This is a genomic window from Aquimarina celericrescens, assembly GCF_042682765.1.
Lineage (GTDB): Bacteria > Bacteroidota > Bacteroidia > Flavobacteriales > Flavobacteriaceae > Aquimarina > Aquimarina celericrescens.
Genome location: NZ_JBHUHY010000004.1, coordinates 230,686 through 288,356, shown reverse-complemented (window position 1 = coordinate 288,356; position 57,671 = coordinate 230,686). Strand labels below are relative to the sequence as shown.

General features: G+C 34.8%; 53 protein-coding genes, 1 tRNA gene and 2 pseudogenes (2 of these 56 only partly in view). 28 read left to right on the top strand and 28 right to left on the bottom strand.

Going from position 1 to position 57,671, the window contains the following annotated elements; all coding sequences use genetic code 11:
- On the top strand, positions 1–232 hold the final stretch of the coding sequence (locus ACFSJT_RS08340) for a DUF456 domain-containing protein (protein WP_378319794.1). Its footprint begins 269 nt before the window's first position; 232 of the gene's 501 nt are visible here — the last part of the coding sequence; the start codon falls outside the window, past its left edge; its stop codon occupies positions 230–232.
- A gap of 161 nt (positions 233–393) precedes the next feature.
- Here the strand turns inward: ACFSJT_RS08340 and ACFSJT_RS08335 are convergent.
- The 3 genes from ACFSJT_RS08335 to trxA form a co-directional block, all read right to left on the bottom strand.
- Positions 394–467 (bottom strand) — tRNA-Asp (locus ACFSJT_RS08335).
- Between the two features lie 86 nt (positions 468–553).
- Positions 554–1,483: a DUF58 domain-containing protein gene (locus ACFSJT_RS08330; RefSeq protein WP_378319793.1), complete on the bottom strand. Its 930-nt coding sequence runs from the start codon at positions 1,481–1,483 to the stop codon at positions 554–556.
- Between the two features lie 77 nt (positions 1,484–1,560).
- Positions 1,561–1,878 (bottom strand): thioredoxin, encoded by a 318-nt coding sequence (gene trxA / locus ACFSJT_RS08325; RefSeq protein WP_034247085.1) that lies wholly within the window; start codon positions 1,876–1,878, stop codon positions 1,561–1,563.
- A gap of 266 nt (positions 1,879–2,144) precedes the next feature.
- Here trxA and ACFSJT_RS08320 point away from each other — a divergent pair, with 266 nt between their 5' ends.
- Positions 2,145–2,507, top strand: a complete 363-nt coding sequence (locus ACFSJT_RS08320) for a hypothetical protein (protein ID WP_378319792.1) — start codon at positions 2,145–2,147, stop codon at positions 2,505–2,507.
- On the opposite strand, the gene ACFSJT_RS08315 is transcribed toward ACFSJT_RS08320, so the two are convergent.
- The 4 genes and pseudogenes from ACFSJT_RS08315 to ACFSJT_RS08300 form a co-directional block, all read right to left on the bottom strand.
- Positions 2,504–3,643 (bottom strand): multiheme c-type cytochrome, encoded by a 1,140-nt coding sequence (locus tag ACFSJT_RS08315; protein WP_378319791.1) that lies wholly within the window; start codon positions 3,641–3,643, stop codon positions 2,504–2,506. The genes ACFSJT_RS08320 and ACFSJT_RS08315 overlap by 4 nt on opposite strands.
- Positions 3,644–3,823: 180 nt before the next feature.
- Complete coding sequence (gene dnaE, locus ACFSJT_RS08310; RefSeq protein WP_378319789.1) at positions 3,824–8,209, bottom strand: DNA polymerase III subunit alpha; 4,386 nt, start codon at positions 8,207–8,209, stop codon at positions 3,824–3,826.
- A 339-nt stretch (positions 8,210–8,548) separates the two neighbouring features.
- A pseudogene (locus ACFSJT_RS08305) lies at positions 8,549–8,893 on the bottom strand (PA2169 family four-helix-bundle protein); the annotation flags it as partial.
- A 391-nt stretch (positions 8,894–9,284) separates the two neighbouring features.
- Positions 9,285–10,124, bottom strand: coding sequence for a DUF6252 domain-containing protein (locus ACFSJT_RS08300; RefSeq protein WP_378319788.1), 840 nt, complete (start codon positions 10,122–10,124; stop codon positions 9,285–9,287).
- A 341-nt stretch (positions 10,125–10,465) separates the two neighbouring features.
- On the opposite strand from ACFSJT_RS08300, the gene ACFSJT_RS08295 reads away from it, so the two are divergent.
- The 3 genes from ACFSJT_RS08295 (at position 10,466) to ACFSJT_RS08285 (ending at position 12,355) form a co-directional block, all read left to right on the top strand.
- Entirely contained in the window at positions 10,466–11,044 is a 579-nt protein-coding gene (locus ACFSJT_RS08295; RefSeq protein WP_378319787.1) for a 30S ribosomal protein S16, read from the top strand.
- A gap of 13 nt (positions 11,045–11,057) precedes the next feature.
- Positions 11,058–11,582, top strand: coding sequence for a ribosome maturation factor RimM (gene rimM / locus ACFSJT_RS08290; protein WP_378319786.1), 525 nt, complete (start codon positions 11,058–11,060; stop codon positions 11,580–11,582).
- A gap of 62 nt (positions 11,583–11,644) precedes the next feature.
- On the top strand, positions 11,645–12,355 hold the full coding sequence (locus ACFSJT_RS08285) for a tRNA1(Val) (adenine(37)-N6)-methyltransferase (protein WP_378319785.1): 711 nt from the start codon (positions 11,645–11,647) through the stop codon (positions 12,353–12,355).
- A 105-nt stretch (positions 12,356–12,460) separates the two neighbouring features.
- Here the strand turns inward: ACFSJT_RS08285 and ACFSJT_RS08280 are convergent, their stop codons facing one another.
- Positions 12,461–12,775: a hypothetical protein gene (locus ACFSJT_RS08280; protein WP_378319784.1), complete on the bottom strand. Its 315-nt coding sequence runs from the start codon at positions 12,773–12,775 to the stop codon at positions 12,461–12,463.
- A gap of 433 nt (positions 12,776–13,208) precedes the next feature.
- Here ACFSJT_RS08280 and ACFSJT_RS08275 point away from each other — a divergent pair, with 433 nt between their 5' ends.
- On the top strand, positions 13,209–14,387 hold the full coding sequence (locus tag ACFSJT_RS08275; protein WP_378319783.1) for an acyl-CoA dehydrogenase family protein: 1,179 nt from the start codon (positions 13,209–13,211) through the stop codon (positions 14,385–14,387).
- A gap of 425 nt (positions 14,388–14,812) precedes the next feature.
- Here ACFSJT_RS08275 and ACFSJT_RS08270 read toward each other — a convergent pair whose 3' ends face one another.
- The 3 genes from ACFSJT_RS08270 to ACFSJT_RS08260 form a co-directional block, all read right to left on the bottom strand.
- Complete coding sequence (locus tag ACFSJT_RS08270; protein ID WP_378319782.1) at positions 14,813–15,085, bottom strand: hypothetical protein; 273 nt, start codon at positions 15,083–15,085, stop codon at positions 14,813–14,815.
- Between the two features lie 886 nt (positions 15,086–15,971).
- Entirely contained in the window at positions 15,972–16,709 is a 738-nt protein-coding gene (locus tag ACFSJT_RS08265) for a hypothetical protein (RefSeq protein WP_378319781.1), read from the bottom strand.
- Between the two features lie 5 nt (positions 16,710–16,714).
- The gene (locus ACFSJT_RS08260; protein WP_378319780.1) at positions 16,715–17,296 is read right to left on the bottom strand and encodes an RNA polymerase sigma factor; all 582 of its coding nucleotides are present in this window, start codon (positions 17,294–17,296) and stop codon (positions 16,715–16,717) included.
- Positions 17,297–17,569: 273 nt separating this feature from the next.
- On the opposite strand from ACFSJT_RS08260, the gene ACFSJT_RS08255 reads away from it, so the two are divergent.
- From ACFSJT_RS08255 to ACFSJT_RS08230, 6 genes are all read left to right on the top strand, one after another.
- Positions 17,570–17,779, top strand: coding sequence for a hypothetical protein (locus ACFSJT_RS08255; RefSeq protein WP_378319779.1), 210 nt, complete (start codon positions 17,570–17,572; stop codon positions 17,777–17,779).
- A gap of 75 nt (positions 17,780–17,854) precedes the next feature.
- On the top strand, positions 17,855–20,779 hold the full coding sequence (locus ACFSJT_RS08250; protein WP_378319778.1) for a tetratricopeptide repeat protein: 2,925 nt from the start codon (positions 17,855–17,857) through the stop codon (positions 20,777–20,779).
- Between the two features lie 174 nt (positions 20,780–20,953).
- Complete coding sequence (locus ACFSJT_RS08245; protein WP_378319777.1) at positions 20,954–21,631, top strand: glycerophosphodiester phosphodiesterase; 678 nt, start codon at positions 20,954–20,956, stop codon at positions 21,629–21,631.
- Entirely contained in the window at positions 21,628–22,842 is a 1,215-nt protein-coding gene (locus ACFSJT_RS08240) for a BaiN/RdsA family NAD(P)/FAD-dependent oxidoreductase (protein WP_378319776.1), read from the top strand. Before ACFSJT_RS08245 ends, ACFSJT_RS08240 begins: the two co-directional genes overlap by 4 nt.
- A 154-nt stretch (positions 22,843–22,996) precedes the next feature.
- Positions 22,997–23,554: a DUF1697 domain-containing protein gene (locus tag ACFSJT_RS08235; protein ID WP_378319775.1), complete on the top strand. Its 558-nt coding sequence runs from the start codon at positions 22,997–22,999 to the stop codon at positions 23,552–23,554.
- A gap of 73 nt (positions 23,555–23,627) precedes the next feature.
- Complete coding sequence (locus tag ACFSJT_RS08230) at positions 23,628–24,416, top strand: hypothetical protein (protein ID WP_378319774.1); 789 nt, start codon at positions 23,628–23,630, stop codon at positions 24,414–24,416.
- 138 nt (positions 24,417–24,554) lie between these two features.
- Here the strand turns inward: ACFSJT_RS08230 and ACFSJT_RS08225 are convergent, their stop codons facing one another.
- Together ACFSJT_RS08225 and ACFSJT_RS08220 are read right to left on the bottom strand one after the other, a co-directional pair.
- Entirely contained in the window at positions 24,555–25,124 is a 570-nt protein-coding gene (locus ACFSJT_RS08225) for a TetR/AcrR family transcriptional regulator (RefSeq protein ID WP_378319773.1), read from the bottom strand.
- Positions 25,125–25,152: 28 nt separating this feature from the next.
- Positions 25,153–25,626 (bottom strand): TspO/MBR family protein, encoded by a 474-nt coding sequence (locus tag ACFSJT_RS08220; protein WP_378319772.1) that lies wholly within the window; start codon positions 25,624–25,626, stop codon positions 25,153–25,155.
- Positions 25,627–25,730: 104 nt separating this feature from the next.
- Between ACFSJT_RS08220 and ACFSJT_RS08215 the strand changes: the two genes are divergently transcribed.
- Genes ACFSJT_RS08215 through ACFSJT_RS08205 form a run of 3 tightly spaced genes read left to right on the top strand, consistent with a single transcriptional unit; the run spans position 25,731 to position 28,719 of the window.
- A complete protein-coding gene (locus ACFSJT_RS08215; protein WP_378319813.1) occupies positions 25,731–26,813 on the top strand; it encodes a diphosphomevalonate decarboxylase in 1,083 nt (360 codons plus the stop codon).
- A gap of 49 nt (positions 26,814–26,862) precedes the next feature.
- Complete coding sequence (locus ACFSJT_RS08210; RefSeq protein WP_378319771.1) at positions 26,863–27,798, top strand: mevalonate kinase family protein; 936 nt, start codon at positions 26,863–26,865, stop codon at positions 27,796–27,798.
- 12 nt (positions 27,799–27,810) lie between these two features.
- Positions 27,811–28,719, top strand: a complete 909-nt coding sequence (locus ACFSJT_RS08205) for a geranylgeranylglycerol-phosphate geranylgeranyltransferase (RefSeq protein ID WP_378319770.1) — start codon at positions 27,811–27,813, stop codon at positions 28,717–28,719.
- A 66-nt stretch (positions 28,720–28,785) separates the two neighbouring features.
- On the opposite strand, the gene ACFSJT_RS08200 is transcribed toward ACFSJT_RS08205, so the two are convergent.
- Complete coding sequence (locus tag ACFSJT_RS08200; RefSeq protein ID WP_378319769.1) at positions 28,786–29,133, bottom strand: hypothetical protein; 348 nt, start codon at positions 29,131–29,133, stop codon at positions 28,786–28,788.
- A gap of 448 nt (positions 29,134–29,581) precedes the next feature.
- Here ACFSJT_RS08200 and ACFSJT_RS08195 point away from each other — a divergent pair, with 448 nt between their 5' ends.
- Both ACFSJT_RS08195 and ACFSJT_RS08190 read left to right on the top strand, forming a co-directional pair.
- On the top strand, positions 29,582–30,538 hold the full coding sequence (locus tag ACFSJT_RS08195) for a carbon-nitrogen hydrolase family protein (protein WP_378319768.1): 957 nt from the start codon (positions 29,582–29,584) through the stop codon (positions 30,536–30,538).
- Between the two features lie 48 nt (positions 30,539–30,586).
- On the top strand, positions 30,587–31,423 hold the full coding sequence (locus ACFSJT_RS08190) for a pseudouridine synthase (RefSeq protein ID WP_378319767.1): 837 nt from the start codon (positions 30,587–30,589) through the stop codon (positions 31,421–31,423).
- Here the strand turns inward: ACFSJT_RS08190 and ACFSJT_RS08185 are convergent.
- The 6 genes from ACFSJT_RS08185 to ACFSJT_RS08160 form a co-directional block, all read right to left on the bottom strand.
- Complete coding sequence (locus ACFSJT_RS08185; protein ID WP_378319766.1) at positions 31,404–32,801, bottom strand: MptA/MptB family glycosyltransferase; 1,398 nt, start codon at positions 32,799–32,801, stop codon at positions 31,404–31,406. The two genes, ACFSJT_RS08190 and ACFSJT_RS08185, sit on opposite strands and share 20 nt — an antisense overlap.
- Positions 32,802–32,803: 2 nt before the next feature.
- Positions 32,804–34,276, bottom strand: a complete 1,473-nt coding sequence (locus tag ACFSJT_RS08180) for a cellulose synthase family protein (RefSeq protein WP_378319765.1) — start codon at positions 34,274–34,276, stop codon at positions 32,804–32,806.
- Positions 34,276–34,968 carry a glycosyltransferase family 2 protein gene (locus ACFSJT_RS08175; protein ID WP_378319764.1) on the bottom strand — a complete coding sequence of 231 codons (693 nt, stop codon included), beginning with the start codon at positions 34,966–34,968 and terminating at the stop codon, positions 34,276–34,278. Before ACFSJT_RS08175 ends, ACFSJT_RS08180 begins: the two co-directional genes overlap by 1 nt.
- A 3-nt stretch (positions 34,969–34,971) precedes the next feature.
- Complete coding sequence (locus ACFSJT_RS08170) at positions 34,972–35,451, bottom strand: toxin-antitoxin system YwqK family antitoxin (RefSeq protein WP_378319763.1); 480 nt, start codon at positions 35,449–35,451, stop codon at positions 34,972–34,974.
- A gap of 124 nt (positions 35,452–35,575) precedes the next feature.
- Positions 35,576–37,174, bottom strand: a complete 1,599-nt coding sequence (locus tag ACFSJT_RS08165) for a 4Fe-4S binding protein (RefSeq protein ID WP_378319762.1) — start codon at positions 37,172–37,174, stop codon at positions 35,576–35,578.
- 54 nt (positions 37,175–37,228) lie between these two features.
- Positions 37,229–38,530 (bottom strand): NAD(P)/FAD-dependent oxidoreductase, encoded by a 1,302-nt coding sequence (locus tag ACFSJT_RS08160; RefSeq protein WP_378319761.1) that lies wholly within the window; start codon positions 38,528–38,530, stop codon positions 37,229–37,231.
- Between the two features lie 306 nt (positions 38,531–38,836).
- On the opposite strand from ACFSJT_RS08160, the gene ACFSJT_RS08155 reads away from it, so the two are divergent.
- The 9 genes and pseudogenes from ACFSJT_RS08155 to ACFSJT_RS08115 all read left to right on the top strand — a co-directional run bounded on the left by ACFSJT_RS08155 (position 38,837) and on the right by ACFSJT_RS08115 (position 49,270).
- Positions 38,837–39,547 (top strand): DUF547 domain-containing protein, encoded by a 711-nt coding sequence (locus tag ACFSJT_RS08155; RefSeq protein ID WP_378319760.1) that lies wholly within the window; start codon positions 38,837–38,839, stop codon positions 39,545–39,547.
- A gap of 96 nt (positions 39,548–39,643) precedes the next feature.
- Entirely contained in the window at positions 39,644–40,534 is an 891-nt protein-coding gene (locus tag ACFSJT_RS08150) for a hypothetical protein (RefSeq protein ID WP_378319759.1), read from the top strand.
- A gap of 32 nt (positions 40,535–40,566) precedes the next feature.
- The gene (locus ACFSJT_RS08145) at positions 40,567–41,565 is read left to right on the top strand and encodes a glycoside hydrolase family 113 (protein WP_378319758.1); all 999 of its coding nucleotides are present in this window, start codon (positions 40,567–40,569) and stop codon (positions 41,563–41,565) included.
- A 141-nt stretch (positions 41,566–41,706) separates the two neighbouring features.
- Positions 41,707–42,963, top strand: coding sequence for a POTRA domain-containing protein (locus ACFSJT_RS08140; RefSeq protein ID WP_378319757.1), 1,257 nt, complete (start codon positions 41,707–41,709; stop codon positions 42,961–42,963).
- Positions 42,964–43,456: 493 nt separating this feature from the next.
- Positions 43,457–44,101, top strand: a complete 645-nt coding sequence (locus ACFSJT_RS08135) for a hypothetical protein (RefSeq protein ID WP_378319756.1) — start codon at positions 43,457–43,459, stop codon at positions 44,099–44,101.
- A 90-nt stretch (positions 44,102–44,191) separates the two neighbouring features.
- A pseudogene (locus ACFSJT_RS08130) lies at positions 44,192–44,446 on the top strand (nuclear transport factor 2 family protein); the annotation flags it as partial.
- Between the two features lie 700 nt (positions 44,447–45,146).
- Positions 45,147–46,595, top strand: coding sequence for a hypothetical protein (locus ACFSJT_RS08125; RefSeq protein WP_378319755.1), 1,449 nt, complete (start codon positions 45,147–45,149; stop codon positions 46,593–46,595).
- A gap of 237 nt (positions 46,596–46,832) precedes the next feature.
- The gene (locus ACFSJT_RS08120) at positions 46,833–47,942 is read left to right on the top strand and encodes a hypothetical protein (protein ID WP_378319754.1); all 1,110 of its coding nucleotides are present in this window, start codon (positions 46,833–46,835) and stop codon (positions 47,940–47,942) included.
- Between the two features lie 578 nt (positions 47,943–48,520).
- The gene (locus tag ACFSJT_RS08115) at positions 48,521–49,270 is read left to right on the top strand and encodes a DUF6261 family protein (RefSeq protein ID WP_378319753.1); all 750 of its coding nucleotides are present in this window, start codon (positions 48,521–48,523) and stop codon (positions 49,268–49,270) included.
- Between the two features lie 115 nt (positions 49,271–49,385).
- Here the strand turns inward: ACFSJT_RS08115 and ACFSJT_RS08110 are convergent, their stop codons facing one another.
- From ACFSJT_RS08110 to ACFSJT_RS08095, 4 genes are all read right to left on the bottom strand, one after another.
- On the bottom strand, positions 49,386–49,757 hold the full coding sequence (locus ACFSJT_RS08110) for a DoxX family protein (RefSeq protein WP_378319752.1): 372 nt from the start codon (positions 49,755–49,757) through the stop codon (positions 49,386–49,388).
- Entirely contained in the window at positions 49,748–50,146 is a 399-nt protein-coding gene (locus ACFSJT_RS08105; protein ID WP_378319751.1) for an alkyl hydroperoxide reductase, read from the bottom strand. Before ACFSJT_RS08105 ends, ACFSJT_RS08110 begins: the two co-directional genes overlap by 10 nt.
- A 54-nt stretch (positions 50,147–50,200) precedes the next feature.
- On the bottom strand, positions 50,201–50,902 hold the full coding sequence (locus ACFSJT_RS08100; protein WP_378319750.1) for a hypothetical protein: 702 nt from the start codon (positions 50,900–50,902) through the stop codon (positions 50,201–50,203).
- A 171-nt stretch (positions 50,903–51,073) separates the two neighbouring features.
- Complete coding sequence (locus ACFSJT_RS08095) at positions 51,074–51,634, bottom strand: hypothetical protein (protein ID WP_378319749.1); 561 nt, start codon at positions 51,632–51,634, stop codon at positions 51,074–51,076.
- Positions 51,635–51,878: 244 nt separating this feature from the next.
- Between ACFSJT_RS08095 and ACFSJT_RS08090 the strand changes: the two genes are divergently transcribed.
- Entirely contained in the window at positions 51,879–52,022 is a 144-nt protein-coding gene (locus ACFSJT_RS08090) for a hypothetical protein (RefSeq protein ID WP_378319748.1), read from the top strand.
- A 626-nt stretch (positions 52,023–52,648) separates the two neighbouring features.
- Positions 52,649–53,104, top strand: coding sequence for a hypothetical protein (locus ACFSJT_RS08085; protein ID WP_378319747.1), 456 nt, complete (start codon positions 52,649–52,651; stop codon positions 53,102–53,104).
- 96 nt (positions 53,105–53,200) lie between these two features.
- Here the strand turns inward: ACFSJT_RS08085 and ACFSJT_RS08080 are convergent, their stop codons facing one another.
- From ACFSJT_RS08080 to ACFSJT_RS08065, 4 genes are all read right to left on the bottom strand, one after another.
- Positions 53,201–53,806, bottom strand: a complete 606-nt coding sequence (locus ACFSJT_RS08080) for an FMN-dependent NADH-azoreductase (protein WP_378319746.1) — start codon at positions 53,804–53,806, stop codon at positions 53,201–53,203.
- Positions 53,807–53,811: 5 nt separating this feature from the next.
- Positions 53,812–54,681: an NAD(P)-dependent oxidoreductase gene (locus ACFSJT_RS08075; protein WP_378319745.1), complete on the bottom strand. Its 870-nt coding sequence runs from the start codon at positions 54,679–54,681 to the stop codon at positions 53,812–53,814.
- Positions 54,682–55,423: 742 nt separating this feature from the next.
- Complete coding sequence (locus tag ACFSJT_RS08070) at positions 55,424–56,290, bottom strand: helix-turn-helix domain-containing protein (RefSeq protein WP_378319744.1); 867 nt, start codon at positions 56,288–56,290, stop codon at positions 55,424–55,426.
- 89 nt (positions 56,291–56,379) lie between these two features.
- Positions 56,380–57,671 carry the 3' portion of an alpha/beta fold hydrolase gene (locus tag ACFSJT_RS08065; RefSeq protein WP_378319743.1) on the bottom strand. 199 nt of this gene lie beyond the right edge of the window, so only the last 1,292 of its 1,491 coding nucleotides appear in the window; its start codon lies beyond the right edge, outside the window; it ends in the stop codon at positions 56,380–56,382.

The following is a 57,671-nucleotide window of genomic DNA, read 5'->3' as shown; positions in this document are numbered from 1 at the left end:
TATAGTCGGGATACTTTTTTTAGGGCCTTTTGGGATTATTATCGGTCCGTTTGCAGGAGCATTTATTGGGGAATTTATTAGAGATAGTAGGGAAACCTCTAAAGCTTTAAAAGCAGCTTTTGGTTCTTTTATTGGCTTTCTGGCTGGTACATTTATTAAATTTATTGTGTCAATAGCCTTTTTGATTTTGTTTATTCAGGAAATCTGGGCTCACTGGGGAGAGTTATTTTAAAGACAGCGTTCTGCTAAAATTAAAAAAAGCCTCTCCAAAATTTATATGGAAAAGCTTCTCATCGGTTTACTACTAAACCACTCACGCAGAGCGTGAGACAACACAACGTTTTTAATTGCCAAAAAAAGCTTCAATGTTGGTTGAAGCTTTTTGCAATTTTGCGGTCTGGACGGGACTCGAACCCGCGACCCCCTGCGTGACAGGCAGGTATTCTAACCAACTGAACTACCAGACCAGTACCTTATTGCGGATGCAAATATACACCTCATTTTATTACCCGCAAATGTTTTTTTTGTTTTTTTTGACTTTCACAAATAGTAATCAAACAAATTTCTGTCTTTCAACGAGATATGTAGTTAAGATTTTATCAAAATCTTTTGTGGTATCGGCTTCTACATATTTTATCCCGTATTGGGCACATTTCATTTTCAGATCATAAAAATAAGAAGAAACAGCCTTGCGATAGTTGTCTTTTATATTATCAGCATATAAATTGATAAACTCTCCTGTTTCTACATCAATAAATCGGGTAGGGCGGTTACTAAAATCAAAATTCAATTCTTTTTCACTATCAAAAGTATGAAAAAGAATAACCTCATGTTTATTGTATTTTAAATGTCGTAGAGCCTCAAATAGTTTTTCAGGACTTGAACTGGCTTGTAACATATCTGTGAATAAAAAAATAAGAGACCTGCGATGTATCTTTTCTGCAATCAGATGCAAAAATTTGAATGTATCAGTATTTTTGTTACTTGATTCTTTACTAATAGTTTGGTTTAATGTATTTAACAACATTTGATGATGTTTTTCACTTCCTTTTTCCGGAGCATAGTAATCATATTCATCACTATAAATACTTAGTCCAATAGCATCTCTTTGTTTCTTTAAAATATTCATCAAGCAAGCTGTTGCGAGGACTGAAAAACTGATTTTATTTAAAGACCCAAGGTGATGTTCTTTTATCTTGGGATAGTGCATAGAAGAGGAGCTATCAATAATAATATGACATCTTAGATTAGTTTCTTCTTCATATCTTTTAGTAAAAAGTTTATCGGTTTTGGCATAAAGCTTCCAGTCGATATGCTTGGTGCTTTCACCATTATTGTACACTTTATGTTCAGCAAATTCTGCAGAAAATCCATGAAACGGACTTTTATGCATGCCAGAAATAAAACCTTCGACCACCTGCTTGGCCAATAGCTCAAGATTGGTAAATCCACCGGTTTTATTAATTTCATTTTGAATATCCATTGCTACAGATTTATGTGAAAATAAAAAAGGTTTGACCAATTGTCAAACCTTTTCCTATTTTTATCTTCAGTTTCTTCCTATAAAAGTGAATCCAAAGCTTCTGCATATACGTTTTTTGGCGATACACCAACTTGTCGACCTACTACCTCTCCATTTTGAAAAACTAAAACAGTAGGGATATTTCTTACGCCATATTTGGCTGCAAATTCCTGATTTGCATCAACATCTACTTTACCAACGACTGCTTTTCCGTCATATTCTTCACTAATTTGCTCAATGATAGGGCCTACCATTCTACAAGGACCACACCATGCTGCCCAAAAATCTACTAATACGGGTTTGTCACTCTTAAGTACTACTTCATCAAAAGTAGCATCTGTTATTTCTAGTGCCATAGTTATTTATTATTTAAAAATTTCTTACTTAATTAGAATATTTACAAAATTAGTCAATAATTCTTCCAAAGCTTACAAACGTGATATTTCTTTTGACTATAGAGTCATTTGATTTTTTGATACTAAAAAGAAAATCCTATTAATTTGTTGAAATATAGTTTAATTTATAAAGTTATAAAAGCAACAAAGGGGTTTAAATCCTTCTATTGTAAGATAAAGTCTTTTGAAATTAAAATTAACATTATATTTGTAGGAATGATTAAGGCATGATTAAGGAAATTCAACTACCCTATTGCGATCTTATTTTTAAAGAGTCTTATGCTATTCTGGTAATGCACAAGGATTCTGCAATCACCCTACAAACAGCAGAAGAGATTACCTCTCTTCTGGATCGTCATTATGCAGGCAGAAGTTTTGTTTTTATTACTCATAGAAAATATCCACATGAAATAGACTTGAATGTTTATAAAGGAAAAATTTTAAAGAATATGATCGGTTTTGCTATTGTTTCAGAGGATCCCGAAGAAATAAAAAGAGCGCTACAAGAACAACCTCTTTGGAATGAGGCTTTTACATTTTTTAAGGAATTGTCTGAAGCAGAAATCTGGGCAAGTAGCTTTTTTAATTAATTTAAATCTTGTTTATTGTATATTCCTATCAAATGAGTTCTTACCTGAACAGCAATTTCTTCATTATCGGGAATTTGTATTTTCATAGTTTTACTATTCACCAAAGGCATATGGCATTGCACACAGTTATTACTCATATCTTTAATTTTTGATTGATCTCCACCACATACGATTGCATTATTTGCGATATCGTGACAATTAACACATTTTTGATTAAACATAGCCAGATTTCCGCGCTCCTTTTTGTGGGGGTTATGACAAGAAGAACAATCCATTATCTCACTTTTTTGAAAGCATTTACTGGCTTTTAACAGCCCATATTGATTTCCATGAACGTCTAAATTATTGAGACTATTTTCGTCATAATCAGGCACAGAAAAGTTTTTTAAGGCATCACCTACAGTAAACTCAAAAGCATTACGAGTTACTTCTTTTCTTAGTCCAGAATGGCATAAAGCACAGGCATCCAGGCGTTGTTGCCTTGTAAAATCGTTGTATTTAATGATATTTTGTCCATTTTTTTCATCAGGATTTAGTCTGTGATGTTTTACATGTGCCACAACGTCGCCATGGCAGCGTTGGCAATCAATGCCATATACAATATTAGTTTTCCTGAAACGATTTCCTTTTTTGATTCCAGATAAATTTTGTGCATAAGTAGTGTGGCATTCTAAACAACGCTCAATAACCGGTCTCGCTGGGGCAATTTTTTTTGGTGCACCAGGACTATTAATCCAACTATCGGTTGGGGTAAAGTATGAAGCTTGCAATTGAAAAAGCTGATCTTGGTGCCACATAAGATAAGATTCTCCTTTGGTTCCCGATCCAATAACAATATCCATTTTTGCACTGTAAAAAAGTTGATGCTGTTCGCCAATTCTCGCCTCCTGATAAAAACCCGAATCTTTTGCTACCATTTTTATAGATTCTTCAGGATTAAGCTCAAGTCTATTTTTACCTTCTTCAAAGCTTCCTTGAATGGTATTTTTATTAGCAATTTGAAATGACTTAAAATGTGCAGTTTGGTAATGATCTTCAACTATTTGCCTATGGCACTCTAAGCAAACTTTGGAGTCAATAAATTCCATTCCGTTATGGTGTACTGCAATAGGAGGAATGGCCACATATTCATTCATTTTATCTTTTTTCTCTTCAAATAAAAGAAAATAAAGAAGGCTGCAAGCAATACATATAAGTATTGCGATTACATAAAACACCTTTTTTTGCATAGATGGTTGGGAGTTAATCTATCACAATATAACAGTAATTTATGAATAGTACTTACTTGGTAATTAAAGATGTATATAACTTTATCTCTAATTTAATTTATAATAAATAGAATCATCTTCAAGAGCTGCAAGTAATTCTGGAGAAATATTTACTTTTTGCTTTCGGCTGGGCATATGCAGTTTTAGCTGCTCTGCCATTTCATAGATAACAAAGTTTAAGGTGTGATTTCCTGTGTGTATGCCTAGCAATTCTTTCAAATCCTCAATTCTGGAATCTGAAAGTTCATTAATATCTAATTGTATGGTGAGTTTTCTTGCATAGTTTTCCATGACATCATGAAGTAACTGAAAACTATTAAATTGTATTCTTGGATCTCCTTTTTTACCGGTATCACGATTTACCCAGCCTTCTTTTACAAAAGCTTTGGCATAGACAAAGGTGCTTTTTACCAGAAAAGGACGATGTTTAAGGTACTCTTCTCCAAAAATCCTGAATTCGTGGACAGTGTTATAATCTTCCATCGTAAATGTGGCCCATCCTTTACCATTTTTTGAGGTTCGATGTTCTACATTAGTAATAACGCCACCAAAAGAAAGTTCTCTGTTAATATTACCTTCGAGGTCTGCAAAATTAAGAAGTGTAGCATTACAGAAATATTTCATTTCGTATTTAAAATCATCCAGGGGATGCCCAGAAAGATAAATTCCTACCACTTCTTTTTCTCTCGCTAGTTTTTCCATAGTTCCCCATTCTTCACATGGGGGTACTACAGGCTCAGGAATTTGTACTTCACTAGCTTCGCCAAACAAACTTACCTGTGATGAATTTTCACTTTCCTGAAATTTAGATCCGTATCGTATTGCTTTTTCCAGGAAGGTGATTCCGTCCCCTTCTTGGTGAAAATATTGCCCTCTATGTGTTTCGGTAAAAGAATCAAATCCACCTGCCAGCGCAAGACTTTCAAACGCCTTTTTATTAGCTGCACGTAAATCAATACGTTTTGCCAGGTCAAAAATAGATCTGTAAGGTCCATCTTCTTTTCTATTCTCTACGATGGTTGCTACTGCTCCACTACCTACACCTTTAATTGCTCCCATTCCAAAGCGTACAGCCCCATCTTTATTTACCGAAAATTTGCGATACGATTCATTCACATCAGGCCCTAGAACCTCAAGTTTCATGCGTTTACATTCTTCCATAAAGAAGGTAACCTGTTTAATATCATTCATGTTGTTTGAAAGTACTGCGGCCATATATTCTGCTGGATAATGAGCCTTGAGATAAGCCGTTTGATAGGCGATCCATGCATAGCAAGTTGAGTGAGATTTGTTAAATGCGTAGGCTGCAAATGCTTCCCAGTCTTTCCATATTTTTTCAAGTTTATCTTCTGGATGACCTTTAGCAGCTGCCTGTTCGATAAATTTGGGTTTCATTTTATCCAGAACGGCCTTTTGCTTTTTACCCATTGCTTTACGCAAAACATCGGCTTCACCTTTGGTGAAATCAGCTAATTTTTGCGAAAGTAACATTACTTGCTCCTGATATACCGTAATCCCATAAGTTTCCTTTAAGTATTCTTCGCAAGCTTCGAGGTCGTAAATAATTTCCTCTTTACCATGTTTTCTATTAATGAAGCTAGGAATGTATTCTAAAGGTCCAGGACGATATAACGCATTCATGGCAATAAGATCTGCAAAAACAGTAGGTTTAAGTTCCTTCATGTATTTTTGCATTCCTGGGGATTCGTACTGGAACACTCCAACAGTTTCACCTCTTTGGAATAGGGCATACGTTTCTTCATCGTCTAGAGGAAAATTTTCTGGATCGAGTTCTACACCGTGTTTTGCTTTTACAATTTTGACCGTATCCTTGATCAGTGTTAACGTTTTAAGACCTAAAAAATCCATCTTTAAAAGTCCTGCACTTTCTACCACCGAGTTATCAAACTGCGTGCAATACATATCTGAATCTTTAGCCAAAGCTACCGGTACAAACTTAGTGATGTCATCTGGTGTGATAATTACCCCGCAAGCATGAATACCAGTGTTTCGAACAGACCCTTCTAAAACTCGTGCCTGATTTAGTGTTTCAGCCTCCAGGTTACTGCCTTCTGCAATAGTAAGCAGTTCATTCACCTTTTCTAATTCGTCGCTTCTAAATTTTTTCTTAAGTGTAGCTTCATCAACCCCAAATATTTTACCCAATTTGGACATATTTGGTATCAATTTGGCAATACGATCGGCATCGCCAAGAGGAAGATCCAATACTCTGGCAGTATCTCGTATTGAAGATTTGGCTGCCATTGTGCCGTAAGTAATGATTTGTGCTACCTGGTTAGCGCCATATTTTTCAATTACATAATCCATTACGCGACTACGTCCTTCATCATCAAAATCGATATCAATATCAGGCATGCTTACACGGTCAGGGTTTAAGAATCTCTCAAAAAGCAGGTCATATTTAATCGGGTCTAAATTCGTGATCCACAAACAATAGGCCACTGCAGATCCAGCGGCAGATCCTCGGCCAGGGCCAACTGACACTCCCATATCACGAGCTGCACGAATAAAGTCTTCAACAATCAGGAAATAACCGGGATATCCGGTTTTTTCAATTACTTTAAGTTCAAAATCTAATCGCTCATCAATTTCTGGGGTGATTTCTCCATATCTTTTTTTTGCACCTTCATAAGTGATATGTCTTAAATACGCATTTTCACCACGCTTTCCTCCATCTATCTCGTCTTCTTCAGATTGAAATTGTTCTGGAATATCAAAAGCAGGTAACAAGACATCCCTTGCAAGTACAAAAGGTTCTATTTTATCAACAATTTCCTGAACATTTATAATGGCTTCTGGTAAATCTTTGAAGAGGTTTTTCATTTCTTCGGAAGATTTAAAATAATATTCCTGATTGGGCAAGCCATATCGATACCCTCTTCCACGACCAATAGGCGTAGCTTGTTTTTCACCATCCTTAACACACAATAAAATGTCATGAGCATTAGCATCTTTCTTTTCGCAATAATAAGTATTGTTTGTTGCAACTATTTTTATGTTGTGTTTTTTGGAGAATTGCAGCAGTACTTGGTTAACTCTATTCTCATCTTCCTGATTATGACGCATCATCTCGATATACAGGTCATCACCAAATTCCTGATGCCACCATAGTAATGCTTCTTCAGCTTGTTTTTCTCCAATATTTAAGACCTTGCTGGGTACTTCACCATACAAATTTCCTGTAAGAACAATAATGTCTTCTTTGTATTGTTTAATAATTTCTTTATCAATTCTTGGGAGGTAATAAAATCCATCAACAAAAGCGATGGATGACATTTTTGCCAAATTATGATATCCATTTTTGTTCTTGGCTAGCATCACAATTTGGTAGCCATTATCCTTTCTTGATTTATCCTTATGATTTTCACAAACAAAAAATTCACAACCTACTATAGGTTTAATTTCAACTCCGTCGGGTTCTTGTCCGTTTTCAATCGCCTCGGCATTGGCTGTTTTTATGCTTTTGTTATGATTGGAAACGGCTTGTACAAAATGAAACGCTCCCATCATATTAGCATGATCGGTCATCGCTACAGCATTCATATTATGGTGCGCAGCCACATTTACCAGGTCGGGAATGCTGGTAGTCGACTGTAATACAGAAAATTGAGTATGATTATGAAGATGCGCAAAGTTTACTTCATCTAAAGCGGCAATGTTCTTGTCAATTTCTTGCTGAGATAGATCAGAAGCATCTTTTTTGGCTAGGGCTTCCTGTATTTTTTGCGAAGCTTTTTTTAGATTAATATGTTTTAATCCAATAAGCTGAATGGGCTCTGGATTTGCCTCTTTAAAATTTTGGAAGTAATCTGGCTGTACATCAAGTTCTTCTATGGTAAAAACTTGTTTTCTGATCAATTCAAGAAAACATCGGGTTGTTGCCTCAACATCGGCGGTTGCATTGTGTGCTTCACTAAATGCAATTCCAAATAAGTGTTCATGTAATTCGGTAAGTGTAGGAAGTTTGAATTTCCCTCCTCTACCACCGGGGATTTGACAAAGTTCTGCCGTAGTTTCGGTACAAGTGTCCAGAACCGGAAGCTTATCAAGGGCGTTTTCTAAGCCCAAGCGGTAGAATTCGGCTCCCATGATATTAACATCGAATCCTACATTTTGACCAACTATAAACTTAGTTTTTGATAAGGCGATCTTGAATTTTTCAAGTACCTCCTGTAATATAATTCCGTCCTTTTCAGCAAGCTCGGTAGAAATTCCGTGTATCTTTTCTGCGTCATAAGGAATATTAAATCCATCGGGTTTTACCAGGTAATCCTGGTGCTCAATGCAGTTCCCCATAGCATCGTGCAATTGCCATGCAATTTGAATACATCTTGGCCAATTATCGGTGTCGCTAATGGGGGCATCCCAGCGTTTTGGTAAACCTGTGGTTTCAGTATCAAAAACTAAATACATAAATTAGTAGATTTCGAGAAATTAGATCCTTACGAACTTTCAAAAATAGGCAAAATAGGACCTTAATTTATAAAAACATATCCATAGTTATTAACTGTTAATTAAGAAAAAAAATCTGTATAGCAAAGATGGGTAGCTTGTTAACTTCTATGGTTTAGGGATTTGCAGGAATAGAAAAAAATTGATAATTACAGCGTATTTGGTTATTCAAACTTTGAGTTACTATGTGTTTATAGAATATAATTAAAATAGGATGCACATGTAATTTCTGTACTTCGTACAACAAAAAAACCGGAAATTTTTCCGGTTTTAATAGGGTATTTTATGACGATCAATCTGTTATGCTTCAATCGTTTCGAAGTTTTTTGCATCTTCTAAGGCGCTGATAATGGTGCTTCGTTGCTTCATTAACAAATCATAGGTGCTCTTAGGCAACGTGCTTTCTTTTAAAATATCATTATATTCTTCTATTGCAGCTTCTTCTCCGCGTATGGTTTCTTTTAGGATAGCTTCTTCGTTATTTGAAGATAATACAGCTCTAAAATTCATCCAGATTCTATGTGCATCAGCTTCAAAACTAGTATCGTTTTTTGGGTGTACTCCAAAGGTTTTTATCTCAGATTGTAATTTTTTTGCAAACTCTCTTCTTTCAAAAGCTCTTTCTTCAAAATATTTTTTCAAATCTGTATTGTCTACGTTTTCAGCTGCTGTAAGATAGCCTTTTTCTGCATCAAAACTTTTTTCAAAACATCATTTAAATGGTCAGTAATTTTTTCTGTGTACTTCATAATCATTTTCATTTTAAAAGTTATTATTATTTGTTGATGTAATTAAACATTCTCTAATAGTATAAGCCTTAAAACCCCTTCTGTCAAGGGGTTTAACAAGGTTTAATAGTTTTTAACTTGAATTAACACTTTAATATTTGATCGGTGTTAAAAAGTGTTAAATGAAGAATTTTTTAGAATTTAAAAGCGTGAGTTTTTCGTCATATTAAAGATCTTTTTAACATAAAAAAAAGCGATCACCCAAAGAGATGATCGCTTGATCTTGATTAAGTTGAGTTATGATTTCATTAATAACCAAAATCGAACAGCCCTTCAGATATCTGAGCTCCACTTCTGGTCTCAAATTCAAAAGTACCGCTGATACATTTTGAATCTGTATTATGTTCATTAATTATTAGTGTTCCGGATAGCACAGAGGATTTGTCTTTTCTTTTGCTGTATGTTGCGCTATAGTCTCCAGAACCTGACAAAGAATATTCGCCTGGTGCGACATTAGACGGAAATACGATTTCAATTTCGTCTTCAATATTACTTGCTTTTATTAGTATAGACGCGTTGTCTACTCCAAATAGTTGAGCAGAATGATCATCAGTAATCATTTCAAAGCCATTTACTTTTGCAGTAAGCGATGCATTAAGCAAACACGGATTAATCTCTTGGGTAACCACTTCTTCTATTATACCTTCTTCAATAGGGACTCTGTAAAACCATCCATTATTAAAATTAGAGCTGTTACCATTACTGTCTTTTAAATTTTTAAAGTAGAAATTACCAGAAATCTCATTATTATTGATTTCAATTATATTTACCTCTCCTGTGCTTTCTCCTTGTTGGGCTACAAATTTTGTTTGATCCTTTTGAAAACTTACTTTACTAAGCGTTTCTTGACTGATTTTATAGGTTCCCATTTTGGTTGAAGAAATTGTAAAACTTATAGCTTTATCTCCTTCGCTTCCTGAAATGACAAGAGTACCATCATCATAGATCATAGCTTTTTTAGATACCGTGCGAAAAAGTTCTCCGTCAACTTTGGCCTGAAGAGCAGGATTGTTGATTTGAACATCGGTAGAGCAAGAAGAAAAAATAAGGCAGGCTACTGCCATGAATAGCGTAGTTATTCTGATCATAGGCTTGGGGCTTTAGTATTCATCACATACGGTTTTACCGTATTAAAATGTTTAGAAGACAAACATAAAACTAAAATTCGGTAAAATCAATTTTTTCATCGAAAAAAAACATATTTAATCGATGAAATACACAATTATGATTTAATTAATGTTTTTTATTCGTATTTTATGAGAATTTATTTCTATTTTTTGTAAGAAAAAAAATACTAAAACTTACGTAAGATCAGTAATTATTGTTTTACAGGATATAAACTTTAAAATAAGTACATTCTTTTAATTAAAAATAGTTACATTTGCGCCCTTAATTATAATCCGGGTCGAGTACCCAAAAATTAATTTGTATGCCTGTTAAAATTAGATTACAGAGACACGGTAAAAAGGGAAAACCTTTTTATTGGATCGTAGCCGCAGATGCTAGATCAAAAAGAGATGGTAGATTTCTTGAAAAGTTAGGTACGTATAATCCTAATGTAAACCCAGCAAGTATTGACCTTAACGTTGATAACGCAGTAAAGTGGTTACAAAATGGTGCACAGCCTACCGATACAGCAAGAGCTATTTTATCTTACAAAGGTGCCTTACTTAAAAATCACCTGGCAGGGGGAGTAAGAAAAGGTGCCCTAACAGAGGAACAAGCCGAAGAGAAGTTTCAAGCTTGGTTATCTGAAAAAGAAGGAACTGTTACTGCTAAGAAAGATGCGTTAGCAAAAGCCGAGGCAGATGCTAAAGCAAGAGCTCTTGCAGCAGAAAAAGAAGTGAATGCTAAGCGTGAAGCTGAAGCTGCTGAAGCTGCTGAAGCTGAAGCCGCCGAAAAAGCCGAAGCTGCTGCTGCCGAAGCACCAGAAGAGGCTGCTGAAGCAACTGAAGCAGAGGCCACAACAGAAGAAGTAACTGAAGAAGCTAGCAACGAACAAGAATAGTTGTAGTATTGCGATGAAGAAAGAAGAATGCTTCTATCTAGGCAAAATCGTAAGTAAATTTAGTTTTAAGGGTGAGGTATTGATTAAACTGGATACCGATGAACCCGAAAGTTATGTAAAAATGGAATCAGTATTTGTTGACTATAACAACAACCTGGTTCCTTTTTTTATTGAAAGAAGTGCATTGCATAAAAGTGATTTGCTTCGGGTGAAATTTGAGGATGTAGATACTGAAGAAGATGCAGATGATTTGATGAAAGCAGAAATTTATCTTCCGCTCACACTACTGCCAAAACTAGAAGGAGATCAATTTTATTATCACGAAGTTATTGGTTTTACCATTATAGACCAAACCTTTGGAGAAGTAGGAATCATCAAATCAATCAATGACTCAACAGCACAGGCTCTTTTTGAAATCGATCATAAAGGTACCGAGGTCCTCATCCCTATGAACGATGAGTTCGTTGAAAAAATAGATCGAGAGGCAAAACAGGTTTTCGTAAATACACCTGAAGGGCTTATTGATTTATATCTTTAAATTATCACCTTCTTCGTCAATCTGGCAAGGCCAGAATTCATTTTCCAGTAAAATTGTTACAAATGAAACCTTTCGAATTTAAACAATTCACAATACAACAGGATCGATGTGCCATGAAAATAGGTACAGATGGAGTTTTATTGGGTGCTTGGGTGCCAATAGGCGGTTCTGAAAGTTCAATTCTGGATATAGGTACAGGCACAGGTATTATTGCATTAATGGCTGCGCAGCGTTCTGATGCCGAAATTATTGATGCCATCGAGATCGACGCAGAAGCCTATGAACAAGCGGTCGATAATTTTGAATCTTCATCCTGGGGAGATAGATTGTTTTGTTATCATGCCTCTTTTCAAGAATTTGTCGAAGAGATGGATGACCAGTATGATCTGTTAATTAGCAATCCGCCTTTTTATGCTGAAGATTATAAAACGTCAAATAAACAACGGGATATAGCCAGATTTCAGGGTTCACTTCCATTTGAACACTTGTTGGTTGGAGCTTCAAAATTAATGTCGGATCATGGAAAATTTGCAATAATCTTACCATACAAAGAAGAAGAAAAGATTATTAAACTTGCAAAAGAAGTATCCCTATATGCCCATAAAATTACCAGAGTAAAAGGTAATCCAACTTCCAAAATAATAAGAAGTATGGTCTTGTTTGGTTTTGATCAGGCCGTTCCTCAAACAGACGAACTGATTATTGAAAATTCTAGGCATCAATATACAGACGCTTACATTAATCTTACTCAAGGTTTTTATTTGAAAATGTAGCAACATTAAAAAAGGAGAACTTTTAAGGTTCTCCTTTTCCAAATTCAATCACTCTGCAAAGCTTAATTCGTCGAATATTCAGAAGTTAAGCCTTTACTATTTTGGCTAGTCCTTAGTTATCCAGTTACCATCTGCGTCACAGTATACTTCCATTTCTTTCTCGCCTTGCTTCAATACTAACATAAATTCTGAAGCATCTTCTTTAGCACCAGCTTTTTCGATAGTAGCTCCTGCAAAGTCTTTTGCTACTGCATCGATAACCTTTTGAGGAAGATTTTCCACCGCTAATTCGATGTATTTATCTTGAGCGGGAGCCGTAACTTCAGTATTATCATTTGAAGCGGTTTCTTGTGCGTTGATCCCTTGAGTCCCTAATAATAATCCAAAAGCTAAAGCTGGTAATACAAATAAATTTTTCATTTTGTGTTTCTTTTTAAGATTTACATTTTGTTACACAGTATACTATAGAATAATTGTGCCAGTAGATGATTTCAGATTACATATTGATTGTAAACAAATGATAATCAATATTTTATAAATTATTTGTTTTAATAATTTATTTCTGCACATATAAAGAGAAGTGTAGAAAAAGGTGTTGACCTGCGGAATTTATACACAATTTTGATTGTATATTTATAAAACAATCATCACTTTTATTTCTTGAAAAAAATATGCATAATGGATTTGAAAGTACAGCGATCAACTGTATTTTTGACTTTTTGATTAATCTTTAAAATAATTAAAAGAATTTAAACGTATGAAAAAAATTGGTTGCTCTTTTTCCATTAATTACATTTGTTGAGCATTTGTATGCGATAATTTTATAAATAATGTAATTAAAATATACTGCCAGATGAAGCCCGATCTTTTTGAAGCTCCAGATTACTATAATATAGACGAATTACTTACAGACGAACACAAATTGGTTCGTGATGCCGCCCGCAGCTGGGTAAAACGCGAAGTTTCTCCAATTATAGAAGAATATGCGCAACGTGCCGAATTTCCTAATCAAATCATCAAAGGATTAGCAGAAATCGGGGCCTTTGGTCCTTACATCCCAGAAGAATATGGAGGGGCGGGATTGGACCAGATAAGTTATGGTTTGATCATGCAAGAAATAGAACGAGGTGATTCTGGAGTGCGGTCTACTTCATCAGTACAATCGTCTTTAGTAATGTACCCTATCTGGAAATATGGTAATGAAGAGCAACGCAAAAAATATTTACCAAAATTAGCTTCAGGAGAATTTATGGGTTGTTTTGGTCTAACCGAACCCGATCATGGGTCAAATCCTGGCGGGATGACCACGAATTTTAAAGATAAAGGAGATCATTATCTGCTTAACGGGGCAAAGCTATGGATATCAAATGCTCCTTTTGCAGACGTTGCCGTAGTTTGGGCTAAAAATGAAGAAGGACGTATCCATGGTTTGATAGTCGAGCGGGGTATGGAAGGTTTTACAACACCAGAGACTCATAATAAATGGTCACTTCGTGCATCGGCCACAGGAGAATTGATCTTTGATAATGTAAAAGTACCCAAAGAGAATTTGCTACCTAACAAAAGCGGGTTGGGAGCTCCTTTGGGTTGTTTGGATTCTGCTCGCTATGGAATTGCATGGGGAGCAATAGGTGCTGCTATGGACTGCTATGATACTGCTTTGCGATATGCTAAAGAACGTGTTCAATTTGACAAACCTATTGGAGCAACACAGTTACAGCAGAAGAAATTAGCAGAAATGATTACCGAAATTACCAAAGCGCAATTATTGGCCTGGCGATTAGGAGTATTGCGTAATCAAGGAAAAGCAACAAGTGCCCAAATCTCTATGGCCAAACGCAATAATGTAGATATGGCCATAAAAATTGCCAGAGAAGCACGACAGATCCTTGGTGGTATGGGTATTACGGGGGAATATAGTATTATGCGCCATATGATGAACTTAGAAAGTGTAATCACTTACGAGGGAACGCATGATATCCATTTGTTAATCACAGGTTTGGATATCACTGGATTTTCTGCGTTTAAATAATCGAAAAGCTTTTAATAGCAGTTTTTCTCTAAAAAAATGTACTTCAAAAAGCTCGGAAGAATTATCGAGAATAGATTTTTATTCCATTTTTTGGGATAAACAGATAAATGATTAAGTAAAAAATTCTCCTGTACCGAAATACAGGAGAATCAAGGGAATTACAAAAAATCAGCAAACCGCCGAAAAATTAAGGGGTATCATTACCGCCTTAGGACCCAATATCGATCTCGCCTACCCCTAGTCTCCATCGAATATTGGATCTTTATTTTACTCTGATCAGCTATCGGGATCGTACTGGCTAACTACGAATTGAAAATGATAACTTCCATTTACAGTGCAAGGATACTGCACGCCAGTTTCATTTTTTGAAACTCAGGTATTTTTTTTCAGTTTTTTTCTATTCGAAGTGAAGAAAAATATCGAAACTACCCAACGAAAGGATTTAAATCACTGGTATTCAACTCTTTTTTAAAAAATCCAAATCTGAAACCCACAGCTTTTTCATAGACAAAACTTTGTAAGGTTACATCATAAATTACCGGTGCATTTAATTCACGCATGGTGTTAATAGTGCGATACAGTTTAGTTTTAGAAATTTGTAATCGATGTGCCAAATCATTTGGACTACCCGTAGCCTGTAAACGTATGAGTTGGTCAATGCGCTTTATTAATTCAATTTGTTTGATGATAACATTCATAAATACTCCCTTTTATTTATTATTCTTATGATCAATTTTATATGTGGGGTTATATATGAATGTCGTGATTAGAAAATTTGTTACCCTTAAATCATCATATTTTTTTCAAAAGGATCGAAATAGTCAAAAAAAAAGAAATGAATTATATAGCAAAACTTTACACCTCAGTAATACATACTACCGATGATACTATTTGAACTAGAATGTTTTAGTAGGTTTTATAAATTTTTGGAGTTCCTTCTCCTTGGGGAGAAGGCTAGAATGATGAGGTTTTCACGTCAAAACCCTCTAGATTAATCTTCTACCAGAGGAAGAGAAAACTATTTTTTTTAAGCCTCTAGTTTAGATTTGTGTCGATGAGTGTTAGATATTTATTTGCTTTACAAGCAGCAATCCATCCTATCCTAAATCCTTTCCAAAGGAAAGGACTTTTGTGCCACCTTCCCTTTGGGAAGGGTTGGGGATGGGATGAAAGATTAATTGATTAAAAATATCAACGCTTTGCTAAACTAGAGGTTATTTTAATAATACCAGTTCTTATATGAAGTTACTGATATACGAATTGAACTATTTTGATTTTAGGCAAGGCAAAAAATTCATGGATAGCCATAGCTATTGATCGATTTTATAACGAAGCATCAAGTCAAAAGAGACAATTTTATACGGTAATTTCATGTGAGAAATGGTATAATAAGGATTAACCAACAATTAGCGACTTAAGTTAAATAGTATAAATGTTGGATTTTATGCGTACAATGTCACCCTAATCACTTTAGCAACAAGCTCAGCACACGTTTTTCTTAAGGCTTTTATACAATAATGAGCTTCGACAAGCCTGTGCTGAGCTAGCCGAAGTACTCAGCATGACAAGTTTTTGTAGGAAAATTTATTCCTGCAATGCATTCTTCAAACGAATAGCATCATTTTTATAAATACCATCATATTGTATGATTTCATCAAGTAAGGGCGTTATTTTTTTAATTTTAGCCAGCTTAAGATAGGTGAGTGAGAGATACCATCTCGAATTTTCATAGTATCTACTGTCTCTAGATATGTTATTAAACTGATGTATAGCTTTTTGTTCCAGATCTATATTGATATAACTATTTCCAAGATACAATTTATATTGATCGTTGATATTTGGTTGGCGCTCCAGAGCTTCAATTACCTTTTTATATTCTTGATTTGTATAACTTTTCAATACTTCTTGTAAATCAATATTAGTTTCTCCTCGAGTGATATCCTCTGCCGGGAAGGGTTGGTAATATGCTGCATAAAGTTCTTGTGTTCGATTTTGTGAGTTAAACGTATACCAAAAGAAAGAACCAATACCCAAAATAATAGCAATAGACGCTGCAATTCGCCAATTTGAAGAAAAAAACGATCGCGAAACAGAATGTTTTTCCTCTTTTTTAATCTTTTTAGAGATCGTTACCAATTTTTCTTTAAATGCCAGAGTATCTTGATCACTTAAGGTTTGATGTAAAGATCTATGTTTTTCAACTTCGTTTTGTAGCTCGATATTATTGGCCATTTCTTTTTCAAATGCCAATACTTCATCTTGGGATAGCATATTATTGAGATATGCTTCTATTTTTTCAAATATTTCTGGAGTTCGTTCCATCTATTCTATTTCTTTTCAAGAGTTTGTTGTAACTCTTTATATATGGGATCCTTTTCGATCATTTGAATCAAAGATTTTTTACACTCAAATTTCTTCTTTCTGGTATACGTTTCAGAGTACCCGGTGATACCTGATATTTCTTTCATACTTTTTCCTTCAAAAACCAAAGAAAGCACTTCTTTGCAGCGGTCACTAAGTCGTATAAAATACTTTCGATACACATGATCACGTTCGTTATTTTCTATCTCTTGGATGATTGTTGGATGTACAGACTCAGTATTCACGCTTAGATCATCAGTACTCACTATTTTTTTATTTTTTCGTAAGCGGTTTCTCCAAATATTCTTACACACCCCATAAAAGTAGGTTTGTAATGATGAATGTAACACTAGCGAATCTGTTTTTGCTTTTTGATATACAAACACCAAAGCATCCTGAAACACATCTTCGACATCTTCTTCACTACCAGAATTCTGAAGGATATACCCCTTAATATAGGGTAGGTTTTTTTTATAAAACGCTGTGATGGTGCCTTCATCTCCGGCAGCAATACCTTCCAAAATTTTGAGATCCCTGGTGTTGCTCATTGTTTTATGTAGTAGGGTACAAGATTGTTACCTTATTTTAATTTTTTAATATATGTTTAACTAAAGCTATTCTCGTAGTACTTCTCCCTTTAATTGAATTATTCGAATTGATAAGTGTTGATTGAAATGTACAATAAATAATTATTTGTCATGTAAAAGTAACAATTTTAGTTTCTTTGCTATTAATATAGGAACATATTTATGACGCCACATCGGGTGCTGCAATTTTTAAGAGTGGTACATCGGGATCTTTTAAGAAAGGAAAAGAAATAAATGAAGCAGATTTTTAAATTACTACTATTTTTATTTGTGTCTATTGGGTTTAGCCAGTCCCAAACCGATACCATCCCCGCATACCATTATTTTATAAAAGCCGATTCTCTATTAACCCATAGAAAATTAGATAGTGCGGTTGTGTATTTTAAAAAAGCATTACCTATTTATGAAAAAGCTGAGGCATGGGAGCGAGTGGCGAGATGTTAAAATAAAGTTTCTGAAAGTCAGTGGCGTAATGAAAAGTTTGAAAAATCATTTAATAATGCTCAAAAAGTAGTAGAGTTGAGTGATTATTATCTGCCAAATGAAAATATAGAAAAAGCTTTTGCTTATGATAATATTGGAACCGTACTTTTTTTTCAAAGAAAATATGATGAGAATATTTCGTTTTATTTAAAATCCTTAAAGATAAGGAAGGAAAAATTTGGTAAGGATCATCCAATTATATTTCAATCATATTTTAATTTAGGTCTCACATATTATAGAAAAGAAAAGTATGATAAAGCACTGTTTTATCTTTTTAAATCCATTTCAGATCAAGCTATAAAATCGAACATCAAAGAAAAAAGCATAGCTAAATCTAATGAAGTTATTGGAGATGTATATAGAGCTAAAGGAGAATTTAGTCAGGCTATAAATTATTATGAAAAAGGATTGGGGGTATTTAAAAAAAACCCCGGAGCATATGATAATGAAGTATTACGTATGTTAGGAAGAATAGGTATTTGTTATAAACGAAAAGGGGAGTACGATATTGCTTTAGATTATTATCAAAAAGCAATTACGATTAGTGAACGGAATAATATATCCAGCGGCAATTTACATAATAATGTCGGAGTCGTTTACAAATATAAGGGAGAATATGATAGAGCATTGCTATACCTAAAAAAAGGATTAAGAATAAACCTTATTATTTATGGAAAGAATCATCCTTATGTAGCTCTTAACTACAATAATATTGGAAATATATATAGATTAAAACGGAATATTGATGAGTCTTTGAGGTATTATGAGAAAGCAATAAAAATAAGATTAGGAGTATTGAATAAAAATCACTCGGATATTGCATATTCCTATAACGATATTGGTATATTATATCAAATTCAAAAGAAATATAATAAATCGCTAACATATCTTATGCAATCCCTTATGATACGGAAAAATCTATTTGGGGGAAATCATCCTGAGATAGCTGATTCTTTTGAAAATTTAGCTATGGTTTATTTTAACAAAGATGATTCTATGTTGGCATTACAGAATCACCAAAAATCGTTAAAAATACGATTGAAAATTTTCGGAAAGCGTCATCCAAAAATAGCGCTCTCCCATAACAAAATAGCCCAAGTCCATTTTAAAAAAAGTGATTTCAAAAAAGCACTAATCAACTACGAAAAAGCAATAAACACCAATCTTATTCCAAATACAGAAAATAAATCTTTTAATTATAATATCTTATTATCTTCCATACAAGGCCAAGCCAAAACCTACGAAGCTTTGTATAAACAAAACAGCAATATAAATAATCTCAACCAAGCTATAAATACCTATCAAAAAGCAGACACCATTATCAATCAAATCCGCCAAAGTTTTACCAACTATCAAGACAAGGTTACTTTTGCCAAAACGGCCAAAGAAATCTATCAGGGAGCCATTGCAGTCCAGTTGTTACAATACAAAATAGAAAAGAATCCAAAATTACTAGAGCAAGCTTTTTATTATGCAGAACGTAGCAAGGCTAATACCTTAAAAGAATTATTAAATGATGCCAATGCCAAAGCCTTTGCAGGACTACCCAATGAGGTGGTAGAGTTAGAAAAAGAACTACGAATAGATCAAGCTTTTTATCGGTCCCAAATCACCAAAGAGTTGTCTTCTAAAAAAACGGATTCTGTAAAAGTTACCAATTATGAGAGTCGATTATTCGATATTAGTAGGCGACAAGACTCGTTAATCGAGGTATTAGAAAAAGATTATCCTAAATACCACCAACTTAAACATAAAAACAAAATTAGTACGGTAGCAGCTATTCAAAACAAGCTTGCCAAAAACAAGACTGTAATCGAATTTTTTACCTCAGATAGTAGTACCTATGCTTTTACACTATCAAAAGAGAGGTTGGCGGTTAGAGAGATGGTAACGCCAAAACTTAAAGAAAAAATAGAAGATTTTCGCAAAACCATCACATCAAAAAATCTTACAAAATATAAAGAAAATGCTCATGACCTGTATCAACAACTCATGGCTCCAATTGCCGATCAATTAGCAGGGGATGAACTCATCATTATACCCGATGGGCCGTTATGGTACCTTAATTTTGATCTGTTGTTGACTCAGAACAATGCCTCAAACAATCCAAAAGAGTTGTCGTACCTGCTTAAGGACTATGCTATTACCTATGCCAACTCGGTTAATTTATTGTTTAATAGTACACCTACAAATCAGGAGATCCAACAACGGGAAGAGTGTTTGGCATTTTCATTTTCAGATAGTACCAATGTAATCGACAGCCAAAGTATGAGTTTGGCCACGTTAAGAGATGCAGGAGACGATTTACCGGGAACCCGTAAAGAGATCAGAGCTATTTCTGAGATTATCGATGGGCAGTATTATTATGGATCTGAGGCAATAGAATCAAATTTTAAGAAAAATGCCAGTCGATATAGTATTTTACACCTGGCACTGCATGGCGAAGTAGATAACGACCGCCCAGAGAATTCACGATTATATTTTACAAAAACTAAAGATACTTTAGAAGATAACTTCTTGTATGGTCATGAGTTGTTTGCTTTAGATATTCCTGCAGAGCTTACCGTATTGAGCGCGTGCAATACGGGTACGGGTAAAATTGCCAAAGGAGAAGGGATCATGAGTTTGGGCAGTGCTTTTCAATATGCCGGGACCAAAAGTTTGTTATTGAGTAGTTGGGAGGTGTCTGATCAAACGACGCCAGAGTTAATGAAGTATTTTTATCGTAATTTGAAAGAGGGCATGAACAAAGCCAAGGCATTGCAACAAGCCAAATTACAATACCTGCAAACCGCCAATATTAATAGAATCCATCCGTTTTATTGGGGAGGATTTTACTTGGTTGGGGATACTGCTCCTATTCAGTTTACAAATGATCTGACTTTATATTGGGTGTTGGGAGCACTGCTGTTGTTGGTTTTATTGGGAGGTGTATTTTGGTATCGAAGAAACCCCCGATAGCCATCTTTGAATACATTTTGGATCCCAGCCTGCGCTGGGACGACAAAATACGCTTTCTAGGAAAGGTTTTCTCAAAACAATAGTATAATACCACGCCATAAACAAACCCTCGAAGCGTTAATCCTGTAGGTTCTGGGGACATATTTGTTTAATTTTGTATATAAATTTTAGCGAATGAAAATATTCGGTCATCGTGGTGCTGCAGGTCTTGTAGCAGAGAATACATTAGCCTCTATCGCAGAAGCTTTAATTCATCCTATAGACGGTATCGAGATAGACGTGCATTGTTGTAAATCGGGAGAATTAGTGGTGATTCATGATGAAACGTTAGACAGAACAACTGATGGCCATGGGAAGGTTACCGATTATACCTTACAAGAGCTAAAACAATTTAAAACCGTAGAAGGGTTTTTCATACCGACCCTGGATGAGGTGTTGCGTCTGGTCGATGCGCGATGCACACTTAATATCGAATTGAAAGGAAAGGATACTGCATTACCAACCTTGAAAATAGTTGAAGAATATATCGAAAAGACCGATTGGGATTATGATCATTTCATCATCTCTAGTTTTGACCATTCGCAGTTGTTTGATGTAAAAAATAGCTCTTCAAAGTTTAAAGTAGGGGTGCTTACCGAAGAGAATATTACCAAGGCATTACCTGTTGCAAAAAAACTAAAAGCATTTTCAATACACCCACCAATACTTACGTTAACTAAAGATGAAGTTATTCTTGCACAAGAATACGGGTATAAAGTGTATGTTTGGACAGTAAATAAAGAAATGATGATTCGCAAATTAAAAAAATGGAATGTTGATGCCATCATCACAGATTTTCCGAATTTTGCATGATGAACTATGATCTTATTATAGTTGGTGGAGGTGCTGCCGGATTTTTTACAGCAATCAATGTTGCTGAAAATAATTCTGATCTAAAAATCGCCATTCTAGAAAGGGGAAAAGAAGTCCTGTCTAAAGTACGTGTGTCTGGTGGCGGGCGCTGCAATGTCACTCATGCCGAATTTATACCTAACGAATTGAGCAAAAATTATCCCCGCGGAGAAAAAGAGCTTAAAGGACCTTTTCATACTTTCATGACTGGTGATACGATGGATTGGTTTGGTCAGCGCGGTATCGAATTAAAGATTGAAGGCGATGGTAGAATATTTCCGGTTTCAGATTCTTCACAAACCATTATTGATTGCTTTTTGTCTGAAACCAATCGATTAGGTATCGAAGTACTTACCAATCATGCCGTAAAAAGTTTTCAGCAAGAAAATGAAGTTTGGGAGGTTAACACCAGTCAAGGGGATTTCACAACAACAAAATTAATGATCGCAACGGGTAGCAATCCAAAAATCTGGAAATTACTTCAGAAATTAGGACACGAAACTGTTAATCCGGTTCCGTCTTTATTTACGTTTAATATCAAGGATCCAAGAATTGCAGCTTTGCCAGGGGTAGTAACCAATGCAAGGGTGAAGGTCGAAAACTCAAAATTAATTAGCCAAGGGCCTTTATTAATTACACATTGGGGAATGAGCGGCCCTGCCATTTTAAAATTATCAGCCTGGGGAGCCATAGCATTGAATGCATTCGACTATCATTTTGAAATTAGAGTAAACTGGCTTCCACAGTATTCGCAACCCGAGGTGCTGGACCAATTGAAAGAATTAAAAAACAGCTATTCGAAGCAACAAGTATATACATATGCCCAGTTTGAATTGCCTAAAAGGCTCTGGCAGAGTTTGATCATAGCTTCTGGTATTAAAAAAGATACGCGTTGGGCAGATATAAATAAAATTCAGCTTCAAAGATTATCAGAAGAACTTACGCAAGGAATTTTTCAGGTAAATGGGAAGAGTACATTTAAGGAAGAGTTTGTAACTGCCGGCGGGATTAACCTTAAAGAAGTTAACTTTAAGACGTTTGAGAGTAAGTTATATAAGAACCTATACTTTGCAGGAGAAGTATTAAATATTGATGCCATTACTGGTGGCTTTAATTTTCAAAATGCCTGGACTAGCGGTTTTATTGCTGCACGGGCAATTGCTAATAAATAGCTATTTAGAGCTCCTTGGGGAGAAGGTTAGCGCTTGTGCTGAAATTGTTTCAGTAATGAGGGGAAAGAAGTTCATGTAACATCATCACCTTAATCCTCTTTCTAAACAGAGACGAAACCTAAAATTGTTTCAATAATATCGTACAACATAAAAAATGAAAACATATATCGCATTACTTCGGGGAATTAACGTTAGCGGACAGAAAAAAATCAAAATGGTCGATCTGAAGACTATGTTTGAAAATCTTGGTTTCACATCGGTAACCACCTATATTCAGAGTGGTAATATTGTTTTCAAAAGCGATAAAGAAGATATTGATTTCCTTGGCCATCGTATTAAAGAAAGAATTTTGGAAACCTTTGGATATGATGTCCCAGTGCTAGTGCTTACTCCAAAGACATTGAAATCAATCCATCAAAAAAATCCGTTTTCTAAAAGAATTATGAGTGGGGAAATCGAAGAGAAAAAGATGTATTTTACGTTGTTAGGCAGTGCACCAGAGACTATAAATCCAGAAACGTGTATTGCCACATCTTCAGACGGAGAAGAGTTTGTGATAACCAAAAATGTAGTGTATTTTTTTGCCGCCAATGGTTACGGAAAAACGAAGCTGAACAATAATTTCTTTGAAAAAAAACTGAAATGCAGCGCTACTACCAGAAATTTAAAAACCCTCATTAAATTACTAGAAATAAGTAAATCAAATTCATAAATAGCACTAGTTTAATTCGTTATTTTCATTAAAATTTTATATATTTAGAAGTTAAACTAGCACCTCACTAATTATGAAAAAAATCACCTACTTCCTTCTCTTTGTTTTTCTATTAAGTAACTTACATCATGGATATGCTTCTGGGGATAAAGATCCGGTAAAACAGTTATTTATGGATTATATTAATAAGATGAATGCGCTAAATCAGGGTACTCAAAAAGAAGATGTGTTAAATTTATTTGATGAAAAATATAACGGAAATACGGTCTATGTCAATTTATCTGGAGCATTGATCAGGAAGAATTACAGTAAAAAAGACATTGCTTCTCAATTAGATGATATCATCAATGATGATAATTATAAATTTAAGCTTATTCTGGATAAAATAGTTTTTCAGACGCAAAAGGAACGAGCAGGAACTATTTCTGCAGTGATTAATTTTGAATCGTATATAGATAAGAAAATAGCAGAAAAAGGAACTATTCTTATGGATGTTGTCGCGATTCGAGTAAATGCTGGGTGGAAGATCGTACAAAACAATATGGTACGGGTTTCTGAAGCAAAAGATATTGGAGAATGTGTATGTTATGTATATGGAAAAGGAACTACAAAATTTGTTACTGAAGTGTACTTCCCATCAGGACTGGAATACAGCCAGGAATTTGATTCATTTCAGGTGACTTCAAGGGATGATAAGCGAATCATCAAGTCTGATAATAACGAGTTTTATTGGAGTAGAGATACCGGAAAACTTACGTTTAAAGGAAGTGAGATCGGAAAGGCTGATGAAGCTAGAAAAGCAATAGAATATGTATTAAAAGATTTGTATAAAGAATCTTGTGTAAATATTGTATTTAATTAAGAATCATCTATAATTGTCAAACTAAGTCTGTCGAAGTTTTAAATCTATAGCATACGAAATTGTCTTCGACAGACTTTAACTGATAATATTTAGTTATTACACTGTAGGACTAGGATCGTGTAACAATTAATTTAAAATCTAAATAATCGTTGTATCCTTCAAAAAACCCCGCCAAGAGATTTCGATAGCTTGATTAATATGCTTTTCCTGAAGTTTTATCTGTTCGTTTTCATGAATTTTTACAAGGGAGACCACATTTCCAAAAAATAGCTCTTCCATAACTAACGTATTGTAGGATTTAAACACTTTTTGCTTAACTCCCTTCTTGAAATATTCTTCAATTTCATGATAATATTCCCTGGCTTTATCTTTTAAGGATTGTGGGATTTCTGGAGATCGTGCAATTTGTTCAGAAAATATAAAAGCGAGCGGATTATTCACAAAATAGTAAAACAGGTTTAACCACATTACAGTAAACTGTTTTTTGATATCGTCTTCGGGTATATTACGCATCACTACCGTTCCAAAGTCTTGAGTGAGCATCAAATATAACTCGGTGATAATTTCTTCTTTATTCTTAAAATGATGATATACGGTACCATTTGCTACCCCAGATTCTTTAATGATTTGTGAAAGAGAAGTAGCACCGATTCCTTGTTTGGTTATTAATTCTAGAGTAGTCTGTAAAACTATTGCTTTTTTACTCATAAAAAGTGAAATTCCTTATTCTAATAATTTAATTTAGTTGCCATATTCCAAAATTCAATGCAGTCGCAAAAGCAACCCAAACAACATAAGGGATAAGTAGGTAAGCGGCAATACTATTTACAATAGTAAACCATTTAATTGTAAATAGCAACAGGATAAACAGGGCGATTATATCCAGTAATGCAATTAGCGGATTTTGCAATCCAAAGAAAAAAATGGACCATGCAGCATTGAGTAGCAATTGAAACCCAAAATGATATAACGCAGTTTTGACCCATTTATGATAAAAGCCTTTACTCCATACAATTCCGGCAGCAATACCCATCATAATATATAAGATAGTCCATACGGGCGCAAAAATCCAACTAGGTGGGGTAAAGGAAGGCTTTTTTAAATTAACATACCAGGTATCAATAGAGGTCTGAGTAGCGATACTACTTAAAAAACCTACTAATAGACATACCATAACGGCAATACTGATACGAATTAACCTCTTTTTCATTAAAATAGATTAGTGCAGTACTAAAATAGCAATTTATTTTTACTACCCATATGTCTAAATAGCTTATACGACCTATATTTGCTTTAAAATATTGTATTACTATGATGGACTATCCTGAGTTTATTTCGCCTATGATTTCAGAACTACCTGTTGAAGGAGTAATAACATGCACCTCGCCCAGCAACATAGCATTGGTGAAATACTGGGGTAAACGACCTGTGCAGCTTCCTGAAAATACTTCAATTAGTTTTACGCTTGATGGATGTAAAACCACGACAAGTCTGACATATAAAAGGCGAGATACGATTGCCGAAGATTTTGATTTTGAACTTTTTTTTGAGGGGAAATTAAAACCAGATTTTAGGCCAAAAATCAAAAACTTCTTTAGAAGGATAGAAGAATATCTTCCTTTTTTGAAGCAATATACCTTTACGATAGAAACTAGTAATACATTTCCGCATAGTAGCGGGATTGCGTCATCTGCCAGCGGAATGAGTGCTTTGGCATTTTGTTTGATGCAATTAGAGAAAAAGATACACCCTAAAATTACTAATGAAGTGTTTATTAAGAAGACTTCATTTCTGGCCCGGTTAGGTTCTGGAAGCGCATGTAGAAGCCTAGAGGGACCCATTACCGTTTGGGGCGAACATAATGATATAGAGGGAAGCAATGACGCATTTGCAATCAAATTTCCTTATGAGATTCATTCAAATTTTGAGGATTATCAGGATACTATTCTATTAATTGATAAAGGAGAAAAACAAGTCAGTAGCACTGTTGGTCATGATCTTATGCATGGTCATCCATTTGCTGCGAAACGCTTTGAGCAGGCTTCAGAAAATAGCATCAAACTTAAAGAAATATTGACTTCAGGTGATTTGGATGCTTTTATCGAAGTGGTAGAAAGTGAAGCACTTACCCTTCATGCAATGATGATGACTTCTTTGCCTTATTTCATTTTAATGAAACCCAATACACTATCTGTTATTAATAAAGTTTGGGAGTATCGTAAAAATACAGGCTCTAAATTATGTTTTACATTAGATGCAGGAGCAAATGTGCATTTACTATTTCCTTATTCAGAAAAAGAAAAGGTTTTGGAATTCATTAACAGCAAGTTAGTTGCATATTGCCAGAATGGACAGTATATTTGCGATAAAATAGGATTGGGTGCAAAATTATTGTAACTTTATCCTAGTACGGAATACAAATAAGGTATAATTACATCAAAAAATAATGAAGGGACCCCTGTTTTATTCAAAAATATTGTTGTTTGGAGAATATGGTATTATTAAAGATTCTAAAGGTCTTTCGATTCCTTATAATTTTTTTAAGGGAGCCCTTAAGGTTTCTGAAACACCAGATAGGGAAGCTATAAAATCCAACAATAATCTCAAAGAGTTTGCAAAATATCTTGAAGAGATCCAGAGTAAAGGTGTTGTAAAATTTGATTTGAAAAAACTACGTGCAGATATAGACGCCGGAATGTATTTTGACAGTAGTATTCCCCAGGGATATGGTGTAGGGAGTAGTGGTGCTCTGGTTGCTGCTGTATATGATGAGTATGCTTATGATAAAATTACCGTACTAGAAAATCTTACAAGGGATAAGTTATTGAAGCTTAAAGAGATTTTTGGAGCAATGGAATCTTTCTTTCACGGAAGCAGTTCTGGATTAGATCCTTTAAATAGCTATTTAAGCCTTCCTATTCTTATTCACTCAAAAGACAATATAGAACCAGCAGGAATCCCCTCACAAAGTGTTGAGAACAAAAAGGGAGCAGTTTTCTTATTAGATAGTGGTATCGTGGGTGAAACTGCACCAATGGTTAGCATTTTTATGGAAAACATGAAGCAAGAAGGTTTCCGAAGCATGCTCAAAAATCAGTTTGTAAAATACACCGATGCCTGTGTGGATGATTTCTTAAAAGGGGACGTGAAATCTTTGTTTTCGAATATAAAAGAACTTTCTCATGTGGTTCTGGATAATTTCAAACCAATGATTCCTAAACAATTTCATAGTTTATGGCAAAAAGGGATTGAAACCAATGATTATTATCTGAAATTATGTGGCTCTGGTGGTGGAGGTTATATTCTGGGCTTTACACAAGATTTTGATAAAGCACAAGCTTCTCTTAAAGACTACAAATTAGAAGTTGTTTACAATTTTTAAGAAGCATTTCCTATGCTTACCAGAAAAAACAAACTCATTCTTCTTAAATTATTGAGTTTATTTTCTGTAGTAAGAGGCTACAATATTCTTATCATTGTCTTAGCGCAATATCTTACCTCTATTTTTATTTTGGCACCCCATATTCGATTAAGAAGGGTCATTCTGGATCCCAATCTTTTTGTTATAGTTTTAGCTTCTGCTGGGGTAATTGCTGCAGGCTATATTATTAATAATTTTTATGATAAAGAGAAAGATCTGATTAATCGACCACAGAAAACTATGCTTGACCGCTTGGTAAGTCAACAAACAAAGCTAACGGGATATTTTATTTTAAATTTCCTCTCGGTAGTCTTGGCAAGTTATGTTTCTTTTAGGGCAGTTCTTTTTTTCTCACTATACATCTTCGGAATTTGGTTCTATTCCCACAAACTGAAGAAATATCCTATTATTGGAAATATGATTGCTTCCATTCTGGCTATCACCCCATTCTTTGCGGTATTTATTTATTACAAAAATTTTGATGAAGTTATTTTTGTACATGCTACTTTTTTGTTTTTAATGCTAATGATTAGAGAGATGGTAAAAGATTTGGAGAACCTAAAAGGGGACATGGCTCAAAATTATAAAACCATCCCTGTAGTTTACGGAGAATTAGCTTCAAAACGAATAATAAGTGCCTTTATTATAGCTTCCGGGATTCCTATTTATTTATTATTAACCAGATATGAAATCGGTCTTATGTACCTTTATTTTTATGGATGTTTAGTGCTTCTATTTTTGTTTTTAGGTGCACTATGGATGTCTAAAGCAAAAATACATTATGTCTGGTTGCATAATATTTTAAAGCTAATTATTGTTGTAGGTACGTTAAGTATTGTTCTTATTGATGTTAATATGATTTTGGATAGAATTCTTTGGTAAAAAAAGGAAGAACAGCCATAATATCATATCATGACTGCTTTATCCATTATAAAGTGGCTAACCCAACTAAACATTCTTAGGTCTTTTAATAATTAAAGTAAGGTTGTAAATTCTATTTACGTTTTTTACTTTTTCAATTGTTACCTTCTTATAGTTGAGTCGTGATTTTATGTAATCAATTACAAGATCTTTTTCAGAATCTACGATTAATACCACAATTTCTCCTTTTTGATTAAGTGTAAACTGAATATCGGCTGTAAGCTCTTCTTTTTCAACCTTTATTTTTGGGTTCTTTAAAAGGTGGGCAACTTCATTTCTAAGGTGTTCATCCATCTCTATAGGGTTGTTATTTGAGGCAAAACCTTGGCCAGACCCTAATACTAAAGCAAAAAATAATACAATTAACTTTTTCATTTTTTCTGTTTTAAAGATTTGAGTTTTAAAATGTAATTTGTTTTAATTTTATAAGTCAAATGTAGCGTAGCGCGTCTCATTTTTTCTGTTTTCCACTTTATTAGAATGTGTTATCACGATTACTTTTGAGTTAAAATGAATAGGTTTTAACGTAAATTAAACTTTGAATGAAACATACTTTTTATATGTTTACTTTCTGGAAATAAAGATAGAAAGGATGATGTGTTGATGAATCCCTATGAATTGAATCAGATTATTAGAGATACTTAGTTTTTTATTCATCCCTATGTTAAGGCAGGGTTATGAAATGCTTTTTTAAATCATTATTTTTTTGAGTTTAAGGGGGGATAATCAATTTTATAAATGCTAACTTTTTGTTAATCAAAAGATTTGATTTTTCTAAACGCATCTAATACCTGAAATAAGAATATTTATTATCATTACGTATATGAAAGATCAATTATTGACTGTTGCACTTGCACAGATTTCTCCGGTTTGGTTGGATAAAAATGCTACTCTGAAAAAAATTGAAAACTCTATTACCGAAGCTGTTTCTCAAAATGCTGAGTTAATTGTGTTTGGTGAAGCTTTGTTGCCCGGATATCCTTTTTGGATATCGCTAACCGATGGAGCTCAATTTGATAGTGCCATTCAAAAAGAATTGCATGCACACTATGGCCAAAATGCTGTGATTATTGAGAACGGGGACTTGGATTCTATTTGTGAGCTTGCTGCAAAACATAAAATTGCTGTTTATTTGGGTATCATAGAAAGGCCATTAGATCGTGGGGGACATAGCCTATATGCTTCTTTGGTATATATTAGTGAAGCAGGAGAGATTAAATCGGTTCATAGAAAGCTACAGCCCACTTACGAAGAACGATTAACCTGGTCGCCCGGTGATGGAAATGGTTTGATTGTACATTCACTAAAAGCATTTACCCTTGGGGGCTTAAATTGTTGGGAAAACTGGATGCCCCTACCCAGGGCGGCACTATATGGACAAGGAGAAAATTTACACATTGCTGTCTGGCCTGGTAGTGACTACAACACTAAAGATATTACGCGTTTTATTGCGAGAGAATCAAGATCTTATGTTATTTCTGTGTCTAGTTTAATGAGAAAAGAAGACTTCCCGGGTGCTACGCCTCATCTCGACGAAATTCTAAAAGAATCTCCTGATATTTTAGGAAATGGAGGATCTTGTATAGCAGGTCCTGATGGAGAATGGGTGCTTGAACCAGTATTGAATAAAGAAGGACTTTTAATCGAGACCTTAGATTTTAATCGCGTATTGCAAGAGCGCCAAAATTTTGATCCGGTGGGTCATTATTCGAGGCCAGACGTTACGCAATTACACATAAATAGACAGCGGCAAAGTACGATTTGGTTTGACAAAGAATAATTGTAAAACGTATGTAGTAATCGATTATCTTTGCACAAAATTTATGATATGAGTCGTGGAGATAATTCTCGAGGAGGAAAAAGTAGCAAAAGACAAGGAAAATCAATAGTTAAACCGATTGGGAGAAGGGATACGCCCGCAAAAAAAGTACAGAATAGTCCTAAAAAGATTTCAAATCCTGATGAGATACGACTTAATAAATTTGTAGCTAATTCTGGAGTTTGCTCTCGTCGGGAAGCAGATTTGTATATTCAAACAGGTAGCGTTTGGGTAAATGGAAAACCGATTACTGAAATGGGATATAAGGTGAAGCTAACCGATGAGGTGAAGTTTGACGGTCGCTTAATTACCCCAGAAAAAAAAGAATATATTCTTCTTAACAAACCCAAGGGTTTTGTAACAACGACAAGTCCAGAGAAGACCAAAACGGTTATGCAATTGGTAGCAAATGCTTCTAAAGCCAGGTTAAAACCAGTAGGACGCTTAGAACGTAATACCACAGGGTTACTACTATTTACCAATGATGTATATCTTGAAAAGAAATTGACGCATCATAAAAGTGGGATTCGTAAGATTTTTCATGTAGAGCTGGATCGTAATCTGAAATTTGAAGATATTGAAAAGATCAAGAATGGAATCAAACTTCAAGAAGGATTTATTCAAGTTGATGATATCTCATATATAGAAGGTGCATCAAAGAATGAAATAGGTGTGCAATTACAATCTTCAAAAAATAACATCATCCACAAACTTTTTGAGCATCTTAATTATGATGTGATCAAATTAGACCGAGTAATTTTTGGAGGATTGACCAAAAAAGATCTTCCTCGTGGTCATTGGCGTAAACTTACCGAGCAAGAAGTAATTAATTTGAAGATGTTATAGGCATCCTTTTTGAAGCTTTAGTATTTTTGTAAATTTCCCAACTCAAAACTGTAAAAACGCTAATATACTCTAATCCTACCATCCATAAATTCTCTTTAAAATCAGGATGTAGATATGCTGTATAGCTTAAAATGATCACAAATGACCATACGATCGGGAATTTGTAGTTGGTAAATATACAAAGCGATAAAGGTACTGCTATATACCATGGATGTACTGTAGTCGATAAAAAATAGTAGGTGCAAATACCAAGAACCATTGCAGTGATCAGTTGTGGTGTGGCTCTATTTTTTCTGAAGAACGTTAACGCTAAGAGAATGATAATGGTCACCAGAGGTAAAATCTTTCCGGCAGTTTCAATAACATTCCATCCCACGATTTGATACCCAATCCAGCGAATGACAAAGAAAATACTGGCGTTAAATTCAAAAGTTTGAAACCAAAGTGTGATCGTTCTTTTAAAGTTATGAAAAAACTCTCCAGACAAAAAAGGAGCAAAAGTCAGAAAAACGGTGAATACTACAATACTGTAGAAACCTATCAATTTTGGTAAACCCAACGTTAGGCTTAACTTGTTGAACCCTCCATTTTTATTCATCACAAACTTCTGAAAGAATAGTGGTAAAAACAATAACGGTATTAGTTTCACCGAAACTGAAAGCCCTAACATAATCCCAGCCCAGTACCAGTATCCTTTATGCAAAAGATATATTGACCAAATAATGAAAAATATCATTACCGCTTCAAAATGAAGGTTTCCGGTAAGCTCAATAATAATGAAAGGATTTAAAATGTACCAAAAAATCTGTTTTTCTGGCAGGTTCATCGCTTTCAACAACTTCTTTCCGAAGAAAAAAGTACCTATATCGGCCAAAATAATGAGGGTTCGTAATACCACAGCCGATCCCAAAATACTTTTGCCAGCGAATAAAGCGGCGATAAAATAGCATAACTGACTTACAGGGGGATAATTCGTATAATGACTTCCGTTTAACTCTCCCATACCCACATACAATTCTTGCGCTTGTGCGATAGGAGCATTTCCTTGTGCAATCCAAACTTCTGGTAGCGATAAATAAGGGTTATATCCTTCCAGCAACATTCGTCCGTCCCAAATAAATCTATAAAAATCTTGTGATAAATTAGGAATGGCAAATAGGAAAACTAATCGAAATAATAATCCGGTAGCAGCTAGTAGTTTCCAGTTATTAGGGTTGAATTGAATGATTTTATAGGATACAATAAATAATGCAGCCCAAAGGGTTATTATTTTAGTAAAATCTGTACGATCCAACTGATACGCAAAACTCCAGTAAAAAAGAACACCAATAAAAAGGAAGAGTATGGAAAATCTATGATGTTTCCATTGTGCTAACATTACTACAGTTTTGAGGTAACCGATTTAAGGAACACAAATCCAAATCCTAAGAATAGCATGATATGAAATAGGAATAATCCAAAATCCTGTAATTTGAATGCACTATACAAAGCAAAACCAAAATAGGCCATTAATAACGCTTCTATAATCGTGTTTCCCGATATATTTTTGCTAACATACTTATTACCTTTCCAAGAGTCTTTTAAGGTATTAATATTGAACTTTGGAGTACGTACAAATTCACTTTTCTTTCCAAAATGACCCTCTAATACCGCCATAGAGTTATGAACAGAGAATCCCATTGCAATAGAGAAAAAAGTAAAGAACATTTTGATATATTCCATAAAGTTCCAGAAACCTTTACCATGTATTTTCTTGAAGGTATGCCAGTAACAAAAGAAAAATATCACCGTGCTCAATGCAAAAAATGCAATTACGTTGAAGTACCAACTAAACATCGGGTTGCTGTTCTTTATGTACATTACAGGAACACTTAATATTGCCACAAGCAGTACCAATAAGAACATACTGCTGTTTAACAAGTGAAAGAAACTATGAAATTTGGTCTTAAAAGGAACTGATTTATCTCTAAGTAATTTCCAGTACAGCTTTTGAAAGTTCTCTGCTGCGCCTTTATTCCATCTAAATTGTTGTGAACGTGCAGCACTAATCACCACTGGTAATTCTGCGGGAGTTTCTACCTCTTCAAGATATTTAAACTTCCACTTTTTAAGCTGTGCACGGTAGCTTAGATCCAGGTCTTCTGTAAGTGTATCCCCTTGCCAGTTTCCGGCATCTTCGATACATGTTTTTCTCCAGACACCAGCAGTACCATTAAAATTAATAAAGTGGTCTTTATAATTACGGCCTACCTGCTCCATTGTAAAGTGAAAATCCAGGGCAAATGCCTGAATTTTGGTAAGCATCGAATAGTCCCTGTTTATATGCCCCCATCGGGTTTGAACCACTCCAATATTTTCATCCTTAAAATATGGAATAGTCTGTATGAGCCATGTTGCACCCGGAAGAAAATCTGCATCAAAAATTGCAATATAATCTCCTTTGGCGATTTTTAACCCTTCTTTTAGAGCACCCGCTTTAAAACCGGTTCTGTCTTTACGTTGTATGTGCTGAATATCCAGGCCTGTTTCTTGAAGCTTTTTGATATGAGCTGCAGTTGTGATAACTGACTCATCTGTAGAATCGTCTAATACCTGTATTTCTAGCTTGTCTTTTGGGTAGTCTAACTCTGCAATGTTATCCAATAAACGATCCATTACGTACAGTTCATTAAATACAGGTAACTGCACAGTTACATAGGGAATCTCTTCTTGCTTTGAAAAATCAAAAGTGGGTGAATTATCGGGTTGCTTTCGAGCTTTTAAATAATTAACAAGTAGATTCAGTTGGGCCAGACTATACATAAATATAATCAATAGGGCCAATGTGTAGGTTATGATGATAGCAATATCCATTATGAAAAGCTATATTTAAAAATCCAACTTAAAATCTTAACGCCTGCAAATATAGCACCTTTTATGGTTCCTGAAACTTTTGAGACACCTATTCTCTTTTTGTAGCGAACAGGAACTTCAGTATAGCTATAACGTTTCTTTAACACTTTCAATTGCATTTCTACCGTCCAACCGTAGGTTTTATCGACCATACCCAAGGATAGCAATGTGTCATATTTAATTGCTCTAAAGGGGCCAAGATCAGTAAATTTTGCATTAAAAAAAAGTTTCATTAAGCTGGTAGCCAACCAATTTCCGAATATTTGAGGAAAAGTCATTGATCCTGATTCGCGTAACCTTTTCACTCTAGAACCAATGACCATGTCTATATCGTCATTTACTATAGGAGCGACAAGCTTGGTAAGCTCCTGAGGGTAGTCACTATAATCACCATCCAGAAATACTACAATATCAGGTTTGGGATCCTTAGAAGCTATATATTCCATACCTTTCAAACAAGCATAGCCATATCCTTTTTGAGGTTCTTGCAGTACGGTCGCACCAGCCTTTTTTGCAACACTTTCAGTAGTATCTGTAGAATTATTACTCACTACGATAACTTCAGAAACGATATTTGGTATTTCTTTAATCACATAAGCAATAGACTCTTCTTCGTTAAAAGCAGGGATAATAACTTTTATTATTGGAGGCATATTTTATAGGGAAGCATTAGGATTATCTCTTTTAAAACTAAAAACATCGGTCCACTCGCCGGTTTTTTTATCATTACTGTATCGTTCAGCTTTAAAAAGTTTATGGTTTCTATACAATAAGCAATATCCTTCTTTTTTATTGTTTTTGTATTGATACTTTCTCGTAATTCGAGCCGCAATATCGTAAATAATCCACCATTTTTCAGCTTTATTGTTTATAAAATGCCCTTCCTTAAGCAATTTACCTTCGGTAGAATAAAAATACCAATATCCATCTTTATGGTCATTTTTGAAATGTCCTTCATGTGATACTTGACCATTTTCGTGATAAAAATACCAGAAATTAACTTTGGCCTCGCCCAATTTCCAACCTTCTGATCTTAATTTTCCACTAGGGTAATAGTTATGATGATAGTTTTTTTGAGAAAATGTCAGATTTACTGAAAAAGCTACTAATACTACAAGAAATGACTTTTGCATCATAACAATCACTTTATATCGTCTTTTAGACGAATCTAACCAGAGATACTAACAAAGTTTTTAAAGTGACTAAAATTAAAAACGCCGTATCAATGTCGAGATAAGGCGTTCTGTAGCTTACAGACGGTTATTTTTGATTAACGTAATTCATAAGATCTACATCATTGCCTAACAATATTTCGTTGGGATTAATTCTACCGTCTAATTTGTCGTTTTCTAATTTAAGCACACCTCTAGGGCATACCGCAGCACAAATACCGCAACCCACGCAGCTTGATCTTACAATATTCTCACCTTTCTGGGCATACGAACGAACATCGATTCCCATTTCGCAGTAGGTGGAACAGTTTCCGCATGAAATACATTGACCCCCATTGGTTGTAATTCTAAATTTAGAAAATAGACGCTGCTGAAAGCCTAAAATGGCAGCCATAGGACATCCAAATCGACACCAGACACGATTTCCTAAGATGGGATAGAAGCCTGTGCCGACAACGCCAGAAAATATCGCACCAATCGCAAATCCATAAGTAGATCTCAAGGTTTCAGCCTTAAGAATGAAGATTTTTCCATCGCCGCTCAAAAAGTGAATTCCGAAGAGCACAGCAAGGATTACGAAATATCCTATAGCCCCGTATTGTGCATCTTTGGCCAGTTCTTTTCTTTTAAAGATCATAACTCCCGCAAAAACCAGTGTTAAAAATGCTGCAACACTTATGAGGAATGACTTTTTGGTAAGCCAGTATTTAGAAGAGTCATCGCCCAAATAACTATGAACAACAGCCGTAGTCATGACTACTACAAACACCAAAACTGTATGAATTAACCAGCGCTCGATTCTCCAGGCACTTAGCTTTTTACTGGAAAGTTGTCTAAACGAATCTCCGGCAGTTTCGGCTAACCCCCCACAGCCGCATACCCAAGAGCAATACCAGCGTTTTCCAAATTTATAAGTAAGGATGGGAGTGATGATAAAAATAGAAGCTACTCCAAAAATTAGTAATGCAAGTCCTATATTACCAGCACTTAAGAAATCGTTTATTCTATACTGTTCGAAGTTGTAATAATTTAAAGGCCAGATGTTTTTTAGGTCATAGTAGGGTAACGAAAAAGTCTCTGAATTTAATCTCGCCATAAACTCTGGTATCAAAAATGCAAACCCCAGCTGAAAAAACATAACAGATCCCGTACGAATTTGCTGGTATCGATTATGCCTGTATTTTAAAATAAACTTATAACCAAAGGCCAGAATAGCAATAGTATACAAAGTACCGTATACAAACCATTGACTTGCCGGGTTACCACTAAGCAGCCTGCTCAATGGATCAAATAATGCTACCAATCCCGTATTAGGTTCTCCATTTGTACCCAGACCAAGCAATTCTGCATAAAAATACAAAACCACATAAAAAGCGGTTAACCCTACACCGGTTAGCCAACCTACAAGACCTCGCGAAGAAATAGACTTGAACCAGACTCCGTCATTTTTGATTCCGGCTAGCTTTGTTAAATAGGCATCGTTGGCGAATACTATAGTACCTAATGTAATCAAACCTAAAGAAAGTGATAGAAAAACAGGTTTGTTAGGCAAGGTAGTATTAAACAGGGCTAAAACCAGAATAAAAAGTCCGATTAAGCCTATGGCAGACGCAATTTTTTGTTTTGTACTAAGTCCTTTGGGTTCAGGACTGGCAAGAGACATACTATGATTTAATTTATTGCTCATTTTTTATCTTTTTAGTCTTTGAAATTATTCGATCCTCGAAAGTCTAAGTATACTTTATGCAGTTTGAAGCTGTGATTTTTTGAAGGCTGAAAGGATCTCGGATTCATATTTTGTATATAACTCAGGATCAAAATTAGCTTCGCCCAGATGCTGCATGACAAAGTTGATATCTTTTTTTTCAGTTAGCCATCGGTCAAAAACTTCATGGCGCATTCTGATTCCGAAATTATTTATTCCTAAAAACTCTTGAGTTTCTTTGTGAAATGAAACGGTTATGCATTTAGTATCATCTTCGTGTATCCAGTGAAATTGTTCTTCGTATTTTTTAGGTCGAGCAAATACCCAACCATAGGTTTGATATTCGATATCCAGAAATTTTGCACTGTTAAACCAATGTCCTGGTTTGTACTCGATCCTATTTCCGCAGATAGTTTGTGCCACCGTTTCGCCCATCATACGCCCCGTATACCAAACAGCTTCTATGGGTCGTCGCAAACCGATAGCTTCATGTTGTTCTGCACAATCACCTATTGCATAAATGTTGGGTATGTTGGTTTCAAGAAATCTGTTTACTTTAACACCGCGCCCTAATTCGATACCAGAATCTTGTAAGAAATCTATGTTGGGCGAAACCCCGGCTGTTAATCCTACTACGTCACAATCAATAGCTTCTCCTGTTTCTTGAACGACGACCGCTTTTACTTTTCCATTTTCATCAGCAATAATTTCTTTTAAATTAGATGATAGTCTGAGGTCGATATGATGATTTTTAATATGCCTGTTGATCATTGCACTTTCGCCGGCAGGCAAAACGCCATTCCAAAAACTTTCTTCTCTTACTAGAAAGGTAACGGGAATATCTCGGGAGCGTAACATTTCTGCTAATTCGATCCCAATTAATCCACCACCAACAATTACCGCATGTTTACACTCTTTATTGGTAGGGGCATATTTTTCAAGGTTTTCAAGATCCTGTTTATGATACATTCCCATAACACCATCCAGGTCCTGGCCGGGCCATCCAAACTTGTTAGGTTTAGAACCCACCGCGATTATTAGTTGGTCATACGTTAGTTTCTCTCCGTCAGAAAAGATGAGTTCGCTTGCTTCATGATTGATTTTGGATACAAAACCTTGTTTAAGCCCTATATTGTTCTTTTCCCAAAACCAATTTTCATAAGGTTGCGTATGTTCAAATTTCATATGCCCCATATACACATACATAAGTGCAGTACGGGAAAAGAAATAATCAGTTTCGGCAGAAATGATAGTAATTTTTTTGTCAGACATTTTACGAATATGCCTGGCAGCGGTAACTCCTGAAATTCCATTTCCGATAATTACAATGTGTTCCATAAAGATGATTGTTGATTGTCTTTGTTAATGATGAAGTGGTTGCTTCGATCAATAAGTCGATCATAAATATAAGAACTTAAAAAGTAGCTTTAATTTAGAATGAATCTAAAAACTTAAGGTTTTTGTAAGGGCGTGTATTTTTTTTCGAACGTGAAGTGTATTGAGTAAAGAGAAAAATAAAAATGTTAATAGTTTGTAAGTTGGTTATTTACCATTCGACTGACTGGCCAATACCAAGATAATTTAACCATCTGAAACTCGGCTTATATTAAAATAATTACTTATAGAATTCAAAAAAATACACACATGAAAAATATAATTGTCATATTCTTTAGTCTGATCATCCAGTTTGGTTTTTCTCAAGGCACTGAAGATTTTTTTACCCAGGCAGATGCTTTTTTCAAAACATACGTGTCTGATGGGCGGGTTAATTATAATGAAATAAAGAAAGACCCATCTTCTCTAAATCAATTATTAGATATGGCTTCTTCGCTAAGCATCTCAAAAGATCAGGCAAAAGAGTATCAGGCATTTTATATCAATGCGTATAATCTTGCGGTTATAAAAGGTATTGTGAATGCATATCCGGTAAAATCACCATTGGATATAAAGGGTTTTTTTGATAAAACAACATATCATCTGGGTGGAAAAGAACTTACACTCAATGACCTGGAGAATAAAATACTACGCAAAAACTTTCCTGAAGAGGCCCGGTTTCATTTTGTATTGGTATGTGCAGGATTAGGGTGTCCTCCCATTATTGCCGAGGCCTATACACCCAAAATCCTAGAAAAGCAATTACAACGGCAGACGGTAAAAGCTTTAAACGATCCAGATTTTATCAAAGTAAAAGGCAATAAAGTTCAATTATCTCAAATTTTTGAATGGTACAAAGAAGATTTCACCCGAAACGGATCTGAAATTGACTATATCAATACATTCAGAAAAGAAAAAATCCCCGAAGGAGCAAAGGTTTCCTACTATCCTTATGATTGGAGCCTAAATCAAATCAAGTAATTCTTCAATAACATTTAATATTCAGTAAGTATAGGCTTAAAGTTTGTCTTCAAAGAGAATACTTTATAAGGATACTTATGCAAAAACTCAAAAAAAATGAAAACTCAAAAAATTGTATTCACTGTAGTAAGTATTTTTGTTTTAACTATAGGTTTTGCTCAAGAACAGGATAATGATCAACAAGGATCAGTAATACAAACGCTAACCCCATCAAAGCTCATAGGTAAAGGCCAATATGATATCAAGTGGTTCAATAATTTGTATACAGAAACTGAAGATCTTTTTGGCCCCGGTGGCGAAAAACGTGAGATACCAAGACAGACTTTTTTTACTTCTACCTTAGAAGCGTATACCGGGGTAGGCAGTAATAAACGATGGAATGTAGGTTTAATCCTCGAATTTAGATCCAGTGTTATTGCTGATCGTGATGCGCTCGACGTTTTTAAGTTTGATGGTGAAAGAGGTACCGCAAGATCCGGATTCACCTCGTTTGCGCCCTCTGTAAAGTTTGTTCCCCTTAAAAATGTAAATAATTTTTCTATACAAAGTTCATTTTTCATACCACTAGTTGATAATGAAGTAGAAGATGGAGTATTTCTTGATCAGAAAGGATATACCTGGCAGAATCGATTTTTCTACGATCATACATTTTCGGGTAATAAATTCCAAATATTTGGAGAGGTGAATTCTGAACTAAATTTTGGAGATGAAGAAGATAGTTTTGCTAATAATAGTCTAAGACTCACACCAGGAGTATTCTTCAGTTATTTTCCTAGTTCGACGTTTACGGTATTGGTGCTTGCGCAACATTCAGAATTGATCGATTTAGGAAACGATTTTGATCAAAATTTTACAGCTCTGGGAGGAGGAGCAAAATATCAACTTACTAAAGAATTGAACGTAGAAGCATTGTACACAAACTTTGTAAGAGGGGATGCTACAGGTCTGGGCGAAACATTTAATATAGGATTAAGGGCCGTATTCTAATAAAATTGTATTTTCAGCAGTAAAAAACGAAAATGAAGAAGTTTTTTCTACTGCTGCTAATCACTATTTTTTCCGGCTGTTCTGGCCAGCAATCGAAGATTAACGGAGTAAGTTTTGTAGGATCTCCAAATGAAATTAGTATAAAAGAAATAGAACCTGTTGTAAAAGTTAATGCCAATTGGGCTGCAGTAATGCCTTTTGGGTTTTTGAGAAATTTAGAGACCCCAACCGTAGTTTTTAATGTCGAGCGACAGTGGTGGGGTGAACGAATAGAGGGAGCAAAAAAAACGATAGCACTGCTAAATAAGAAAGGCATTAAAGTGATGCTTAAGCCTCAGATTTGGGTATGGCGAGGCGAGTTTACGGGAAATATCAATATGGATTCTGAAGAAAATTGGAAAGTGTTAGAAAACTCATATGAAGAATTTATGATGCTATATGCACAGTTGGCCCAAGAAATGAAGGTTCCTATCCTATGTATTGGTACAGAGTTGCACACATTTGTGCAAACAAGACCGCAGTTTTGGGGTTTGTTGATTAAGAAGATCAGATCGATCTATAAAGGAAAGTTGACGTATGCAGAGAATTGGGATCAGTTTGATAAGGCGCCCTTTTGGCAAGAGCTGGACTATATTGGGATCGACGCATATTTTCCAGTGGCAGAAAGCCAAACGCCCAGTATTGAAGAACTTAAAGAAGGTTGGCAAAAACATAAAATAGATATCATGAAGCTACAAAATAAGGTAGATAAACCGGTTTTATTTACAGAGTACGGGTATCGCAGTGTGCATTATACCGGTAAAGAACCCTGGGACTCTAATAGAATTGAAGGTAATTTCAATTTTGAAGCTCAAAATAATGCCTTAATTGCATTGTATGAAGAATTTTGGTCAGAACCCTGGTTTGCCGGTGGTTTTCTTTGGAAATGGTTTCATAATCACGGTGAGGTCGGCGGTAAGAGGAATAACCGATTTACAATCCAGAATAAACCTTCAGAAAAGATAATACAAGAGTTTTATTCAGCAAATTAATGAAATGGGATTAAAAATTTTAAAATTTCCTCTCCCTAGAAAAGAGGATTAAGGTGATGGTTTTTAGTGTCATGATCCCTCATCCTAACCTTCTCCCCCAGGAGAAGGAACTATACTATCTTTAGTAAAAACATAGAAGCAGTGAAATCAACTCTTACTTTTATTATCCTGTTTGTTACCAGCATTGCTGTGGCTCAAGAAAATATAATTACAAACATAGTTATTCAAGGCAATAAAAAAACCAAAACTGCTGCTTTGACCAAGCTTATAAACATCGAGAAAGGCAGTGTACTAGATTCATTAAAAATCGAGAAAGATATTAACAGGCTTAAAAGATTACCATCTATTGCCCATGCCTATTACCAGGTTCATGAAAAGGAAGAAGGTTATGAATTGGTATACGGAGTAGAAGAAAACTTCACCTTAATTCCTTCGGCCAATGTATATACCACTAATGATGACGAATTTGCTTTTAGATTAGGGTTGTACGAGTTTAATTTGTTGGGGCGAAATATTACTCTTGGTGCCATCTACCAAAATGATATCTATTCTTCTTACATGGCCAACATCAGAGCTCCTTTTTTATTCGGCAAAAGATTGGGATTAGCTTTGAATTATAGTAACATTACTACCGAAGAACCTGTTTTTCTGGAAAATGGAACCGCAGACTATAAATACAACAATACTTCGTATGAAATGCTGGGTTTATATCAGTTTAATTTACAAAACCGGATAGAACTGGGTATCAATTATTTTAATGAAGATTATGAATATAAAGAAGGGGTAACCGATCCCGAAGTACCTCAAGATTTTGATGTGAATAAGCTACTGTATAAGTTTATTTATGAATACAATAACCTTGATTATGACTATCAATATGTCTCTGGGTTTCGAAGTATCCTAAATACACAATATGTGATCAGTACCGAAGACGTATTACCTGATTTTTTTATCTGGTGGAACGATTTTTTGTATTACAAACGCATAGGTAAAAAAGGCAATTGGGCGTCGAGGCTAAGACTTGGTTTGGCAAGCAACGACGAATCTCCCTTTGCTCCTTTTGCGGTTGATAATAATTTGAATATTCGCGGAGTGGGAAATATTATCGATCGCGGTACCGGAGTGATTGTACTCAATACCGAATATCGCCATACGCTATACGAAAAAAACTGGTTTGTACTGCAAAGCAATGTATTTGTAGATGGTGGAAGCTGGCGCAATCCCGGAGGTGATTTTGGCGATTTTGGCAATTCCCAAAACTTTAGGCTCTATCCCGGTGTGGGACTACGCTTTATGCATAAAAAGATCTTTAATGCCATTTTTAGAATTGATTATGGCTACGGCGTTACCCAAGATGCCACCAATGGTTTTGTGTTTGGGATCGGGCAGTATTTTTGATTATTAGTTGATTTTTGATGTTTGATTTTTGAAAGTAGGTGGTTCATAAACATCCTTATTTCGATTGGCTTTCTTAGATCAGTTTTCCGACCTTACCTGGCTTGGTACTTTTCTTCCTGTAAAACTCCTTCCATTGATGTATTTCAAGGTGTAGTGTTTAACAAGATGATAAGGTGCCGTCTCATCGAGTGTTTTTATCATTAGTGATAGCGGTTGATAAAAATGTATCGAGATGAGAACATAACTACAATGATCAATTGGTTTTTGATACTACTATTGAAGTATTACGTTAGTTTGACGACCAGACCAATGTCTGAACAAAAGCGTTCCAGAATTCGAATGGATCAATAATACGGGTTTAAATAAACAATAAAAACCTATTGGGTACCAGTATATACAAGAAATAGCCGATTCATTGCTCAGGCAAGCTATTGAACAACAATTATAAAGAAAAACCAACGTTCTACTTTTAGCAATTGAACAACAAATCTTTATGAAGGTTTTTCGACCTGAATTTTTCCACAATAAGAACACTACTTTAAAGGAAAGCTTATTCCTGATAATAGTAGCACTTTGTTTATCTAATTTAAATGCTCAAGTACAACTAAGATTAGAACCTGGGGTGCTCTTAGAGACAGGCTCAGAAAATTTAGGAGTAATGCTTAATATTGAGCCTAAAGTCAAAGCTTCAGAAAATACGGTCATCGGTTTAAGATTCGGAATTGCGATAAATTCTCAAAAATTTGAAATTGATGATAGCACTCCGTTTTTTATCGATGATTTAGATGACAATGGGATGTTTTCTTTTGTCTCTACATTTGATTATTATTTGAATGAAAATTATTATCGACCTTACATAGGGTTGGGCCTAGGGTATTATTTTTTTAACAACATAGATGTGTCCAGGCGAGACGGCGCTACAGATGTACTAGAAGGAAGTGTCAATAATCAACTAGGACTGCTGTTAAGAGGAGGACTTGATTTAGGGAATACAAGATTTGGATTAGAATATAACTTTATCACCAAAGCAGATATTGAAATACCAAATGGTCAAATAATCGGAACAGTAGACAATAGTTATTTGGGAATATCGATTGGATTCATAATCGTTGGAAGGAAAAAACAGGAAAAATTATAAACCCGGATAAATTTGATTTTTTGAGGCCGATTACCCTACAAAAACTGTGGCTAATGGCATAGTGATGACATATAATTTTTTCACGACAAAGGCGGATACATGACCTCGAAGCAAGATATTATCGATACAACCGAACGTAATATCTGCGGAAAAGTAACCAGAACATTAATACAACCCAGTGTTGAGGTATATCCTATCCATAACTACGGAGCAGTGCAGATAGGGTTTCATCAATATTACAACAACCAAGAACCAGATGCTGCATCTATCCCTGTTAAATTTATTATCGTATGGAATAATGAAAACGGAAAATGGAAAATTAAAAAAGTAATAAGTCTACACTAGAGATTACAAAACTGAATAAACCAGTAGCTAACAAACTATAGAATTAATGGATATTGCAGGTTCATTAGGTAGTTAAAGGCTAAAACCCTTTGATTTGATTACGGTCACTTTAGTTTTTATAAAGCTTGGTAACAATTTTGTCATCCCAGTGTATACTGGGATCCATTCGTACTACTGTAGTTATGGATTCCTGCCTAAGCAGGAATGACAAATACAGTATAATTCTTCAATAATAGAAAATAGAATTTTATTCTTTGGCCAAACACTATGGATTTCAAATCCATAGTGTTTTATTTTTTTAAGTCTTCTACTTTCTTTGGATATTGAAATGGTAAAGACAAAAATTTAAAAGGGTAATTTTACAATAAATAAGTATACCACAATGATTTAGTACGCCTTTAACAATTTTAAATTTCCCTTGCCACCACCAGTATCTCGACCAATGTCCACAACGATTAGTAGGTACAACAACTTACGCTCTGTGGAAACCCGTAAATCTCGCATATCATAATTATGTAATTTGGTTGGCGTCTACCATGATCCAATGTTATAGCATAGTAACTAATACTTATGCTATTGTGGTTTTACACAGGTTTAATAAGGATGGGTGTAGTAGATTTGGAAAGAAATAGTATGAGTAGGATATATGTACTTTTACATATATTCAATAGTTGCCAGCAATTTAAACTAACAGAAATCTATGAAACCAAACTTTATCGAGCCGAAAAAATTTAGTGAGCATTTTGGAATAGATAAAAATATTGAATTGGATTTTGTAGATATTTATGCTTATCAAGACATTCCACTTTTTCTTGACCCTTTTGGAATTTCGGCAATGGGAACAAAATGGGCAAAAGAATGTGAAAATCAAATAGCAACATATTTTCAATATTTAGTTGACAGTTTAAGAACAGGTGACAAAAAAACTGTTACTAAACTCTTGAACGCACTTCACGAAGTAAACGAAATTGCATTAGGATATTCTTCTGGAGTTCCAAGCGGTCGTGGAATTGGACCACAACAAGCGAAAGATATTCAAGCAGCTTTTGAGTCAAGTCAAGCAGCACAGTCTGGCGATATAAAAGATATTGCTGATTGTGCTTTAATGATTCCCGGCATTAGCAGAGATAAAATATCAGATATAACTGCTAACATTTTGAAGAGACAATTGGTAGAATATACTCAAAAGCAATGTGAGAAACATAAAATTCCAACTAAAAGAGTTGCGGTTAATAATGCCTTTAACTATAACACATTGCAATTCACAAGTTATTTTGCACAACTTCCAGTAATCGGAGACCACGCAAAAATTCTTTTACCTATTAGTTCGGTTCGGCAAGACCCTGAATTAAGTAAAAGTAAATACTACCGAAATTTTGTTCTTGAATTCTTAAGAGCAGAGCATCAGCACGCAGGAGATGCACTTTCGTCTGTGTTAAAAAATGGACAAGTTGTTGTGAGAATTATGGACTTAAAAGAAAAGTATCCAATGAACGTAGACTTCTTGTACGAGTTTTCTAAAAACCATCCGAAAATACTTGAAAACTACAAGAATGAATTGAGACGGACAGCGATTAAAAAAGGTAAAGCACAACTTGTTACAAATAGGAAAATACTGAATGCAACTGAACGCAAAGCAATAATGAGTTCAATTGAAACAGGACAAAAAGATGCACACCAATTTCATAAAATCTCATTTGATAACCTTATCCACATATTTGGAAAAAGAGCATCTAATCCAATAAGTGAACAAGCAATTAATGAGGGTCGCAAAAGAATTGACATTGTTTTTAATAATTCCGACAAAAATGGATTTTTCCATAATGTTAATACAGTACATAAAATTCAAAGTCCCAAAATTATTGTCGAATGCAAAAATTACGGTAGTGAATTAGGGAATCCAGAAGTTGACCAAATCAATGGACGATTGAATTCTAAACGTGGTAGATTTGGAATCCTTGTTTGCAGAAAAATCAAAGATAAAAAGACACTGTTGAGTAGATGTAAAGACTTAGTAAATGATAACGGAAATTATATAATAGTATTGGAAGACAATGACATTTACCAACTGTTGGAAATGAGAGATAAAAACAACGAAACTGCAATAGATAGTTTTTTCGAAAAGAAAATGGACGAATTAATAATGTGATAAAAACTGCTGGCAACATTGTATATAAAAAATAGCGCAAGTCTTTGCTAACACTAAGGTTTGTGCATTTTTGGAAAGTCGCCAAATTTTTAAATTTGACGATTTCCAATAAAAAATAAATAGTAAAATTTAAAAATTCGGCTTGTGTTTCATCCGAAAAGTAACAGCTTATTTTCAGCGCTACTTTTCATATACGGAGCCGTTAGGGTAATGTAACCAATCATCAAGAAATAGAAAATGAATATAGAAAGTTTGCTGAATAAAATAAAAATTTTCAAAGAATTGGTAATTGATTCTGGATTTAAAAGAGATGTGGTTGACAACAAACAAGCCATTAGTCAAGCACAAAATCAGAACTTGGTTTTTATGAAAGGACTTTCTGAAAACATCAAAAAGAATTTTGTCTACTTTGAAAATAATTCTCTTGATAGTGAATTATCAATTGTTTTAAGAGAAAATAAACCATTTACATCTTTGAATACTTTGGAGGAATTGGAGGAATTAGACTCTAACAAAGAAATTGATGGGCAACAATATTTTCAAAAATTCAACTCTATCTTAAACCAACTTCAAAATTCAATTCAAAAAAATGAATCGGAATTAAATAATCTTAAAACAACATTTGACAAGTATGTTTCAGAAGATGATGAATACGAGACAGATGAAGAGCAAGCGATAATGTCTTTAATTTTCAAAGACCTTGAATCTACGGGAAGTTTAAAAGAATTTTCAAAAGTATTAAATAGGTGGAACAGAACTTTATTAATCTACCATACTCTTCTAAAATCCGAATCACCAAAAGAAATTTCTCTTGTTGAAATTCAAAACGGCTCTATAGATGTTATTTTCAACATAGACTTTGACATAGCAATCGATTTGACCGAACTTGTCAAAACAGGATTAAGAGTTTACGGAGCTTATTTATTGTATAAATCTAAAACCGCTAAAGAAATTATTGCTTCATATATGGGCAATAAAAAACTAATCGCAACGGAAATAGAACGAGAAAAATTAATGTTAGACAACATTAAAGAGTCAATAAAATTAAAAGCTCTCGAGCAGCATGAGGCAAATTTAAAATCGGACTTGCCACCTTCAAAAACAGGAGCAACAAAAAAAGCTGATGAAGTTGCGAAAGTTATAACTGACCATGTTGTAAAAGGAAATGAAGTTAAACTTCTAACACCACCTGAGCCTGAAGTAGAGAATGAACAAGATATTTCAACAGAATTAAGAACGGAAACAGCAACTGTAAGGGAAAGATCTAAAAAGTTAGATGAAAAGGAAAAACAATTGTTGCTTGACAAATATACAATAAAGGACGAAGAAGAAAAAAAGGAAGAATAGAACACCACCCAGAATAATGGCTATAAGTAATTCCTTTTTCTCGCCTACTTTTGAAAATCCGTTAGGATTTTCTATCCGGTTTGTATTTGTTAAATTCGTTGCTCAAACGTCTCAACTATTCTTAAACAACAACGTTGGCATTAATTACCAGCTAGCACTCGCCTATGACGAGCCCCATCAAAAACCTTACAGATCCAAACCCCTATCAATCGACCAGTATTATGGCTATCTAGATTACAATCCTACCCATCCCCAAATCCAATAAAAACACCACCCACACCCCTGCAACAGCTCTGTATAGTTTTGCAATGACCTCTCGCTAGGGTGCGAGAGGTATTTTTATATGGGTAAAGAACTCCTGCACCCTTGCAAGTGATATTTATACTATGGCAACGAGCTCCTGCAGCCCTGCAACAGCTATGTACAGTTTTGCAACGAGCTCTCGCAGGGGTGTGGGAGCTATTTACAAAACTAATAATCAGTGGTTTATAAAAAAGGGTTATAATCCCCCCTATACGCATTTTTGATGCATGTGTGAAGCCAATATATTTGCCCTCAAAAATTTAAAACTCATAGATATGTTAACAACAAACAACGTAACCAGGCTTAGTAAAGAAGAAGTAATCGAGTACCTACGCAGTACCAAAGATATTTGTGTACAAAATGATCCTGTGGCACTACAGATCCAAAAACAAGTAGCCGATCTCGATGCAGCCGTAGCACAACTCGACGATGCTTTAATCTATGACCGCAAGAGCGATTTTACCCAAGAGCTGGAAAAACTAGACATCACCCGGGATAATGCGATTAACGGCATGCGCTACGGATTTTTAATGAACAGCTACCATCAGGATACCGAGAAAAAGGAGGCAGGACAATTGCTGCTGGACCATATCGATACCTATGGTAGTGGTATCGCCCGACTTAATTATGAAGCGCAAAGTACAGTAATGGTCAATATCATCGAAGATTATGAAACAGAGCCTAAACTTAAAATGGCTTTAGAAACGGTAGCAATGACCGATTGGGCTACGATCCTTAAAGAAACCAATACTTCTTTTAGGACCAAATATCAAGAGCGTATCACTATAGAAAGTGCTGCCGAAAAGCAATCCTATACGACAATAAAACCACAAGCGCTGGCCGTGTATGAGAAGTTATACAAGCGCATCGGGGCACTTACCGAGTTAGACGAAAACAATACCTATAACACGGTAAACAATGAGTTGAACACCCTATCCAAAAGATACCAGCAGATCATCAATACCCGCATCAATAACAACCAGGATGATGGCGAAGTGCCAAATGAAACAATAGTAGCAAATTAATAGTGTTAGTTATATATTTTTAAGAAAAGACCTGTAGGGTGGTATGCATCCTACAGGTCTTTTTATAGCCATGACGACTATTACTGTAATTGGCTAACTAAGAAGTTCTAAACCATTATTTTCTTACCCACCATGCCCACCAAATCAAAATAGGATGGATCACAATAAGCCTGAACCAAGCCACCCACTTCGCAACACATAAACCATCTTCAACACAACTACCTGTCATTATAAAATAAATATGAGAAGGTATAAAAGCCACTAATAGTATCATGATAAGGTAAGCAGCTGTTTTTCGGGTAGTAGTAAAAAGCACCCCAACACTCAGTACTATTTCTGCTACTCCGCTTATATAATTAATAAGCTCAGGATACACCAAATACTTCGGAATAAGAGGGAGATAGAATTCTGGATGTACAAAGTGATTAATACCCGCAACCAAATAAAAAGCAGATAAAAGGTAAAGCAATATTCGTTTTATATCCATTGTATTTTTTTCTCCTGGTACGCTTTTTTGAGAATGAAAAAGAAAGGAATCCACCAAATAAAGTCATTCGTAATAAGTGTGTAGAAAAACTCAAAAGGTACTTTTTCTTGGATATAGTTGGCAAAGAAACCTAACGGACCAAAGATTTTACCCAAAAATCCAACCATAACAATTGGCCAATGGGTAGTGGGATCTTGAGCAGCCCACCAGTATCCTAAACCATAAACACCAATCACCATACCCATACCCTGCCAAATCATCACATGTAAAGGAGGTTGCATACCTACTAATTCAAAAAAATGGTTGGGAAACAATACCACCCAGGCGCCCCAAATCAAATTATAAATGGCGGCAGCTTTTAAAACTATAGGCATGTGTTTGTTATTCATTTAATAGAACTTGAAGTATAAAAAATGGTATTGATTTAAAAAACGAAGGACGAATTATTCCTTCAGAATTCTTATCTCGTTGATGATATTAAAATCCACTCGTAGTTTGTATTCTTCTTCTGATGTCATTTCATTAATAAAAAAGACTAAATATCCTTTTACTCGTTGTAGTCTTTCAGGAAAATTTTCAGTTGAATTAGCGGTTTCTCCCAGATCTTCAGTCGATTCGATAACCAACACATTTTCTTCACGCAAAGGTGCAAAAAACTCATCCGTAAAATCGTCAAGCAGGCCTGACATTTTCGCATTCTTGTAGGTCTCAGCATTAAAGGTGTTAATAGATTCAAAGAAAGGACTGGTTTCAGAAGCTAGCTGTGCAGCATCAGTGGTAGCTATAAGTTTATAGGTTCCTTTGGCCAATGCTCCCGAATCGGTCTTGCGAATACACATTAAATTCAACCCATAATCTTTTTCATCATCAAAAGAACCCAAATATCCTTTAAAAGTGGTAATGAGTTTACCGTCTTTCAGTCGGGCGGTTCTTAGTTCTGTAGGAGAAAAATCTTCGGTTTCTTCAATACGTTCTGGTGCTCGGTCAGAAACCGTTACAATTATATGTTGTGATGCTTCTGACGGGTCAACTTGCTGGGTAGTCGTTGCCTCTACATTAGAATCTGAAGCGTTGTTACTTTTACTATTTGATGTACAGGCTCCTGCCCACCATAAAATGCTTAACAATAGAGTGATTTTTTTCATGATATTATAATTTTGAAACCAAAGTAACCATAAAAATTGAGTTCGAAAAGATGAAAAATGTGAGAATATCCCTATTTTAAACTAAATGATGTAAAAAATTTATGTAGCGCATGGTCAGCAAGATATTGATTGTCATATTTTTGACTGTAGATTTTGATACCACAAATGAGATTATCTTTGAAGTGCTTGCACCAATTCGGGAATATCGGCGTATCGAAATCTTTTTTCATTTATCTTTTCTATCATGCCAGGAGATTCATTAAAATATGGTTTCAAGATTTTCTTAAAGCCTAACAAGGGGAGTCTTTTGTAGGTGTAAGAGTTCTTAGATTTAATAAGAAAAACATAGTCAATCGTATGATTATCAAAGTCGTTAAAATAGTATTTGTAAAGCGCTACAGGACCTGAAACTAATTGCACTAAAAAATAATCTACATCGTTTTTTATTTTGAATATTGGGAGTTGTTCTTGGATTCTTTTTCTTATAAAAATCTCGTTTCCTCTTTTATATACAGCAATATTTCTTTTCTTAATTTTCTTCACTCGACCGTTATCAAGCTTAACATGTATTTTGTTGATCAATTCATCTCTCCGCCCCGATTTTCGATCGTTGACTTTTCCAATCAAGGTATCATTAGAAAAGGTAACAACGTATCCATCAAGAAAGTCAGATTTCTGAGCATTAACGGCTATATAACCTAGTACACATAGAAATAGTAAAATTGCTTTCATAGAATGTGTACATCATCAAATTGCATACCAAACATAGATATAGTAAAGTATTGCTTCCTCAATATTTGTTATATTATCCTTTATTAATAGCTGTAATTTAGACGAATTTGCCTTACAATTCCGGTATTAAATACAAATATTCAATATCCTTTATTATTCAAAAGTAATGCTGTAGATAAGTTGGTCATATTTTAAATTATAATTCTTAAATTTATAAATTACTAACTCTTAAATCTTAAGTATTATGTTAAAAGACATTTCGAATCTTGGAAGACCTCTAAACAGTAAAGAATTAAAATCTATTAAAGGAGGAAATGATGGACCTTGTGTTTATTGTTTTTGTGCTCCTGGTGGTGGTGGTGGAAACTGTTGCTGTGTGAATAGATAAAGATTAGCAAAGCGAACTTAGGTTCGCTTTTTTATTTCAGCTCCTCATTGCTAGACTCCAAACTAATAATCACAAGAGTAACAGTATAAAATTTTTACTAGCAAAGTTATAAACAGTACTCGGCTAAAAAAGTCAGCTATGCAATTAGCATCTGAAAATTCAGATGTTTTCAGGGATGGTTTACTGACTCTAATCATGACGTAAAATACAATATTAATTGATCTTATTAGGGTTAATGAAACGCTACCGCAACTAATTGAAGCTCGTAAAATTCTTGAAATTACCAATTGTGCTCTAATGTTTAAAGCTAAATACAGTGAAATGTGCTGTAGAATAGTAATCATATACTTTATTTAATCTAAATGCACTTATTATATAATAAAAATTAAGTGGAGCATTAATGTACTAAGCAGATTCGTTGAACTACAATTTTATACGATAGACAAATGAATTGAATATGTTAGAGAAAAGGTACTTATTTGATAATCAGGATGGTCCTTTTAGTGTGTTTACAATGTCACATAATTTAACCTTTTGTTATAGAGCTTTTAACAGACAACAAAAGTTTAATTAAATACCTTTAGTAGTATCCAATTTAAATAGTATTAACTAAAAATTACACGAAAATGAAAACTATCAAATTTTTTTCAGTATTTATTTGTGCAGTAATGTTTTTTCTTTCTTGCGAGAATGACTCGACAGAGTTTCAAGAAGATTTAACCAACACTCAGCAAATAGAATTACAGGGCGACAGTAAATCTCTTAATGAAAGAACGAGCTGTAATTACAATACTGCAATATTAGATGAGTACATAGATGGTACGCAAAGCGGTGCTAACATCGTATACTTATTTACTAACGGAAATTTTCCAAATGGTACTACTTACGAATGGTTAATTACACGCCAAAATGGATTAACTCAGTCTTATGAAGCATCAACCGATAATCCCAGGGCCGTTTCGGCGTCATCTAGCAATAAAATCATCCGGGCAAGAGTAACTGCTAGATATCAAGAATGCTCTAGAACATTTTTAAAAACTTTTATACAACCTATTCCGAATGGAAGTGGTGGATTTAATTAATGTTTATAGAATATAAAAGAACCTAAATGATAATATGCACCAAAAGACCATTCTTTTGGTGCTTTTTTATAGATTTTGTTTACTTCTACTAATATTTTATATTTTAATAATTTTTTCCAAAGCATCAGCCTTCATCTCGTCAAAAGTCGCGGCATCCATTGTGGTACCTTCAAGAGAGATAAAAGTGACATCGGTAATTCCTATAAGTCCTAAAACAGTTTGTAGGTAAGGCTGTAAAAAGTTTAAAGCTTTCATTTCTTCTGAAGCGTAAACAGCACCTGCAGCGGTAATAATGTAGGCGTTAACATTCTTTACCATTCCGTAGAAAGCACCTTCTTTACTTACGCCAAATGTTTTATTTATTCTCACGATATGATCAACCCATGCTTTTAAGGCAGAGGGTACCCCAAAATTATACATAGGAGTACTGATCAATACAATATCACAGCCAGTAAGCTCTGCAATGAGTTGGTCAGACAGCTTTGTAGCGTCTTGAAGTTCTGGAGTAAAATTTTCTGAAGGGGTATAAAAACCCTCAATTGTTTTTTGCTGAATATGAGGAATCGGTTGCTTGATAATATCCCGAATGATTACAGATCCATCGGGATTGGATTTTTGCCATTGTTGCTGAAATTGATCAGCAATTTTTCGGCTTTCAGAATGCTCAATTCTCGAACTGGCATCTATTCGTAGTAATTTCATAGTTTTTATTTTTTAAATTTTAAAAATTCATAAACAGCAGTAAAATCCTGCTCGCCAAATCCATGTTGTTTGGCTTGGGCAAAAATTTCTTTGGTAGCATTTAAGTTTGGTGTGGCTACATTGTTCTCGTACGCAGAGATACTCGACAGATGTAAGTCTTTATAAATCCATTGCAGCGGAAAATTAGGGTCGTAATTGCCACTTTCCAGTTTAGGCCGTACGGCAGACATCACCGGCGCCACTACCGGAGTGTTCAATAATACATTAAAAAGTGTTTCTTTTTTGAGTCCCATGGCCTCACCCAGGACCAAAGCCTCTGCAAAAGCTACCATCGATTGTCCCAAAAGCTGGTTGATGAGCATTTTCATTGCGGTACCTTTTCCTACCTCGCCCAGAGATAAGGTATTTTTGCCCATGATCTCAAAAAGGGGAGTAGCTTCTTCGATATCTTGAGTGTTTCCGCCAACAAGAAATAGTAGCTCGCCACTTTCGGCAGGACCTTTGGTACCAGCAACGGGCGCATCGATATACCGTACTTCATGTTTTTTTGCAAGTACTTCCATCTCTTGAGTAAAAGAAGGATTTACGGTACTGCAATTGATCCAAAGGGCTCCCTTTTTCATTCCGTATAGAAATCCGTTCTCTGCTATAGCGGTTTCTCTAACTACCTCGGGAGTAGAAAGCATGGTGATGATCACATCTGTTCCTTGTCCTACTTCTTGGGGTGTTGTTGCCCATGCTGCACCCTGGTTTAGTAATGCTGTCGCTTTGTCTTTGGTACGATTATGTACAACAAGTGAGTATCCTTCTTTTTGTAGATTGGCCGCCATACGACTACCCATAATCCCAAGACCTATACATCCTATTTTTTTCATGTGTTTGAGTATTTTAATTCATTAAGTTGCATACAAATGTCCTATAAATTGAATCGAAGAAATCTTCATAAAATCAAAAAGTAGTGTTTTTCGGTCAGGAATATGATAAGGTTTTAAAAACATCGATTGGTCATCCTGAATCAAGTTCAAGATTTCACAAATAGTTGTTTTTAAGGTGTATAAGATTCTGAAATAAAGCAAGGATGATACTATTTCAAACTTTCGAAACCACCTTATGTCTGTAGAATTTTCAAAAATTTAAAATGATGAAAAACCGTGCGTAAAGCTGTAAACTTAATAGGAGTCATAGCATACTTTCTATAAAAGATCGTAATATCTCATTACATATTCGGTGAGCATTAAGATAATTGTTATGTAGATAAAGATTGCAATGCCTTCAAGATGACTTTTGAAATTTTGCTTCTTCTGTTCGCGACTATAATTATTACCATCATAGTTTATGCCAAACCTCTTGTATAGCATAGGTACGATGTAAGTCCATGCAAGAATAACGATACCAATACAAATGAGTTGAATAGTATTATGGGACATAGTGATCATGTGTTTACATATAGAAACTTGTATTAAAATAACGTGAGTTCGATATAAGAAAGTCTCTTGTTTTCGATACATCCGCCCAAGGCGGACACTCAAACTGACGAGACTTTCTTATATCAAATTCACCTTAAAATAAGCATATTCTGGGGAAAGGAGATGATCTTAATGTTAAGTTTTATTGGCGTTATAACAGGATTTCTTTTCTGTACGTAATTTGAAACTGTTTTGGAGAGGTTTTGAATTGTTTTTGGAAAGCCTTAATAAAATGAGAAGTGTTTTCATACCCTACTTGTAGTGCTATACTGGTGATTGAATCGCTTTTTTCTTTTAAAAGTAAGGCTGCTTTTTCTAAACGTTTTTCAATTAACCATTTTTTGGGAGAGATATTGAATTTAGACTTAAAATCTCTTCTGAAGGTTGAAATACTTCTTCCGGTAAGATAGGCATAATCTTCGATATCCAGTGGTTTATCGAAGTTTTGTAACATAAAGGTTTTGATATTTTTACGTTCTCTGTTTTTTATAGATTGAAGTCGTTGTACGAACTCTTCTCCAGATGTTGTAAGACTAATGAGGTGAAGAAATTCTAAGAGTTTGGGTTTGGTAAACTGATGCTGATATTTTCCTTTATACAGCATTAATAAAGCACCTACAAACAATCGTAAGTTTTCGTCATACGTTATTAGTAATGACCCGGAGCGGTTTTCAGATGTTGCTGTTTCAAAATTTATAAGAAACTCATCTGTAATCTCTTCATCAAAGAAAAAAACGATGGCATCAAAAGATTGATTTTTAGGAATAATATCAGAGATCATATACAATCCTTTTGGTAAAAGAATCATTTGGTTTTTAGGAACAATAGTGACATCACCCTCTGGATCTTCAACTTGCAGTGCACCGTTTAAAACCAAGGTTAACGCATGGGCCGCCAGATAGCGTTCATTTTGTAGGTCGGCTTGTTTTACACTTTTTAAAATGATGCAAGAGAGACCATCAACAAGTACTTTTTCAATCTTTGGGTGTTTATAAAAAACCTGTGGTACAACTTTCATAATGAACAAAAATGTAGAGAAAAAGGTATTCTATATGCTACTTTTTACTAAAAGTAGTGATTTTCGGTCAAAATTCTCCTTAGATCATATTACTCCCTAATAGTAAATTTTGGTTTTTTTATTTTATTAAAACAATCAAGAACCGGTTGTTGAAACGGATTGTTAAAGAATTCATTCGCTACGTTCATGGCACAGGGGTTGCTCCAATTGGTGGTAGGAGAATGTAACCAACCTTTAAAAACAAAATGAAAACTATTTTTAAGATTCGAGGCCATTTGTTTGGACCATCTTACAGGAGTTATCGGATCGTACTCACCATTAATCAGTAATACAGGAATATCGCTTTTAACAGGTTTATTTTCTAGTTCATCTACAGCGTCTACATTCCATGTTTTACAAACCTGCAGATCAAAAACAGCCGACGAAGCTCCTTCTATTGATGGATATTTTTTACTCTCAGATTGAATAATGATTTGAGCAGCAAAAGGAAGTTCTTCAGCACACCATACAGACAAACGCATACCTATACCTGAGCCATTATTGTTGTTTTCTAGTGATGAAAGTAGCGATTTTTTGATGATACTATAATCTCCTCTAATGATTTGATCGATCATTAGAGGCGCATTTGGGATATCTGAAGTGCTTAATAGATCGAATAGGGAGATGAAATACTTACCCTTAAGTCGGAATGTTATCTCTTTTTTTTGCTGTGGATGTAGGATTTGAATTTCTAAAGGTTCTCGAGTTTTTTCTAGTAAAAAATCAAAGAAACGATTCCTTAAATCAGGATATGCTTGATTGCATGAAGGCTCTGAAGCACAATCGGCGAATAACTTGTTATATGAATCCAATAAATTTTTGATGCTTTCCTCGTCATAGTTGACTTCTATTGGAAGGGGAGAATCCATGACTACACTTCGAATAGCGTCAGGATAATCTCTTAATAAAACCTGTGCAATTTTGGTACTATAGGATATTGTGAGAAGATTGTACTTTTCTATGTGTAAAACCTTTCGCAGATCTTCAATATCTGCAGCTATATTGACTGTTGTATACATGTTCAGATTATTACCTTCTTTTAATAGTCTTTCCCTACAATTTCTGGCAGCGTTAATGTAAATACTATCTTTTTGTTTTTGATTTAGGGTTGGACCTTTAGTTTTATCTATTGCAGATCCCCATTCGGGACAAGCAAGATGAGGTTTTGCAAATTTGGTTCCTCTTTGTTCAAATAATATGAAATCACGGTCATCAAGGTATTTGTAATAGTTCATATAAGGAGCAGAATACATTGATGAATTTCCGGGACCTCCCACTGTATAAATGATAGGGTCTTTTTTTGGATTTTTACTTCTGCTTTTAAAAATATAAACAGGCAATT

What these genes read in the sequence shown, in the direction of transcription:
- ACFSJT_RS08280 (WP_378319784.1), bottom strand. Translation starts at nt 12,775, where the DNA reads ATGAAAAATTTATTTGTATTACCAGCTTTAGCTTTTGGATTATTATTA.
- ACFSJT_RS08330 (WP_378319793.1), bottom strand. Translation starts at nt 1,483, where the DNA reads ATGGATATTCAAAATGAAATTAATAAAACCGGTGGATTTACCAATCTT.
- ACFSJT_RS08195 (WP_378319768.1), top strand. Translation starts at nt 29,582, where the DNA reads ATGAAAGATCAATTATTGACTGTTGCACTTGCACAGATTTCTCCGGTT.
- ACFSJT_RS08315 (WP_378319791.1), bottom strand. Translation starts at nt 3,643, where the DNA reads ATGAATGAATATGTGGCCATTCCTCCTATTGCAGTACACCATAACGGA.
- ACFSJT_RS08230 (WP_378319774.1), top strand. Translation starts at nt 23,628, where the DNA reads ATGAAAAAAATCACCTACTTCCTTCTCTTTGTTTTTCTATTAAGTAAC.
- ACFSJT_RS08185 (WP_378319766.1), bottom strand. Translation starts at nt 32,801, where the DNA reads ATGTTAGCACAATGGAAACATCATAGATTTTCCATACTCTTCCTTTTT.
- ACFSJT_RS08320 (WP_378319792.1), top strand. Translation starts at nt 2,145, where the DNA reads ATGATTAAGGAAATTCAACTACCCTATTGCGATCTTATTTTTAAAGAG.
- ACFSJT_RS08105 (WP_378319751.1), bottom strand. Translation starts at nt 50,146, where the DNA reads ATGAATAACAAACACATGCCTATAGTTTTAAAAGCTGCCGCCATTTAT.
- ACFSJT_RS08120 (WP_378319754.1), top strand. Translation starts at nt 46,833, where the DNA reads ATGAATATAGAAAGTTTGCTGAATAAAATAAAAATTTTCAAAGAATTG.
- ACFSJT_RS08160 (WP_378319761.1), bottom strand. Translation starts at nt 38,530, where the DNA reads ATGGAACACATTGTAATTATCGGAAATGGAATTTCAGGAGTTACCGCT.
- ACFSJT_RS08225 (WP_378319773.1), bottom strand. Translation starts at nt 25,124, where the DNA reads ATGAGTAAAAAAGCAATAGTTTTACAGACTACTCTAGAATTAATAACC.
- ACFSJT_RS08090 (WP_378319748.1), top strand. Translation starts at nt 51,879, where the DNA reads ATGTTAAAAGACATTTCGAATCTTGGAAGACCTCTAAACAGTAAAGAA.
- ACFSJT_RS08260 (WP_378319780.1), bottom strand. Translation starts at nt 17,296, where the DNA reads ATGAGCAACACCAGGGATCTCAAAATTTTGGAAGGTATTGCTGCCGGA.
- ACFSJT_RS08100 (WP_378319750.1), bottom strand. Translation starts at nt 50,902, where the DNA reads ATGAAAAAAATCACTCTATTGTTAAGCATTTTATGGTGGGCAGGAGCC.
- rimM (WP_378319786.1), top strand. Translation starts at nt 11,058, where the DNA reads ATGAAGAAAGAAGAATGCTTCTATCTAGGCAAAATCGTAAGTAAATTT.
- ACFSJT_RS08205 (WP_378319770.1), top strand. Translation starts at nt 27,811, where the DNA reads ATGCTTACCAGAAAAAACAAACTCATTCTTCTTAAATTATTGAGTTTA.
- ACFSJT_RS08240 (WP_378319776.1), top strand. Translation starts at nt 21,628, where the DNA reads ATGATGAACTATGATCTTATTATAGTTGGTGGAGGTGCTGCCGGATTT.
- ACFSJT_RS08300 (WP_378319788.1), bottom strand. Translation starts at nt 10,124, where the DNA reads ATGATCAGAATAACTACGCTATTCATGGCAGTAGCCTGCCTTATTTTT.
- ACFSJT_RS08270 (WP_378319782.1), bottom strand. Translation starts at nt 15,085, where the DNA reads ATGAATGTTATCATCAAACAAATTGAATTAATAAAGCGCATTGACCAA.
- ACFSJT_RS08135 (WP_378319756.1), top strand. Translation starts at nt 43,457, where the DNA reads ATGAAGGTTTTTCGACCTGAATTTTTCCACAATAAGAACACTACTTTA.
- ACFSJT_RS08200 (WP_378319769.1), bottom strand. Translation starts at nt 29,133, where the DNA reads ATGAAAAAGTTAATTGTATTATTTTTTGCTTTAGTATTAGGGTCTGGC.
- trxA (WP_034247085.1), bottom strand. Translation starts at nt 1,878, where the DNA reads ATGGCACTAGAAATAACAGATGCTACTTTTGATGAAGTAGTACTTAAG.
- ACFSJT_RS08170 (WP_378319763.1), bottom strand. Translation starts at nt 35,451, where the DNA reads ATGATGCAAAAGTCATTTCTTGTAGTATTAGTAGCTTTTTCAGTAAAT.
- ACFSJT_RS08255 (WP_378319779.1), top strand. Translation starts at nt 17,570, where the DNA reads ATGAAGCAGATTTTTAAATTACTACTATTTTTATTTGTGTCTATTGGG.
- ACFSJT_RS08125 (WP_378319755.1), top strand. Translation starts at nt 45,147, where the DNA reads ATGAAACCAAACTTTATCGAGCCGAAAAAATTTAGTGAGCATTTTGGA.
- ACFSJT_RS08220 (WP_378319772.1), bottom strand. Translation starts at nt 25,626, where the DNA reads ATGAAAAAGAGGTTAATTCGTATCAGTATTGCCGTTATGGTATGTCTA.
- dnaE (WP_378319789.1), bottom strand. Translation starts at nt 8,209, where the DNA reads ATGTATTTAGTTTTTGATACTGAAACCACAGGTTTACCAAAACGCTGG.
- ACFSJT_RS08215 (WP_378319813.1), top strand. Translation starts at nt 25,731, where the DNA reads ATGGACTATCCTGAGTTTATTTCGCCTATGATTTCAGAACTACCTGTT.
- ACFSJT_RS08110 (WP_378319752.1), bottom strand. Translation starts at nt 49,757, where the DNA reads ATGGATATAAAACGAATATTGCTTTACCTTTTATCTGCTTTTTATTTG.
- ACFSJT_RS08285 (WP_378319785.1), top strand. Translation starts at nt 11,645, where the DNA reads ATGAAACCTTTCGAATTTAAACAATTCACAATACAACAGGATCGATGT.
- ACFSJT_RS08275 (WP_378319783.1), top strand. Translation starts at nt 13,209, where the DNA reads ATGAAGCCCGATCTTTTTGAAGCTCCAGATTACTATAATATAGACGAA.
- ACFSJT_RS08210 (WP_378319771.1), top strand. Translation starts at nt 26,863, where the DNA reads ATGAAGGGACCCCTGTTTTATTCAAAAATATTGTTGTTTGGAGAATAT.
- ACFSJT_RS08095 (WP_378319749.1), bottom strand. Translation starts at nt 51,634, where the DNA reads ATGAAAGCAATTTTACTATTTCTATGTGTACTAGGTTATATAGCCGTT.
- ACFSJT_RS08245 (WP_378319777.1), top strand. Translation starts at nt 20,954, where the DNA reads ATGAAAATATTCGGTCATCGTGGTGCTGCAGGTCTTGTAGCAGAGAAT.
- ACFSJT_RS08295 (WP_378319787.1), top strand. Translation starts at nt 10,466, where the DNA reads ATGCCTGTTAAAATTAGATTACAGAGACACGGTAAAAAGGGAAAACCT.
- ACFSJT_RS08155 (WP_378319760.1), top strand. Translation starts at nt 38,837, where the DNA reads ATGAAAAATATAATTGTCATATTCTTTAGTCTGATCATCCAGTTTGGT.
- ACFSJT_RS08075 (WP_378319745.1), bottom strand. Translation starts at nt 54,681, where the DNA reads ATGAAAAAAATAGGATGTATAGGTCTTGGGATTATGGGTAGTCGTATG.
- ACFSJT_RS08180 (WP_378319765.1), bottom strand. Translation starts at nt 34,276, where the DNA reads ATGGATATTGCTATCATCATAACCTACACATTGGCCCTATTGATTATA.
- ACFSJT_RS08150 (WP_378319759.1), top strand. Translation starts at nt 39,644, where the DNA reads ATGAAAACTCAAAAAATTGTATTCACTGTAGTAAGTATTTTTGTTTTA.
- ACFSJT_RS08235 (WP_378319775.1), top strand. Translation starts at nt 22,997, where the DNA reads ATGAAAACATATATCGCATTACTTCGGGGAATTAACGTTAGCGGACAG.
- ACFSJT_RS08265 (WP_378319781.1), bottom strand. Translation starts at nt 16,709, where the DNA reads ATGGAACGAACTCCAGAAATATTTGAAAAAATAGAAGCATATCTCAAT.
- ACFSJT_RS08190 (WP_378319767.1), top strand. Translation starts at nt 30,587, where the DNA reads ATGAGTCGTGGAGATAATTCTCGAGGAGGAAAAAGTAGCAAAAGACAA.
- ACFSJT_RS08080 (WP_378319746.1), bottom strand. Translation starts at nt 53,806, where the DNA reads ATGAAATTACTACGAATAGATGCCAGTTCGAGAATTGAGCATTCTGAA.
- ACFSJT_RS08145 (WP_378319758.1), top strand. Translation starts at nt 40,567, where the DNA reads ATGAAGAAGTTTTTTCTACTGCTGCTAATCACTATTTTTTCCGGCTGT.
- ACFSJT_RS08165 (WP_378319762.1), bottom strand. Translation starts at nt 37,174, where the DNA reads ATGAGCAATAAATTAAATCATAGTATGTCTCTTGCCAGTCCTGAACCC.
- ACFSJT_RS08070 (WP_378319744.1), bottom strand. Translation starts at nt 56,290, where the DNA reads ATGAAAGTTGTACCACAGGTTTTTTATAAACACCCAAAGATTGAAAAA.
- ACFSJT_RS08175 (WP_378319764.1), bottom strand. Translation starts at nt 34,968, where the DNA reads ATGCCTCCAATAATAAAAGTTATTATCCCTGCTTTTAACGAAGAAGAG.
- ACFSJT_RS08115 (WP_378319753.1), top strand. Translation starts at nt 48,521, where the DNA reads ATGTTAACAACAAACAACGTAACCAGGCTTAGTAAAGAAGAAGTAATC.
- ACFSJT_RS08085 (WP_378319747.1), top strand. Translation starts at nt 52,649, where the DNA reads ATGAAAACTATCAAATTTTTTTCAGTATTTATTTGTGCAGTAATGTTT.